The sequence below is a fragment of the Tissierella sp. genome (genome assembly GCF_032104385.1).
Classification (GTDB): domain Bacteria; phylum Bacillota; class Clostridia; order Tissierellales; family Tissierellaceae; genus Tissierella.
This window is the reverse complement of the sequence record NZ_DAMCHJ010000017.1, coordinates 1-53,378: the sequence shown is the minus strand read 5'-3', so window position 1 is coordinate 53,378 and position 53,378 is coordinate 1. Positions and strand designations below refer to the sequence as shown.

Annotated in this window: 56 protein-coding genes, 1 other RNA gene and 1 pseudogene; 4 read left to right on the top strand and 54 right to left on the bottom strand. The window is 29.8% G+C overall.

The features are described from left to right. Positions 1-302 precede the first annotated feature (302 nt). Positions 303-1,214, top strand: coding sequence for a selenium metabolism-associated LysR family transcriptional regulator (locus tag RT714_RS13905; RefSeq protein WP_313758425.1), 912 nt, complete (start codon positions 303-305; stop codon positions 1,212-1,214). 12 nt (positions 1,215-1,226) lie between these two features. On the opposite strand, the gene RT714_RS13900 is transcribed toward RT714_RS13905, so the two are convergent. From RT714_RS13900 to RT714_RS13845, 12 genes are all read right to left on the bottom strand, one after another. Next, the gene (locus tag RT714_RS13900) at positions 1,227-1,886 is read right to left on the bottom strand and encodes a response regulator transcription factor (RefSeq protein ID WP_313758424.1); all 660 of its coding nucleotides are present in this window, start codon (positions 1,884-1,886) and stop codon (positions 1,227-1,229) included. Positions 1,887-1,890: 4 nt separating this feature from the next. Further along, positions 1,891-3,051, bottom strand: a complete 1,161-nt coding sequence (locus RT714_RS13895; protein WP_313758423.1) for a sensor histidine kinase — start codon at positions 3,049-3,051, stop codon at positions 1,891-1,893. Positions 3,052-3,057: 6 nt separating this feature from the next. Further along, entirely contained in the window at positions 3,058-3,516 is a 459-nt protein-coding gene (locus RT714_RS13890) for a chemotaxis protein CheW (protein WP_313758422.1), read from the bottom strand. 180 nt (positions 3,517-3,696) lie between these two features. Further along, on the bottom strand, positions 3,697-4,971 hold the full coding sequence (hutI, locus tag RT714_RS13885; protein ID WP_313758421.1) for an imidazolonepropionase: 1,275 nt from the start codon (positions 4,969-4,971) through the stop codon (positions 3,697-3,699). 11 nt (positions 4,972-4,982) lie between these two features. Continuing rightward, positions 4,983-5,879: a glutamate formimidoyltransferase gene (gene ftcD, locus RT714_RS13880; protein WP_313758420.1), complete on the bottom strand. Its 897-nt coding sequence runs from the start codon at positions 5,877-5,879 to the stop codon at positions 4,983-4,985. A 16-nt stretch (positions 5,880-5,895) separates the two neighbouring features. Then, on the bottom strand, positions 5,896-7,923 hold the full coding sequence (locus RT714_RS13875) for a urocanate hydratase (protein ID WP_313758419.1): 2,028 nt from the start codon (positions 7,921-7,923) through the stop codon (positions 5,896-5,898). A 12-nt stretch (positions 7,924-7,935) separates the two neighbouring features. Further along, complete coding sequence (gene hutH, locus RT714_RS13870) at positions 7,936-9,465, bottom strand: histidine ammonia-lyase (RefSeq protein WP_313758418.1); 1,530 nt, start codon at positions 9,463-9,465, stop codon at positions 7,936-7,938. Positions 9,466-9,955: 490 nt separating this feature from the next. Then, positions 9,956-10,402 (bottom strand): MarR family transcriptional regulator, encoded by a 447-nt coding sequence (locus RT714_RS13865; RefSeq protein WP_313758416.1) that lies wholly within the window; start codon positions 10,400-10,402, stop codon positions 9,956-9,958. A 43-nt stretch (positions 10,403-10,445) separates the two neighbouring features. Further along, a complete protein-coding gene (locus RT714_RS13860) occupies positions 10,446-11,330 on the bottom strand; it encodes a YegS/Rv2252/BmrU family lipid kinase (protein WP_313758415.1) in 885 nt (294 codons plus the stop codon). Positions 11,331-11,500: 170 nt separating this feature from the next. Beyond that, complete coding sequence (locus tag RT714_RS13855; protein WP_313758413.1) at positions 11,501-11,974, bottom strand: hypothetical protein; 474 nt, start codon at positions 11,972-11,974, stop codon at positions 11,501-11,503. Between the two features lie 11 nt (positions 11,975-11,985). Further along, positions 11,986-12,390 carry a YtxH domain-containing protein gene (locus tag RT714_RS13850; RefSeq protein ID WP_313758412.1) on the bottom strand — a complete coding sequence of 135 codons (405 nt, stop codon included), beginning with the start codon at positions 12,388-12,390 and terminating at the stop codon, positions 11,986-11,988. Positions 12,391-12,495: 105 nt separating this feature from the next. After that, on the bottom strand, positions 12,496-12,681 hold the full coding sequence (locus RT714_RS13845; protein WP_313758410.1) for a hypothetical protein: 186 nt from the start codon (positions 12,679-12,681) through the stop codon (positions 12,496-12,498). Positions 12,682-12,846: 165 nt separating this feature from the next. Between RT714_RS13845 and RT714_RS13840 the strand changes: the two genes are divergently transcribed. Then, complete coding sequence (locus RT714_RS13840; protein WP_313758409.1) at positions 12,847-13,647, top strand: histidinol-phosphatase HisJ family protein; 801 nt, start codon at positions 12,847-12,849, stop codon at positions 13,645-13,647. Positions 13,648-13,677: 30 nt separating this feature from the next. Here RT714_RS13840 and ssrS read toward each other — a convergent pair. From ssrS to RT714_RS13700, 28 genes and pseudogenes are all read right to left on the bottom strand, one after another. After that, positions 13,678-13,854: non-coding RNA, 6S RNA (gene ssrS / locus RT714_RS13835), on the bottom strand. A gap of 70 nt (positions 13,855-13,924) precedes the next feature. Beyond that, a complete protein-coding gene (locus tag RT714_RS13830; protein ID WP_313758407.1) occupies positions 13,925-15,664 on the bottom strand; it encodes an ATP-dependent metallopeptidase FtsH/Yme1/Tma family protein in 1,740 nt (579 codons plus the stop codon). 152 nt (positions 15,665-15,816) lie between these two features. Continuing rightward, the gene (locus RT714_RS13825) at positions 15,817-16,239 is read right to left on the bottom strand and encodes a CBS domain-containing protein (protein WP_313758406.1); all 423 of its coding nucleotides are present in this window, start codon (positions 16,237-16,239) and stop codon (positions 15,817-15,819) included. Between the two features lie 215 nt (positions 16,240-16,454). Next, complete coding sequence (locus RT714_RS13820; RefSeq protein ID WP_313758405.1) at positions 16,455-16,589, bottom strand: hypothetical protein; 135 nt, start codon at positions 16,587-16,589, stop codon at positions 16,455-16,457. 527 nt (positions 16,590-17,116) lie between these two features. Continuing rightward, entirely contained in the window at positions 17,117-17,440 is a 324-nt protein-coding gene (locus RT714_RS13815; RefSeq protein WP_312668081.1) for a hypothetical protein, read from the bottom strand. Positions 17,441-17,766: 326 nt separating this feature from the next. Continuing rightward, positions 17,767-19,125: an adenosylmethionine--8-amino-7-oxononanoate transaminase gene (bioA, locus tag RT714_RS13810; protein WP_313758404.1), complete on the bottom strand. Its 1,359-nt coding sequence runs from the start codon at positions 19,123-19,125 to the stop codon at positions 17,767-17,769. Between the two features lies 1 nt (position 19,126). Beyond that, complete coding sequence (gene bioD / locus RT714_RS13805) at positions 19,127-19,819, bottom strand: dethiobiotin synthase (RefSeq protein ID WP_313758402.1); 693 nt, start codon at positions 19,817-19,819, stop codon at positions 19,127-19,129. Beyond that, positions 19,812-20,783, bottom strand: coding sequence for a biotin synthase BioB (bioB, locus tag RT714_RS13800; RefSeq protein ID WP_313758400.1), 972 nt, complete (start codon positions 20,781-20,783; stop codon positions 19,812-19,814). The genes bioD and bioB overlap by 8 nt, the downstream gene beginning before the upstream one ends. After that, positions 20,761-21,351: a biotin transporter BioY gene (locus tag RT714_RS13795; RefSeq protein WP_313758398.1), complete on the bottom strand. Its 591-nt coding sequence runs from the start codon at positions 21,349-21,351 to the stop codon at positions 20,761-20,763. The genes bioB and RT714_RS13795 overlap by 23 nt, the downstream gene beginning before the upstream one ends. A 247-nt stretch (positions 21,352-21,598) precedes the next feature. Beyond that, positions 21,599-23,542, bottom strand: a complete 1,944-nt coding sequence (locus tag RT714_RS13790) for a VWA domain-containing protein (RefSeq protein ID WP_313758397.1) — start codon at positions 23,540-23,542, stop codon at positions 21,599-21,601. Positions 23,543-23,556: 14 nt separating this feature from the next. After that, complete coding sequence (locus tag RT714_RS13785; RefSeq protein WP_313758396.1) at positions 23,557-24,786, bottom strand: hypothetical protein; 1,230 nt, start codon at positions 24,784-24,786, stop codon at positions 23,557-23,559. Next, positions 24,783-26,894 (bottom strand): hypothetical protein, encoded by a 2,112-nt coding sequence (locus RT714_RS13780; protein ID WP_313758394.1) that lies wholly within the window; start codon positions 26,892-26,894, stop codon positions 24,783-24,785. Before RT714_RS13780 ends, RT714_RS13785 begins: the two co-directional genes overlap by 4 nt. A gap of 111 nt (positions 26,895-27,005) precedes the next feature. Next, on the bottom strand, positions 27,006-28,799 hold the full coding sequence (locus tag RT714_RS13775) for an oleate hydratase (protein ID WP_313758392.1): 1,794 nt from the start codon (positions 28,797-28,799) through the stop codon (positions 27,006-27,008). A 286-nt stretch (positions 28,800-29,085) separates the two neighbouring features. Next, positions 29,086-29,664 carry a TetR/AcrR family transcriptional regulator gene (locus RT714_RS13770; protein WP_313758391.1) on the bottom strand — a complete coding sequence of 193 codons (579 nt, stop codon included), beginning with the start codon at positions 29,662-29,664 and terminating at the stop codon, positions 29,086-29,088. A gap of 64 nt (positions 29,665-29,728) precedes the next feature. Beyond that, positions 29,729-30,241: a hypothetical protein gene (locus RT714_RS13765; RefSeq protein WP_313758390.1), complete on the bottom strand. Its 513-nt coding sequence runs from the start codon at positions 30,239-30,241 to the stop codon at positions 29,729-29,731. A 63-nt stretch (positions 30,242-30,304) separates the two neighbouring features. Then, positions 30,305-30,514, bottom strand: a complete 210-nt coding sequence (locus tag RT714_RS13760; RefSeq protein WP_216542092.1) for a helix-turn-helix transcriptional regulator — start codon at positions 30,512-30,514, stop codon at positions 30,305-30,307. 9 nt (positions 30,515-30,523) lie between these two features. Next, a complete protein-coding gene (locus tag RT714_RS13755) occupies positions 30,524-31,000 on the bottom strand; it encodes a DUF2975 domain-containing protein (RefSeq protein WP_072977101.1) in 477 nt (158 codons plus the stop codon). Between the two features lie 384 nt (positions 31,001-31,384). Continuing rightward, positions 31,385-31,849 carry a hypothetical protein gene (locus tag RT714_RS13750; protein ID WP_313758389.1) on the bottom strand — a complete coding sequence of 155 codons (465 nt, stop codon included), beginning with the start codon at positions 31,847-31,849 and terminating at the stop codon, positions 31,385-31,387. A 129-nt stretch (positions 31,850-31,978) separates the two neighbouring features. Then, positions 31,979-32,890: a DUF4300 family protein gene (locus tag RT714_RS13745; RefSeq protein ID WP_313758388.1), complete on the bottom strand. Its 912-nt coding sequence runs from the start codon at positions 32,888-32,890 to the stop codon at positions 31,979-31,981. A 152-nt stretch (positions 32,891-33,042) separates the two neighbouring features. Beyond that, on the bottom strand, positions 33,043-33,486 hold the full coding sequence (locus RT714_RS13740; protein WP_313758387.1) for a hypothetical protein: 444 nt from the start codon (positions 33,484-33,486) through the stop codon (positions 33,043-33,045). 90 nt (positions 33,487-33,576) lie between these two features. Further along, positions 33,577-34,218: a hypothetical protein gene (locus RT714_RS13735; protein WP_313758385.1), complete on the bottom strand. Its 642-nt coding sequence runs from the start codon at positions 34,216-34,218 to the stop codon at positions 33,577-33,579. Between the two features lie 93 nt (positions 34,219-34,311). Then, positions 34,312-34,536, bottom strand: a complete 225-nt coding sequence (locus tag RT714_RS13730; protein WP_313758383.1) for a PF20097 family protein — start codon at positions 34,534-34,536, stop codon at positions 34,312-34,314. Positions 34,537-34,592: 56 nt separating this feature from the next. Further along, positions 34,593-35,948: an MATE family efflux transporter gene (locus RT714_RS13725; protein WP_313758382.1), complete on the bottom strand. Its 1,356-nt coding sequence runs from the start codon at positions 35,946-35,948 to the stop codon at positions 34,593-34,595. A 43-nt stretch (positions 35,949-35,991) separates the two neighbouring features. Continuing rightward, a complete protein-coding gene (locus RT714_RS13720) occupies positions 35,992-36,621 on the bottom strand; it encodes a class I SAM-dependent methyltransferase (RefSeq protein ID WP_313758381.1) in 630 nt (209 codons plus the stop codon). A gap of 16 nt (positions 36,622-36,637) precedes the next feature. After that, on the bottom strand, positions 36,638-38,125 hold the full coding sequence (locus RT714_RS13715; RefSeq protein ID WP_313758380.1) for an ABC transporter ATP-binding protein: 1,488 nt from the start codon (positions 38,123-38,125) through the stop codon (positions 36,638-36,640). Continuing rightward, on the bottom strand, positions 38,122-38,886 hold the full coding sequence (locus RT714_RS13710; RefSeq protein ID WP_313758379.1) for an energy-coupling factor transporter transmembrane component T: 765 nt from the start codon (positions 38,884-38,886) through the stop codon (positions 38,122-38,124). The genes RT714_RS13715 and RT714_RS13710 overlap by 4 nt, the downstream gene beginning before the upstream one ends. 55 nt (positions 38,887-38,941) lie before the next feature. Further along, positions 38,942-39,550: an MptD family putative ECF transporter S component gene (locus RT714_RS13705; RefSeq protein WP_313758378.1), complete on the bottom strand. Its 609-nt coding sequence runs from the start codon at positions 39,548-39,550 to the stop codon at positions 38,942-38,944. 15 nt (positions 39,551-39,565) lie between these two features. Beyond that, positions 39,566-39,986 (bottom strand): annotated as a pseudogene (locus RT714_RS13700) (ATP-binding cassette domain-containing protein); the annotation flags it as partial. Between the two features lie 534 nt (positions 39,987-40,520). Here RT714_RS13700 and RT714_RS13695 point away from each other — a divergent pair. Then, complete coding sequence (locus RT714_RS13695; RefSeq protein WP_313758377.1) at positions 40,521-41,507, top strand: AraC family transcriptional regulator; 987 nt, start codon at positions 40,521-40,523, stop codon at positions 41,505-41,507. Between the two features lie 260 nt (positions 41,508-41,767). Here the strand turns inward: RT714_RS13695 and RT714_RS13690 are convergent, their stop codons facing one another. Together RT714_RS13690 and RT714_RS13685 are read right to left on the bottom strand one after the other, a co-directional pair. Beyond that, a complete protein-coding gene (locus RT714_RS13690) occupies positions 41,768-42,151 on the bottom strand; it encodes a hypothetical protein (RefSeq protein ID WP_313758375.1) in 384 nt (127 codons plus the stop codon). A gap of 576 nt (positions 42,152-42,727) precedes the next feature. Then, entirely contained in the window at positions 42,728-42,961 is a 234-nt protein-coding gene (locus RT714_RS13685) for a hypothetical protein (RefSeq protein WP_313758374.1), read from the bottom strand. Between the two features lie 384 nt (positions 42,962-43,345). On the opposite strand from RT714_RS13685, the gene RT714_RS13680 reads away from it, so the two are divergent. Beyond that, positions 43,346-44,014, top strand: coding sequence for a class I SAM-dependent methyltransferase (locus tag RT714_RS13680; RefSeq protein WP_313758373.1), 669 nt, complete (start codon positions 43,346-43,348; stop codon positions 44,012-44,014). 47 nt (positions 44,015-44,061) lie between these two features. Here the strand turns inward: RT714_RS13680 and RT714_RS13675 are convergent, their stop codons facing one another. The 12 genes from RT714_RS13675 to RT714_RS13620 all read right to left on the bottom strand — a co-directional run bounded on the left by RT714_RS13675 (position 44,062) and on the right by RT714_RS13620 (position 53,193). Further along, positions 44,062-44,334 carry a hypothetical protein gene (locus RT714_RS13675; RefSeq protein WP_313758371.1) on the bottom strand — a complete coding sequence of 91 codons (273 nt, stop codon included), beginning with the start codon at positions 44,332-44,334 and terminating at the stop codon, positions 44,062-44,064. Between the two features lie 520 nt (positions 44,335-44,854). After that, entirely contained in the window at positions 44,855-46,054 is a 1,200-nt protein-coding gene (locus RT714_RS13670) for a hypothetical protein (protein ID WP_313758370.1), read from the bottom strand. A 602-nt stretch (positions 46,055-46,656) separates the two neighbouring features. Beyond that, the gene (locus RT714_RS13665; protein WP_313758368.1) at positions 46,657-46,971 is read right to left on the bottom strand and encodes a hypothetical protein; all 315 of its coding nucleotides are present in this window, start codon (positions 46,969-46,971) and stop codon (positions 46,657-46,659) included. A gap of 98 nt (positions 46,972-47,069) precedes the next feature. Continuing rightward, positions 47,070-47,510 carry a hypothetical protein gene (locus tag RT714_RS13660; protein ID WP_313758366.1) on the bottom strand — a complete coding sequence of 147 codons (441 nt, stop codon included), beginning with the start codon at positions 47,508-47,510 and terminating at the stop codon, positions 47,070-47,072. A gap of 803 nt (positions 47,511-48,313) precedes the next feature. Further along, entirely contained in the window at positions 48,314-49,447 is a 1,134-nt protein-coding gene (locus tag RT714_RS13655; protein ID WP_313758365.1) for an endonuclease/exonuclease/phosphatase family protein, read from the bottom strand. Positions 49,448-49,507: 60 nt separating this feature from the next. Next, the gene (locus RT714_RS13650) at positions 49,508-49,648 is read right to left on the bottom strand and encodes a hypothetical protein (protein ID WP_313758363.1); all 141 of its coding nucleotides are present in this window, start codon (positions 49,646-49,648) and stop codon (positions 49,508-49,510) included. Further along, the gene (locus tag RT714_RS13645) at positions 49,617-49,931 is read right to left on the bottom strand and encodes a transposase (RefSeq protein WP_313758361.1); all 315 of its coding nucleotides are present in this window, start codon (positions 49,929-49,931) and stop codon (positions 49,617-49,619) included. The genes RT714_RS13650 and RT714_RS13645 overlap by 32 nt, the downstream gene beginning before the upstream one ends. A gap of 3 nt (positions 49,932-49,934) precedes the next feature. Beyond that, positions 49,935-50,294 carry a transposase gene (locus RT714_RS13640; RefSeq protein ID WP_313758359.1) on the bottom strand — a complete coding sequence of 120 codons (360 nt, stop codon included), beginning with the start codon at positions 50,292-50,294 and terminating at the stop codon, positions 49,935-49,937. A gap of 27 nt (positions 50,295-50,321) precedes the next feature. Continuing rightward, positions 50,322-50,450, bottom strand: a complete 129-nt coding sequence (locus RT714_RS13635; RefSeq protein ID WP_313758357.1) for a hypothetical protein — start codon at positions 50,448-50,450, stop codon at positions 50,322-50,324. A 307-nt stretch (positions 50,451-50,757) separates the two neighbouring features. Then, positions 50,758-51,216 (bottom strand): hypothetical protein, encoded by a 459-nt coding sequence (locus RT714_RS13630; RefSeq protein ID WP_313758356.1) that lies wholly within the window; start codon positions 51,214-51,216, stop codon positions 50,758-50,760. 75 nt (positions 51,217-51,291) lie between these two features. Continuing rightward, complete coding sequence (locus tag RT714_RS13625; protein WP_313758354.1) at positions 51,292-52,428, bottom strand: C47 family peptidase; 1,137 nt, start codon at positions 52,426-52,428, stop codon at positions 51,292-51,294. A gap of 333 nt (positions 52,429-52,761) precedes the next feature. Then, positions 52,762-53,193, bottom strand: a complete 432-nt coding sequence (locus RT714_RS13620) for a cell agglutination protein Mam3 (protein WP_313758353.1) — start codon at positions 53,191-53,193, stop codon at positions 52,762-52,764. Positions 53,194-53,378: the final 185 nt, after the last annotated feature.

Below are 53,378 nucleotides of genomic sequence, written 5' to 3'. Positions count from 1 at the left end.
ATACTCTCTTTTCCAAGAGTTGTCAACTGTTTTTTTGAACTTTTTTAAGTCTTTAATTTTCCATTAAATAACTTTAAAGTTTGAACACTGACAATTTATAACTATACACGGTTTTTATCTTTTTGTCAATAATTATTTTCTCTTTAATTTAGTAATGTATATTAATTAAATTAATAATAGAAGTTTGTTTTATAGATATTTTATATTGTAATTTTTTTTATATCTTTGTTAGAATAGTTGTAGATTTATATATATTATTTGTTACAATAGAGTTGGAGTAATAATTCAAATGAGGTGATGGAATGGATTTTAGGCAATTAGAAACATTTGTTGAAGTCGCAAAATTAAAAAGTTTTTCCAAGGCAGCTGAGAAACTTTTTATTACTCAACCTACTGTGACTAATCATATTCAAAACTTAGAAAAAGAACTTGGTACCCTATTAATAAATAGATTTGGAAAGAAAATCACATTGACGGATGCAGGTAATCTATTATATAAGTACGCTATAAATATATTAAATTCTTGTGAAATGGCAAAGTTTGATTTGGCTTCCTATCAAGGTAAGATACAGGGACACTTACATATCTATTCAAGTTCTGTTCCTAGAAAGTACTTACTTCCTACTATAATTAAAAATTTCTTAAATAATTATCCTGATGTATCCTTTACTGTAGGAGATAAAGACTCTAAAAAAGTTATAAGAGGAATTTTAGACGGTGAAACAGACTTTGGTATTCTAGGTGCTAAGTTTCCTTCAAATAATCTTAGATATATTGACTTAATGGAGGACAGATTAGTATTAGTCACTCCTAATTCCCCTGATTTTCCTGGTGAAAATTTTTCTTTTATTAGCAAAGATATATTATTCAGAGAAAAAATCATATTTAGGGAAGAGGGTTCTGGCACTAGATCCTTAGTTGAGAGCATATTGGAAAGAGCTAAGTTTCCCATAAACAAGCTAAATATAGCCGCTTATGTTGAAGACACAGAAGCAATTAAAGAGTTAGTTTCTCTTGGTATAGGTATTAGCTTTTTATCAGAAAAGGCTGTACAAGATGATTTAACACTTAAAAAATATAAAGTTTTCTACGTTGAAGATTTAGATTTTATTAGAAAGTTCTATTTTGCCTTCCATAAAAATAGACAGTTATCCCCCCTTAGCGAAGCTTTTAAAAACTATATATTAGAATTTGTAAAAGACCAGAAGAAATAATTCATCTGGTCTTTATAATTTTTTTATATTATTTTTATATGCAAATATTGCAGCCTGAACTCTATCATTTAAATCAAGTTTTTTAAAGATATTGGATACATGATTTTTTACAGTTTTTTCACTTATGTATAGACTATCAGCAATATCTTTATTATTTAAGCCTTCAGCTATTAAAATAAGTATTTCATACTCTCTTTTTGTAAGTGAATTGATTTTATCAATACTAGTATTAAAATATTCATCATAATTTGTTGATTTACTTACCAGTTCAGCAACGCTTGATTGGATATAATTTTCACCCTTTGCAACGCTATGAATTCCCCTAATTAAACTATCTGCACTTGAATCTTTTAACATATATCCATTTGCACCTAATTTTAATGTCTTTAAAATATATTCCTTATCCTCATGTATAGTTAAAATAATAATTTTTGATTTTATGCCCATATCTTTAAATTTCTTCAAAGCTTCGATCCCATTTAGCTTAGGCATATTTATATCTAATAATATTATATCTGGATTTAATTCCATAGCCATGATAAAAGCTTCCTCACCATTACCAGCTTGTCCGATAACAGTTATATCCTTTTCTAATTCTAATATTTGTTTTATTCCTTCTCTTATTAATGCATGATCATCTGCAATTATAACACTGATAATTTTTTCCTTCATTAATCTAGTCCTCCCCATTTAAAGGTATGAATAAACTTATTTTAGTCCCTAAATTTAAAGAAGATATTATGTGGAGGCTTCCATTTAGCAATTCTACCCTCTCTTTTATATTCATTAATCCAAATCCACTTGACATTAAATTAGATCCTTCTTTATAATTTTCCATATTAAATCCTATTCCATCATCTTTAATAGACAAATTAACTTTAGAAAGAGATTTTTCAATTATAATGACAGCGGACTTTGCTTTTGCATGCTTTCTAATATTGCTTAAAGATTCTTGAATAATTCTAAAAATGGCTATTTGTATAACTGACTCCAAGTCATTAAATTTTCCACATGTCTTAAGAACTACTTTTATTGCAGTATCTTCTTCAAATATAGATATATATCTTTCTAATGTGGGAATAAGTCCAAGATCATCTAAAGACATGGGTCTTAAATCATATATTATCTTTCTAACATCCTTTAAAGTCCATCTAATTACTTCTTTTAAGCTATGAATTTCATTTTTAGCTCTATCTTTATCTATATCTAATAATTTCTCACATAACTCAGCCTTTACTATAACATTTGCTAAGGATTGGGCTGGTCCATCATGAATATCTCTGGCTAACCTACTTCTTTCCTCTTCTTGTGCTTCTATAATCTTAATATTCATATAATGTTTTTTACTTAATTCATCTACAGTTACTGCAATATTTCCCGCATTTCCCATTAGGTATTCCACTGCAACAGTAATTTGTTTATTAATATTTTCCGCTTTTTTATATACTTCATAAGAATTTTTCAATCTAATTTCAATTTCTTTTCTTCTCTCTATTAGATTTTTTTCTTCTTCTCTTTTCAGCAAAAGTTCAATTCTAATTCCATTAGCCAAATCATAAGCATCCTTAATATCGCTTTCATTAAACAGCTGAAAATTCTTGCTTTTATGAGATAAATTTACACGACTTTTTTTATCAAGTCCTTCTAATCTTTCCACTTGTGCAAATACTTCTTTAATCTTAGTTTGAAGGGACTTAAGCTCATCTTCTAATCTCTTGCATTCTAATCTTGAATGATTTACTATTTCAAATATCTCATCTTTAGTACCATTTATAGAATCAATAGTAGCTTCCAATATTTCATTCAATCTTTTAATGCTCATTTGCTTTGATTCCATAATGCACTAAACCTCTAATTTTTGTATTTCTTCTATCTCATCTGCTGATAAAATCTTTTTAAGATCTATCAAAATTAAAAGTCTTTTTTCATCTAACTTTCCCACACCTGTTATATATTTCTTATCCACTCCACTGATAAATGAAGGTGCAGGGTCTATCTGCTCATCATTCACTCTAAGGGTTTGAGAAGCTTCATCCACTATAAATCCAATTTCTTTTTCATCTAAATTAATAACTATAATTCTAGTGTCTTTTGTCACCTCAAATTCTCCCAATGCTAATCTCTTCTTTAAATTAATAATGGGTATGACATTCCCCCTATAATTTATAACACCTTCGATAAATGATGGTGTATTAGGTAAAGAAATAGATTCTTCATAAGAACTGATTTCCTTTACATTCATTATATCAATACCAAATTCACCTTTACCCAATTTAAAAACCACATATTGATTTTCAGCCACTGATTATACCTCCTTTTGTTTTAATTTAATCTACTTAAATCATACCTCCACTATTATCTATCATATACTTTTTTATCCAAAGAGTCTATATTTTTCATAGTATTTCAGTAATGATTTTAGAATTGAATTTAAGTAAAAAGACTTTTAGATTATAATTATAATCTAAAAGTCTAAATTAATTTAAATATTAATCTTATTGTCCCTATATACAGTTTTACCTTTTTTTACTACTGTATCTACATGATTTACTCCAAAATGATATAGAATGTATTCCAAATTTGGAGCATCAAAAATTACTATATCTCCTTGCTTTCCTATTTCAAGACTACCGATTTCACTTTCTAGTCCTAATGCTGCAGCTCCATTAATAGTTACAGCCGTTATTACTTCTTCAGGAGTTAATTTCATAATTAATGATGCGAAACTCATTACAAGCTGTAAGTTTTCCGTTGGACAACTTCCAGGATTATAATCTGTAGATAAAGCCACTGGCACACCTCTTTCTATCATCTCTCTAGCCCTAGCAAACTTTCCAGTTTGCAAATTAAAACTAGTACCAGGAAGTAGGTTCGCTATAACACCTTTTTTTGCCATTTCTTCAATTCCAGTATCACTGGCTGCTATTAAGTGATCTGCTGTAATGCATCCTATTTCTGCTGCTAATTCAGCCCCACCTAATGGCTCAATTTCATCTGCATGAAGTTTAGGCTCCATACCATATTCCTTAGCAGCAAGCAATATTTGTCTAGATTGTTCTATGGTAAATACGCCTTCTTCACAAAATACATCACAGAACTTCGCTAGTTTTCTTTCAGCTACTTTAGGAAGCATATCATTAATAATAATGTCTACAAAATCATCTGGATTATTTTTATATTCTTTAGGTATAGCATGAGCTGCCATAAAAGTTGAAACGATATCAACTGAATGATCTGTATTTAGTTTATTAGCAACTTCCAATTGTTTTAACTCAGTGTCAAAGTCATCTATTCCATATCCGCTCTTAGCTTCAATTGTTGTTACTCCAAATCCAAGCATAGTATCTAAACTTTTCTTGGCTTTATTATATAATTGTTCAAATGTTGATTCTCTAGTTGATTTAACGGTAGAATGAATGCCTCCACCTGATGCCAGTATTTCTAAATATGGTACTCCTTTTAATTTCATCGCTAATTCATTTTCTCGAGAGCCTCCATGTACCAAGTGAGTATGTGAGTCAACTAAGCCAGGGGTTACTGTCTTACCATTACCATCTAAAAACACCGTATTTTCATCTATAATAATATTTGATGGTAATTCTCCCTCACCCACATAAATTATTTTTTCCCCATTCAAGGCTAGTATACCATTTTTTATTATACCTATATCCTTTAAAGAGTCCTTAATTCTAGGTTTATTGGCTCCCTTTAAGGTTATTAAATTGTCTATATTTTTAATCACCAATGTAGCTTTCATTTTATATCACCTTATTCCATCATTCTTTTTTCTAAGATTTGACTATGGTCAAAGTTCTCTACTCTTAAATAGTAGTCTGCTACATCGATCATGGCTGCCATAGGCAATAATCCTATTATTTCACTGCCTATAACGTTTACTCCATATCTTTTAGCTTCTCTTTCTATTGTATCAAATACTCTAAACAGTGGTGTTTTAGTATAGTCTACCATATTCATTGTAACTTGAACTATGCCTCTTTCCTTAATTTCTATGCCAAGTGCCTTACAATATTTGAATCCTCCGCTGCTTGCTCTTATGGACTTCGCAATATTTTTAGCTACATTAATATCATTTGTTCCCAAATTCACATTAAAGGCTACTAAAGGCATTCTTGCTCCTACTGCTGTAACTCCTGATTTCTCATTTAACTCCATTGGCCCAAAATCTGGAGCCCAATCTGCATCTTTTAATTTGTCGGCCATTCCCTCGTATTGTCCACGCCTTACATCAGCTAGATTTTCGCGACTTGGCGTTTGTGCAGATTTTTCATATAAATATACTGAAATATTAATCTCTTCTCCTATTCTCTTCCCTAATGTCTTTGACAGTTCAATGCATTCTTCCATTGTAACATCTGATATTGGAATAAGTGGTATAACATCAGTAGCACCCATTCTAGGATGTTCTCCTGTGTGGTCTCTCATATCTATTAACTCAGATGCTACCTTACATGCATTAAAAGCTGCTTGTATTACTTTTTCTGGTTCACCAATAAAAGTAACTACTGTACGATTATGATCCTTGTCCATAGAATAATCTAATAGCTTTACATCTTCAACTATTCTAATCTCTTCAACTATTTTCTCAATAATTCCTTTATCTCTTCCTTCACTGAAATTAGGTACACATTGAATAATTCTAGCCATTTTCATCCTCCTATAATTATTTTTTTAATTTATCTTCGACTAATTGTCTAACTAATTTTTCATCGGCCACATATGGAATTGTAATATGATCTGTATCTTTAAATTTATTATTATATTCAATACAAGTGGATATTGAGTTTTCATTTCTAGCCCAAGCCCTTCTTGCTACTCCACCCATTACGTCCCATGGCATTGAAGTTTTTAATATATTATCTACTCTTTCAGAACCATCTAATACCATTCCGAACCCACCGTTAATTGATTTTCCTATACCTACTCCTCCACCATTATGAAGTGCAATAAGGCTCATTCCTCTAGCAGCGTTGCCTGCGAAACATTGTGTAGCCATATCTGCCATAATATTACTCCCGTCCTTAATATTAGCAGTTTCTCTAAATGGTGAATCTGTACCACCTGTATCATGATGGTCTCTACCTAACATTATAGGTCCTACCTCTTTATTCCTTACCATTTCATTAAATTTTAATGCTATTTCAGTTCTGCCTAATGCATCTTGATATAAAATTCTAGCTTGAGTACCTACAACAAGTCCATTAGCCTCAGCATCTCTTATCCATATATAATTATCCCTATCTTGACCGCGTCTCGTAGGATCTATGCACTCCATAGCTGCCTTATCAGTCTTGATTAAATCTTCATGTTTTCCGCTTAAGCAAACCCATCTAAATGGCCCATATCCATAATCAAATAACATAGGTCCCATAATATCTTCTACATAAGATGGGAATATAAATCCTTCTGATTCATCTATTCCATTTTTAGAAATTTCCTTTGCTCCTGCATCATAAACAGCCTTCATAAAACTATTTCCATAATCAAAGAAATATGTTCCTCTTTCTACTAATTTCTTAATTAGCTCAAAATGATGTATTAAAGATTTATTTACTAGCTCAATAAATTTTGACTTATCTTTTTCCAGCATTTCTGTTCTTTCTTCAAAACTTAATCCTTGTGGACAATAGCCTCCATCATAAGGTGCATGACATGAAGTCTGATCTGATAATAATTCAATTTTAATATTATTATTTACTGCATATTCTAATAAATCTACAATATTACCATGGTATGCAATAGCTACTGATTCTTTTTTGTCCATAGCTTCATGAGCATATTCAAATAGTTGTTTTAAATCATCAAAGGAGCTGTCTATCCATCCTTGATCTAATCTAGTCTTTATTCTTGAATAATCTACTTCTGCTATAATCCCTACACCATTTGCTATTTTAGTTGCTTTACCTTGTGCACCACTCATACCACCTAATCCAGAACTTACAAATAGGTGTCCTCTTAAATCACCATCTTCTTTTACTCCTAGTTTCATTCTTCCTGCATTTAATATAGAGTTATATGTTCCATGAACAATTCCTTGAGGTCCTATATACATCCAGCCTCCTGCTGTCATTTGTCCATAATTTGCAACTCCCATAGCTTGTGCTTTTATCCAATGTTCCTGGTCATCAAAGGCACCTATCATAAGTGCATTTGTAATAATTACTCTAGGACTTGTAAGAGATGATTTAAATAATCCAACGGGATGACCTGATGCAACTACAAGCGTTTGTTCATCGGTTAATTCCTCTAAATACTTCTTAATTAATCTATATTGCATCCAGTTCTGACAAACTTGGCCTGTTTCTCCATAGGTAACTAATTCATATGGATATAATGCCACATCAAAGTCAAGGTTGTTATCAATCATTACTTGGAAAGCTTTTCCTTCTATGCATTTGCTTTGATATTCATCTATTGGTTTGCCCTTAATATTACCTTCTGGTCTATATCTATATCCATAAATTCTCCCATGAATAAATAACTCATCTAAAAATTCTGGTGCCAATTTCTCATGCAGTTCTTCTGGTATATATCTTAGGGCATTTTTAAGTGCAATTTCTATTTCTCTTTGGGTCAAATTTAATTCTCGCTTTGGAGCTCTTCTAATTCCTTCTTCAAACTTAGGTACTGGTGGCAATTCATTTCCCAACTTAATAGTCATTGCTTCAGAAATTTTCAAATTCTTAATCATAAAATCTCCTCCTTATAGTAATATTCCTACTTCTTCTTCGATTTCATTTACTATTTTCTCAGATTTAATTATGTCCTCACATTTATTAATATCTAGATACATCACTCTGTCATCTTCAATAAATTCGATATTATCTCTTATTATATTATAAGCTATATTGCTTCCTTTTCCCAATCCTTTATTACCTCTTAAATCAATTGCTTGACAAGCAGCTAATATTTCCATAGCAATGACCTTTCTCACATTTTCCATTATCTCTCTAGCTTTTCTTGCAGCAATTGTTCCCATAGATACATGGTCTTCTTGGTTAGCAGATGATGGTATGGAATCTACACTAGCTGGATGTGCCAATACTTTGTTTTCTGATACTAAGGATGCTGCAGAATACTGCACTATCATAAACCCTGAGTTAAGCCCTCCTTTATTAACTAAGAATGCAGGTAATCCATTACTTAAGGAAGGATTTACTAGCCTTTCAAGCCTTCTTTCAGATAAATTAGCTAATTCAGATAATCCTATTCCTAAAAAATCAAAGCTTAAAGCCATTGGCTGCCCATGGAAATTTCCACCTGAAATAACTTCTTCCTCTTCAACAAAGATTAAAGGATTATCTGTTGCTGAATTCATTTCAATTTCAATTTTTTCTTTTACATATTTAAAACAATCTTTACTTCCTCCATGTATTTGAGGTATGCATCTTAATGAATAAGCATCTTGTACTCTAATCTCTCCTTGTCGAGTAGTCATTGAACTCTCTTTAAGTAAAGCCAATAGGTTTTTGCCTGTATTAATTTGACCCTCATGTGCTCTTACCTTATGAACTCTAGAATCAAAAGCATCTGTAATTCCATTTAATGCTTCAATAGTTAAGGATGCCGCAATATCAGCTGTTTTGCTAAGCATTATAGCATCATATATGGTCAAGGCTCCTATGGAAGTCATTACTTGAGTTCCATTGATTAACGCCAGCCCTTCTTTAGAAGTTAATTCAATGGTTGATATATTTGCTTTTTCCATTGCTTCTTTACCAGACATTCTTTTACCCTGATATATAGCTTCTCCTTCTCCTATCATAACCAATACCATATGAGCTAATGGTGCTAAGTCACCACTTGCACCTAAAGAACCTTTTTCTGGAATAATCGGATGAACTCCTTTATTTAACATTTCAACTAAGGTATTTAATGTAGATAATCTTATTCCTGAAAAACCTTTAGATAATGCATTTGCTCTAAGTAACATAATCCCTCTAACTATATCTTCCTCTAGAGGATTACCTACTCCACAAGCATGGCTTATTATAAGGTTTCTTTGTAATATCTTAGTTTCTTCACCAGTAATAACTACATCACTAAATTTACCAAATCCTGTAGTTATACCATAAACAACCTTGTTTTCATCTACAAACTTATCCACTAATGTACGAGCCCTTTCTACCCTAGTTACTGCTTCCTCACATAGCTCTACTTCTGCACCTAATCTAGTTACTCTTATAAACTCTTCTAAAGCTAAACTATTGCCGTCAATAAATACTTTTTCCATAATACAACCCTCCATTCAATTTCATTAATATATTTCACTACCTAATTAAAGTGTATTTAAAAAACCACAGAAATATCTGTGGTTTTTAAATTTAATGTATTTTCTTAAAATAAATAGTTTTTTAGACATAATCTCCCCTACTTTTAAATGATGGAAAATTTTCTAAAGCTTTTATTAATTATAACATATTATACTATAAAATAGTAACTATTTTTATTTATATTATAGCTGAAATATATTTAGCTGTTGATATTTTTTCTACATATATTTGAAAGCTTCTTCAAACTCATAATTCTTTATGTATCATCAAAATTAGATTGAAAATATAAATCTGAGTAACTATCTACTTTTAAATACCAACTCCCATTATTATTAGTAATCCCTCAGTAGATACGAAATATCTTGTTAAATCTTCATATTCCAGAATTTCTTCTGCCTTAATGTCTATTGTCAATAATCCTCATAAGATCACCTTTTTTTATATCTGATCTTATGTTTCATCTTTCATGGCCTCATAAAGAGCCTTCAAGCCTAGATTCAATTTATCTTTATCCTCATCACTAAAATCACTTAATTTACCCCTTAGAAAATCAATACGCTTATTAAGTACTTTTTCCAAAATATCATAGCCCTTAGGAAGGACTTCCACTCTTACAACTCTCTTATCTTTTTCATCCTTTTTTCTGATTACTAAATCTGACTTCTCCATCCTATCTATGAGATCTGTAATGGTACTACATGCTAAAGCCATCTTTTGACTCAATTCCCCAATAGTCATATCTCCATAATTTATTAGAATTTGTAAAGCTGAAAATTGTGGCACAGTAATATTAAAGTCAGATAATATCTCTCTACCTTTTCTCCTTATAATATAATCTACTTTTCTTAGATGTTTTTCTATATTAGCTACATTTTCACAGCTTACATTTTCATCCATCAAAATCCTCCTCTTTATTTTACATAAATTGCTAAAAACTATATTATACTATAATCCTAAATGCCTTTGGTACAACCTCAAAACTAGCAGGAAGCTTTCCTCCATATTCACCATCTATATCAATAGGCACATTTTGTTTAGTAGATAATCTTACATGCTTTGATTTAAAATATAAAACATTTTGATGATTAATATGATCCCCACTAAATATATTGATAAATATATTAGCTAAATCTTGTACACCTGACTTTTTTATAATTACTATATCCAATAATCCATCTTCAACATCTGCCTTTGGTGCTAATTTTTTAAATCCTCCAATAGATGAGCTATTGGATATTATAAATAATAACACTTCCTCATCTAAAAAATATTCTTCACTCTCTATGTTCAATTCTATAGGCTCAAAATTTTGAAGAGTTATTTCTTTTAATCCTTCTATATAGTAAGCCATTCTTCCTAATACCATTTTGGTTTCTGGTAAAACTTGATATCCTACATTTGATAAAATTCCACCTGCTGCTACATTTACAAAATACTCATCATTGACTTTACCTAAGTCCACATCTATAAAGTTTCCTCTTTGAATCATATTATAAAAACCCGTAATATTTTTAGGGATTTTCATATAATTGGCAAAATCATTTACAGTTCCTGAAGATAAAATAGCCACTGGCACCTTTCTCTCACTTTTTACAATACCTTTTGCTACTTCATTAACTGTTCCATCACCACCACTAACGATTATAATATCCCAATCTTCATTACATGTCTTTATAGTTTCATTCATGGCATCATTTTTTTGTCTTGTAATAAATTTATTTACTAAATATCCGTCATCTAATAAGAGTTTACACAAGCGATCTACTCTTCTTTCTGTAGATTGTCTTCCAGAAGATGGATTATAAATTACTTTTACTTTTTTCACAAATATCAACCTCTCATTAAATATAGTAATTATATTATTATAAACTCTTAACTTTGAGCCGATTAATTATACCCTATTATATCAGTAATTCAATGATTTTAAAACTATTTTAATCCTAAATCTAATACCCAAGGCTTATAAGAAAAGTAAGAACCCTAATATTTGGGTTCTTACTTTTTCTTGATAGCATTTCTAATGGTTTCTATTATCTCAACAATTAATCTAATATAATTATCTATATTCTTTACATTATATTGAAATGCAAATGCCGTCTCAGATATACTATCGGAAATAACATCAAATGTTTCAGATACCTTATGGGTTGTACTATCGACAGAGTCAGTGATAGATCCTACTTTCCCTGATATATCATTTATATTACTGACTAAATTATTTATTTCTGGTGTTAAATCTTTTAATGCTATATCTGTACTTTTAGTAATTGAAGAAATATTCTCACTTATTATTGGCAATTGTTTAAGCGTAACATCTATATCTTTTTTATTTCCTTCTATAATAAGGCTTACTTGAGTTATTAGTTTGCTTATATTTCTTAAAACTAAAATTAAGTATGTTAATCCACCAATTCCAAGTAAAAAAAGTATCAATTTAAATAAATCTTGAACTGTAAGTGTAGCCGTCATCACTACACCTCCTAATAAGATTCTTTTTCATTTTTATCTGTATCCTCGCACTCTTTGTTATCCTCTAATCCGTCTTTTAACTCTTCAATTTCTATTTCAATTTCATCAACTATTTCATCTTTCTTTTCTTTTATTCCATCATATACATTCTTTATTTCAGCCTTAACCTTTTCCTGAAAATCCTTTGTTGCTTCAATTTGGTCATTTACTGTATTTTTAATGTTTTCAGCTACATCTTTTGATTTTTTTGATATATCTTCTCTAGTTTCTTTTCCAGACTTTGGAGCAAGTAGTATTCCTGCTGCTGCTCCTATGGCAGTACCAATAGCTGTACCCACCGCAACATTCTTTGCTGTTTCCTTCTTCTTTTCTTTTTCAATTCTTTTCTTTTTTTCTTCAATAAATTTATTTATCATATTAAATTCCCCCTTATATTTTGTAATTCTAATATTAAATTTTTACCCCAAAACCTATTTTATAATCAATATATCTTAAACATATGTCACAATTTTTAATTGAACTTAGAACTTGTCTTTTAATATTTTTTGTAATTCCGAAGCTTGATAGCCACATTCTTCTGCAAATTTCTTAAAAATATCCGCTATTTCACTGTCATTTACTTTTTTTGAATGTACTTCGTAATCTCTTACCATCTCCTGTGAATCTAATATCATCTTTTTTACAATTTCTTTTGTATTTAATTCCAATAAAACCCCTCCTAATCAAATTTATAATATTTATATAATTAATTGTCCCTCAGTCTTGTAAATTTTATTCTTTTTAACATTTAATATTTTATTCATATTCCTTTACTAATTAGTAAATTTCTAGTAGAATATTTTAAACAATAACTTTTTAGGAGTGTTAAATAAATGTATGATTTTCATATTCATAGTCAATATTCTATTGATTCAAAAACATCTATGGAAGATATGGTATTAGCTGCAATTAATAAAAACATGAAATCCATATGTTTTACTGATCATGTTGATTTTGACTCTACATCACAAAAGATTGATTTCGTTTTTAGAACTTCTGATTATTTTAAAAACATTAGACAAGTAAAATATAAATATATAAAGGATATTGAAATATTAGCAGGAGTAGAAATTGGAATTCAACCTCATTTAATTGAAAGGTATAATAATTTTATAAATGATAATGATTTTGATTTTGTATTAATGTCAATTCATGCAGTAAATAAGTTAGATATACATGCTGATAGCTTTACTAAAGGAATTAAGCCAATAGATGCTTTAGAAGAATATTATAAGGATATGTATTATTGTGTAAAACATTTTAACAATTTTGATATCTTGAGCCATCTTGATTATATAGACAGATATTTTGAAGACTATTCTTCTATTCCCAGATATGATGATTATTATAATCTTGTAGAATGTATTTTGAAACTTCTTATTGAAAATGGTAAAGGTATTGAGATAAATACTGCTGGAATGAGATATGGATTGGGTTATTTTCATCCTAAAATTCAAATATTAAAACTTTATAAAGAGTTAGGAGGAGAGATACTAACTATAGGTTCCGATTCTCATACTCCTGATAACATAGGATATAAATATAGAGCTGTAGAAAAAATGTTAAAAGAATTAGGCTTTAAATATATTCATATATTTAAAGAAAGAAAAAAATACCCTATAAATATTATATAAAAAACCCTCTTAAAGCTAGCTTTAAGAGGGTTTTTCCCCACAATGCCGTCAACTCAGCTAATTCATGCCCGCCTTATTAAAAGGGGGGTTTCCTGTTAGCACTTTCTAACTTCCTCTCGAAAAGGCTTGTTATACAATACTAAACGCAGACTCCCATGTCTGTTATGTCGGTTGAATTATCAGAGACAACGCACACCGCAGAAAGTTTTTCTATATTTATTATACATCTCTTTATATGTTTTTTCAAGTAAACTGATGATTTTATTATTTCTTATACCTAACATAATATGCTGTTAAGCTCTTCCTCATATAGTACTTCTTTTTCTATAAGCTTTTCTGCTACAATATTTAAATCAGTTATATGACTTTTTAATAAATTAATTGTTTCTAAATAGAGTTCATTTAATATTTCCTTAGCTCTATTTAATAAAGTACTATCATCAGTATTTCTATTAGATAAAACATTATAGTTTAACAAGCCTACTATATCATCCATACCAAATATACCAATCATGGATAAAGCCATATCTGTAGCTTTTTCCAAATCCGAAGAAGCACCTGTTGTTATTTCGTCCTTACCATATATTATTTCTTCAGCTGCCCTTCCACCAAGAGCAATCATTATATTTGATAATATGTCTTTTTTCGTTTGATACATTTTATCTGGAGGAATATTTAAGCTAAATCCTCCCATTCCTTTTGTACTAGGTATTATACTTACCTTTGTCACTCTGTTGTTTTTTGCTATTAATTTAGTCACTAAGGCATGTCCAGCCTCATGATAAGCAGTTATTTCTTTATCTCTATGGTCTATCGCAGACCTATCCTTCTTCTCATCTCCTACTAATACTGAGTAATATGCTTTATTTATATGATCCATGGAAATCTCTTTTGATTTCTCTTTTACTGCAATAATAGCAGATTCATTCATCAAATTTTCAAGTTTTGCACCGCTGAAATAAATAGTTTCTAATGCAATCTTTTTTAAATCTACATTTTCTGAAATAGGCTTATTTTTACTGTGCAGTTTAAGTATTTCATATCTTCCATTTACATCTGGAAGAGAAACCTCCACTTGCCTATCAAATCTTCCAGGTCTTAATAGTGCCTCATCTAATATATCTATTCTATTTGTAGCAGCTACTACAATAATTCCCTCATTATCCTTAAACCCAGACATTTCAGTCAAAAGTGCATTTAATGTTCTATCTCCCTCTTCACTACCTGATGGATTATTGCCAGATTTTCTTTTTTTTCCCAGTGAATCAATCTCATCAATAAATATAACGGATTTTCCTGCCTCTTTAGCTTTTTTAAATAATTCCCTTATACGACTAGCTCCAAGTCCTGCATATACTTGTACAAAATCCGAACCTGATACAGCATAAAATGGAACATCTGCTTCGCCAGCCATTGCCTTTGCTAAAAGTGTCTTCCCTGTACCTGGAGCACCATATAAAAGTACCCCTCTAGGCAATCTTGCACCAAATTTATTATATATTTCTGGATTTTTTATAAAATCCACCATATCCAGTAAAGATTCTTTAGCCTCCTCATTACCTGCTACATCATTAAAAGTAATTTTTTTAGAAGAGGTTTCTGTATCTAAATTTGACATATTAGACATTTCTTTTTCCGCCTGCTTAGATACATTTCTATTTAAGTAAAATATCATAAACCCCATAGCAGAAACCAATAAAAACATAGGCAATGCTTGGTTTAAATTTCCATTTTTTTCTACTACCTTCACATCATATAACAATAATTCTTCTTTAAATTTCTCCGTCCTTGGATTATCAGTAATTACAGTATCACCATTTTTAAGTTTAATTTTTATCTTCCCATTATTTGATAGTTCTACTTCTTCTACTAAATTCTTTTGTACATGAATTAAAAATAAAGTATAGGGAATTTCCTCTACTTTGTTTTTATTCTTCATGTAAACCAATCCAGTAAATAATATAACAATGGAAATAGCTATAGATAAAATAATCTTCATCTTTTTATTTATACCCATAAGATCTCTCCTTTAGTTTACATAATATCTATTAGATTATAACATTATCTTGTCCATATGTCTATTTCCTAGATTTGTAAATAAAGTAATGTAAAGTCATAGATTAAAAATAGACTTCAGATATATATATCTGAAGTCTATTTTTAATCTCTCTAATCTAACTTTTGTTTATCTTTGAATAATAAATCTGCACAATAATTGATAATGTCACTTCTCTTTATAATTCCTATAAATATGCCCTGATCATCTACTACTGGAACAAAGTTCTGATTTTTTGCAAGTAAGATTAAATCTTCCATATTTGCACTTATTGATACTGTGTTACTTTGAGTATGTCTATGGACATCCTTTATTGGTATATTCTCTGTACCTTCAATTGTAAGATCACTGGTATTCTTAAGTTTCCAAAGTAAATCTCCTTCTGTAATGGCACCAACATATTTACCCCTTTTATCTATTAGTGGTATGGCAGTATATCTATGATGCTCCATTTTCTCTAGAGCTTGTCTCATTGTTGCATCTATAGTTTCATATACAATTTCACTTTTAGGTGTTAGAAAAAATGCTATATTCATATTCGTCCCTCTCATATAAGATATTTGTTTTAAATCAAAATAATTACTCAAACTATTGTAACTCCTACTATTTATTTTATAGTTTCTATATGTAATAGTCAATCCTAAAAGCAAAATCTACTGCTTTGAATAAATATTCCCTCAAACCTCCAATAAACCAATACCAAGTTTTGTATCACCTCGTAATTCTTCGAAATTCTAACATTTCATTTTTATTATGATAAATTAATGAACCATGCACCTTGTAACAATGCAATACCTTCTCGCATCTGTTTTTCACTAAGTACACTGTATCCTGCAAATATAATATTTTGCGGGCAATTACTTCTATCATTCCAGAATGGAAGCATAGTTCTTCCATTACAATAGTGTTATTTTCTTTACGCAGAAGAGTACACAAAACATTTAACGAATATTGTAATCCATAACCAATGATAATTTGTTCTTCATAACAAACCATACCTCTTGATCTGTAAAGATACTTTTTGATTTCTTGTCGTAACAATAATTCACCCTGCTTATCTAGATACTGATTCACTAATTCTTTTTGGGATAATAAAAGAATCTGAGAGATATATTTTCTCCACAATTTGAAAGAAAACTGTTCGGGATGAAGAGTACCATACTGAAAAAGGTTTATTTAATAAAGATTGAGAATTTATGCCATATTCATTTTTAACTCTTCATTGTATTATTACATTATACATAAAGAAACTTTTGCTAAATAAGTAAACCTTATTAGACAAAAGTCTCTATAACATTATATATTTCAAACACTTATTATAAAACAATATTAGAAAATCAACTGGAAATAGCATCTTCTATTTTTGTTCTATTTTCTTTGATTTGCTAGTCAACACCCCTTTTTATCATTTGATTATTCTGTGGAAATTTTAATCATATCTAAATAATAAGGATCTAATCCAGTAATACCTAGTTTTTCTAACTCTTCTTCAGTAATTTTAAATTTCTTGCCTTCTTTCGCCCTTTCACTTGCAGCAATTGTTATTTTATTAATTATTTCATCAATTTCCAAGTCTGTCATATTGGGAAAGATTTTACTTTTATATTCTAAGTTATATCCTATCCCAATAAAAGGAACTTTATCTTGTTTGTTTTTACGAATATAAAAAATTACACAGATTAAAATTAACATAAAAAAGATTAGGAAGTTTTTTTTATTTATTAATTTTTTATTCATTAATAAAACACCCTTTATATTTATTAGTTTACTAGAGATTAATATATAATCTAAAATAACTTCTTATCTTTAATTGCTGATAATGCGGTACCTCACTATATTAATTATACTAAATATCTAAAATCTAATCAACAAACATATTCCGGCATCTATCATTATTTAGAATTATATCAAAAGAAAGATTATTTATATAACAGAAAACCTAAAAAGAATTGATTTACTAAGGATTTACGAAAATTCCAATATTAATTTGTTAATATTATATGTATAAATCCTAAATTAAATAAACATTCAATTATTACTTACTTTATTCTCACTTATTTTAATTAATGTTTTAAAATTCTTTGCCCAATAACGCTATAAATGGCTTGTGTACAAATCTCCACTGCCTTATGAATTTCTGCTTCGTTTATAATAAGCGGAGGATTAAAATATAGTACATCTCCAAGTGGTCTTAGTACAAGTCCTTTTTCCAAAGCCTTTTTATAAATCTGATACCCTATTCGAAGTTTAGAATCAAAGCCTAATTTTTCTTTTTTATTTCTCACCAACTCAATTGCATTGATTAAACCTATATTTCTTATTTCACCAACATTTTTATGGTCAATTAATTCTTCATTTAATTTTTTGGTCAGATATTGTGCTGGTTTTTCAGCTTTATCCAAAACAGCATCTTCACGAAATATATTTAAAACTGCAAGTGCCGCAGAACATCCTAAAGGATTTCCACTATAAGTGTGAGAATGCATAAATGCTTTCCCTTCATTATAATCGTCATAAAATGCATTATAAATTTCATCAGTGGTAATAGTAATTGCCATTGGCATATATCCACCTGTAAGTCCCTTTAAAACACACATAATGTCTGGACTTACATCTACATGATCAAAGGCAAACATCTTTCCTGTCCTTCCAAAACCTGTGGCAATTTCATCAGCAATAAGTAAAACATTATATTTATCACATAAATCTCTAAGCTTTTTCAAATACATTGCAGGATAAATTCTCATACCTGCACTGCCCTGTAAAAGAGGTTCAACTATTATTGCACAAGTTTCATCGGCATGTTTTTCAAATGTTTTTTCTGCATGTTCAAAACATTCCACATTACAGCAATCTCTGTTTTTTCCATATGAGCATCTATAACAATCAGGTGCTTCAATATGAATGGTATCCATCAACATTGGCTTATAAAGCTTCCCATATAAATCCATACTGCCAACAGATAATGCTCCTATGGTTTCACCATGATACCCCTCTGTAAAACACATAAACCTCGTCTTTTTAGTGTTACCTACTTGATATTGATATTGAAAACTCATTTTTAACGCACATTCAACTGATGCAGAACCATTATCAGAAAAGTTGAACTTGGTTAATCCTTGAGGAAGTATTTTACTTAATTCCTCACAAAGTGTAATAGCAGGTTCATGAGAAAAATTAGCAAAGATAACATGTTCTAATTTATCAAGCTGTACTTTTATTGCTTCATTAATTTTAGGATTACAATGTCCTAAGAGATTACACCACCAAGAACTAACGATATCAATATACTCTTTGCCATTTTTATCGTAAAGATACACCCCCTTTGCATGATCTATTATTATAGGAGGTAGTTCCTCATAATCTTTCATTTGAGAGCAAGGATGCCATATATATTTTAAATCTTTTTCTACCAAGTTCATTTTAGTTACCATCCTTTCCGTATAATCCTGCAAGCATATGAACATCAATATCTATATTAGAATCTCCATCTCTTATAAGTGCAATGACTGGTATATGAGTTATCTCTTCAATCATCTTAATATTATCATACTCCATAATATCTCCATGATAACGATTAAGAATAATACCTTTTATTTGAATATTGTTATTTTCTAAGTACCTCACAGTAAGCACTGTGGAGTTAATGGTACCAAGACCAGCCTCTGCTACTATAAGTACGGAAAGTTTTAGCTCTTTAATAATATCCTCTAAGAAAATTTGGTGTTCACTATCATATCGAATAGGACAAATAATTCCACCACTTCCTTCCACAGTAATATAATCATACCTTGAACATTGCTTTTTATAATCAGTCACTATTTTTTTTAATATGACAGGATTACCTTCTAACTTTGCAGCTAAATGTGGAGAAACTGAAGTTTTGTAAACATAAGAAACCATATCAACGCAGTCACAATTAAGATTTGCTATGGTTTTCACATGGTAAGCATCTCCTATATAAAGTCCATTTTTTGTCATCTCAGCACCACTGAGTACAGATTTATAATAACCAGCATTATACCCTGCCTCACGTAATTTTTTTACAATCAAAGCTGTTACATAAGTTTTGCCTATATCTGTTCCTGTTGCTGTAACGAATATCCCTCTACTCATTTCTTAAAACCACCTTATATCTAAGGTCATCAATCATTTTCATATCATCTTCGATAGAAATACCTGACGTAGTAAGCATATCTCCTGAAATAGCAGCATTTGCACCTGAAAGAAAGCATTTCATTCCTTTATCTGGTAAAAGCCCTCTCCCTCCAGCCAAACGAATAAAAGCTTTTGGTAAAATAAAACGGAAAATTGCAACTATCCTGCACATTTCCTCATTAGTTAGAAGTTTATTGCTTTCATAAGGCGTACCTAGGATGGGATTTAACATATTAATTGGTATAGAATTAATTCCAAGATCTCGAAGTGTTAATGCCATATCTATTCTATCCTCCATATTCTCACCAAGTCCCACGATTCCACCACTACATACACTAAGCCCTGACCTTTGAGCAGCATTAATTGCTAATATTTTATCATCATATGTATGAGTGGTACATATCTTTGGGAAATAATTTCGAGATGTCTCTAAGTTATTATGTATCCTATCTACTCCAACGGATTTTAATTTTTTAAACTGCTTCTCATTTAATAATCCAAAGGAAACGCATACTGAAGTATTTGTCTGTTCCTTTATTGCTTTTATACTTTCACAAACTTTATCAACTTCATTATCTTGGAGTCTTTTTCCAGAGGTTACAATAGAATAACGTAATACTCCACGTTCCTCATTATATTTTGCTTGTTCAACAAGCTCATTTGTATCAAGCAATGGATATTGGTCAACTTTAGTTTTATATAAGACTGATTGAGCACAGTATTTGCAATTTTCAGAACACCTTCCGCTTTTTCCGTTTATTATGGTACAAATGTCAAAATTATCACCACAAAAAAACTCTCTAATCTCATTTGCAGTTATACATAGTTCTTTTAAAGGCGCAGTAATCAAATTAAGAGCCTGATTTTTTTTAATTAATTTACCTACTAAAATATCGTTTTTAATAGTTTGTATTATTGTCATTTGCAAATCCCCCCCGTATTTTATTTAGAATTGGAAGTAACCGCTTTGCTAAAATAACACCTAATATGCAAAGAGTAATATCTCCTGGTACTGCTAGAATAAAACAATATAAAATTAAGGGCCACAATGCAATGGGGGTGTTAATAACGTAATTACAAATAATATAATAATAGCTCATCCCACATAAATAAACTATTATAAGTCCAATAAAACTTGCAGCAAATAATCTTTTGTAGGATGGAACTAATACTTTATTTGCAATAGTACCTGTAACAAAGCTTCCAATACAAAATCCTATGATATAACCAAAGCTTGGTTTTAACACATATGCAGCCCCACCTCCTTCTGTAAAAACAGGGAAACCAATTAATCCCAATATAATATAGACCAAAACACTGACTGCTCCTAGTTTCCCTCCAAGTAAAAGTCCTGCTAGCATAGCAAATAAAAATTGCAGGGTAAAGGGTAAAACTGGAATTGGTATTTTTATAAATGTTCCTATAATAATAAGTGTTACAAATAAAGCACAAATAATCATATTCTGTACCGAAATTTTATTTTTTTTCATAACCTACTCCTTAAATTTTAATATACTTTTAATGGAAAGAGAAAATTCAACACTATTTATCTTAATTTAGTATAAAATACCATAAACAAAAACCATTGTCAACTAATTAATTATTTTTAGTTGACAATGGTTTTTGTTTATAATCATATGAATTAAATCCATCTCAAATCATTATATACTATCCCTACTAATCTCACATAACTTTATTTGTTTTAAAATATGGTAGTTTCATTTTACATTTATTTAACTAATTACTAAAAATAGATTGCATATTTTCTCCTACTGCCCTTAGCAATTCTTTTGGTAGTTTTTCTACTTGTTCACCAATTGTTACTCCATGTGGTTCTTTGTATCCCTCATTCCATACAAAGTTAAAGGCTTTTTCATTTGCTATGCTATTTTTCCCTATTTGAAACGCATATATTTGGACATGTTTAGATAATAACTCCTGTACAACTTCCTTTGCTAATCCTGGAAAACTTGAGGCACCATCTGTAATTTCAAAAATTATCTTTACTTGTTTTCCATTTTTAAGTTCACTTTCCTGTATAGACGTAATCCTATTGGATATTTCTCTAAGACAACTTGCATCGTCAGTTGCTCCATCTGCTGCATTTAGCTTTACGATTGAGCGAATTATATCGCTTTTTTCTTTTTCCTTCACATTTTTATTATTAAATTCTTTGACATTATAATAATTACTGCCAAAAAACCAAGTTTCACTTAAAACTTCTACTTTTTGATTCAATTGTTCTGCATTACTTCTCAAGTATTGATTAAAATCATCTATTGATAGCAAAGTCACAGCCAAAGCTTTTCTTGCAGCCTCAATTTTTGATTCATTCATTGATCCTGAATTATCTATAACAAAAGAAATTTCTATTCTTTCAGGTAATATATCTGTCTGAGGTTCTAACAAATATCTATTAAAGATTGGAAGGTTTTTATAATTTCCCTTTTTCTCAGCTTCTACAAACTCTGGATAAAATTTAATAAAGCTATCTATATCTAATTTTCCCTTTATCTGACCATCCTTTTTTACACTTATTTCTTTTTTTGCATCTCCTATTAACTTCTTCCAAAATTGACGCATTTGTTCTCTTTCAGATTTCATTTTATTTGAATAAAACTGAAACAATTGTTGATCCCCTTGACTAATCCCATAATATTCTAAATCTATATTCCCTTGGATAATATTTTGTACACTAATACTTATTTGATCTTGCTTATCCAGCATTTCTTCTAGAATCTTTCTCTCTTCTTCCTGAGTAGTTTCTAGGAAATCTGGTATTTCATCTGCATTAGACTCTTCAAAAGCATTTTCACTTCCTTTAATCTTTTCTTTTTCTTGTCCTTTTGATTTATAAAATACCATCTCGTCTATTTCTTCTTTCCATAATTTCTCAAAGGTTGGAAAAACAAAAGAACGAATGAGTGAATCTCTTTCTACAATTCCTTGCCTATTGTTTATTTGCCTAATTATTTGATAGTGAATAAAATCAAAAAAGGGTTCGTTGAAAATTTTCCTATCAAAGGGATTTTCAATATATCCCTCTATTTTAGGCTCAATTTTATATAATTCAATAAATAAGAAACTATTTACAAAAGCTCTATGTCTAGGCATTTGAGAAATTGATTCAATTGTTTTACCTGTTTTTTTCATATATGAAATAATTTTTTCAAAATTTTCTTTATCTCTATATATGGGACACATCTGCAAAACCCTTAGAAAAGATGTGTATTTATCCAATATATGAAGCAAATCAAGAATTTCTTTTTTTACATAATTAGAAATAATTTTAGATTGATATGCAGTGTCTTTCTCCAGTCCTTCTTTTTTTATCCTATCTAAAATATAACCTGTCATGTGGTCAATTTCTTTCTGCCAATCTTCTTTTCTATTTAGATATTTTTTAGTTTGCTTTTTCCAATCAGAATATAAAGCTAACTCATAGTAGATATGCCACATGATTTGATTGTCATCTAGATTTCTATCTAAAAAACTTTCCAAGGGTAAGTACAAAACTCCTTTGGAAGGATCTAATAGAAATCTCTCTAATTTGGAGTCTGGAATATACATTAAACTAGAATCTCCAGTAAATGTGGCTAAGGAGCGTTGTTCTTTCTGCAAAAATACTTCGCAATGTTTCTTAGATTCTTCAATTAGAGTTTGTTCATCTAAATCAAACATACTCATCCCTCCTACTAATACAGTGGCAGATTCCACAAGTCTTTTGGTGTATTAATTCGATCAATATCTAATAGATTTAATTTACCTTCTATATCCATAAGCAAATATTTTGAAATATCTAATTTAAAGATATTTGTGAAAAAGACATCTTTAATTGTCACTTCTTCATTTAGATACCAATTTCCAAAATTCTCTTCAAATAAGTATATAATTCCATCTTCACTTAAAACTATTGATGTACCTTTTTTAGATTCAATGTCGAATAAATTACCTTTTAAGTCATTCAATTCTGTTTTTATGACTTTTGAGTCTTCATATAAAGTAAATATCTTAAGATACCCTTTATTTCCTATAACTATAAGGGAATCTTTATTACCCTTTTCATCCTCTAGACATCTGATTTGTTTTATTTCATCATTTAGAAAATCAAATTTTTCTGTAATAGTAAATCTTCTATTCTCATATTTGATAAAATATAATTTTCCTATCTTTGTTCCAACTACAAAATAATCATCTTTTATTTTTTCAAATGCTGTCCAATCTGGAATAGTTAAATATATATCTTTATGAAAAATCACTCCATATTTATCATTTTCTTTTATTATTTCAAACAGAGTTAAGGTATCATCTCCATTTTCCACTGCAAATAAACCATATCTAATTTCTAAGCATCTTCCAAATCCATTAAAGTCATAATCCTTTTGAATCCTTTTAACTCTAATTTGTTGGTTAACATCTGGTATTTTATCAAAATTATCACTTGAAAGTAGATAACATCCCCCTATAACTCCTAAAAGCAAAATTTCTTTATCATTCAATCTATATATAAATGAAATTGTCTCTTTTATCTCTTTAATAGGGGGACTCCACTCTACTTCAAGTTGATTATAATTAGAGAAATCATCTGGAATATCTATATAAAAGAATTGAACTTTACTATCTACACTGCTTATAATAAAAAGATTTTTATTAATTCTTAACATACTCTGTAAAAAACTATTAAAATTAAAACTTCCCAATTGTTTTATTGGATTTATTTCCATTGAAGTTTTCTTAATATTATTTGCATGAACTCGATAATAAGGAATTAAGTCAGTCAGTAACTTTTCTTCTATTAGTGAAAGTTTATCTAATTCTTCTTCAAAACCATCATCTAAAATTCCATTTTCTTGACATTCATCTAGTTTTTTTCTTAGTTCTTTTACTTGACCCTTAAAATATTCTCCATCCAAATTTATTTTCATTTTTCTCCTCCATTATCTTCTAGGTATTCAAGTAAATACTTTGAATGCTCTAAATGAGATAATCTTTGGTTTAATTCCTGATACTTTTTAGCATCAATCCTTGTTAAATTATCAATATCATCCTCAAAAGTTTCTATTAGTTTTTCTGGCAAAGTTCTCCTCAGGGTTCCCTTCCCAAATATCAAATGAACTACATCTAAATAACTTAATATTTCTATTGCTGGACGAACATAATGATATGGACCAGTACGAATTTCTTCATATGTTGTCGTTGCTTCTCCTACACCCTTTGTTTCAATTTTCCAACCTTCACTTATAGGAAAGAATCCAAAGCGAACTGCTTGAGAAAGAATATAGTTCTGATCATCTGGATAAGTAATTGAACTAATAAAACCATCCCACAAAGCTTTACTCAAGTCCTTTTCTTCTCCTAGATTCCAATTATCTAAAACATGTAAAATATTACGGATTGATAATACAGATTCTCTCAGCTCTGGTTCATCCATTCCAGAATCTTTTTGGATTTTATTGTCTTTCCATTTACCCGTAAAAACATTCTGAATAACTCTACATAATTGAGAAAAACGAAACAATTCCTCTAAGGTTCTTTGGGAATCAGGAATATGAATAGTTCCATTTTTATCAGCTAATCTTATCATTATTATTCTAAAAAGTTCGTTTTTTTCTGGAAATTCTTGATCATTTAAGGAACCTGTTATCCTTTGGGGTACATAATTATATTCAATAGTTACAAAACGTGATTTGAAAGCTGGATTTAGTTCATTTGTTCCTTCATAGTTAATCTTTTGAGTGGATAAATTTCCTGTGCCAATAAATCCAAATCCAGGTTTAATCAAAACAGGTCCAACTCCTGTAATATAAGCTGTACTTCCTGCATGACGCTGCAAGATATCGTTCAGAGCAATTAAATTTTGCATAGCAATTGTATTTAATTCATCTACGATTACAGGTCTACCTTCTTTTACTGCAATTAAAATTTCTCTTTCTATTTTTTTAATTTCAGTACCAAAAGCACTATTACTTGCTACCAATAAATCGGAGAAACTTTTCCATATTTGAATCTTAAGCTGTAACTGTTCTTCATCAGTCATCTGCTCCAGTCTTTCTCTATGCTCATTCATCCACTCATAAAAATCTTCTATAATCATATTAAGATAATCAACAAAAGAACCTTGAGAAAAGCTATGTTTCAGAGACAAAGTTTTCTCTACAAACATATCCTCGTAAGTTAAATTATGTGAACCAGATATAAACAAGGGCTGTAAAGATTCTATTTCCTCTCTGCTTCCATTAATTAAAATATTTTTATAGTACAGCTTTCTTTCTTTATTAAATTCTCCAAATTTTTCAATGGCATTTTTTTCTGTAGCATCTGGATTAGCAGAATACCACTCCTCCATTTTATATTCTAGTTCTCTTTGTATCTTATTTTGAATAGTAAAATCTAAGGCTGCCTCAGTTGCTAGTTGCGTTTTTCCACTTCCTAAATGTCCTACAATATATACAGGGATTCCTGATTTCAAAGAATCCACTACTTTTTGTTTTGCTTTAACTACATAGGGAACAGTTACCAAACGCTGCTGATGTTGGCTTTCTATATCACTTATCAATTGACGTTTATAGTAAAACTCCCATGCTTCTGGAGAATCTTCTAAAATCAGCTCTAACTCTTTTTCCAATTTTTCTATGCAATCAACCCGATATCTTGTAGCTGAGTTACTGCCATAATGACCATAATTATTGATTTCTTTATTGACTCTCCTTTCCCAACTAAGAAAAAATCTTTCATATTCAATTGAATTTTCAATCTCCTCTATCTTTTTCCCCTTATTTTCTATTTCTTCTTCTACATAAATTTTATATTTTTCGTAGTAAATATTATTATCTTTAGAGTTAAGAAGAATTTTATCATCTATTTTTTCAAACCTTCTAAAAGCCTTGAAAAATTCTCCTTGTTCATTTATTTTTTTATTATTCTCATATTCAAATGTTTTTAAGGATTTTTTTCGCAAATCATATTCATACCAACTTTGCATTTCTTCTATAGTAGGAATATAAACTTGCTCAAGATTTTTTTGTTCTTTCACATGGTTGCCTCCTTTGTATAATATTTTTATGAGTAATAAATATAAATAAATTAAAATCCCGATTTTTTTAAAATTCGGGATCTCAATTTATTTAGTTGCATCTAAATCTCATTAAATAATTCCATATTCTCTCAATAATTCTTCAATATCTGTTCCTGCTATTTGTTTTAAAATTTTACGTTTAGCTAGGGGGGATAAGTTGATTTCTGGCTTTTCTCCATCTAATAAACATTTTCCTGCATTTAATAAATAGCGAATATCATATCTTGAAGCATATACTTCAGGAACTCCTTTTTCAACTCCAGTTAAAACATATACTGCTTCCATAGCTGTACGTCCTGAGTATTCTATAGTAAATACTGTATCACGTCCTGGATCATCTAATGTTTCAGCAAATTGTCCAAGAAAAGCAAAGTTTACTGCATTCTTTGGTACAACATATGGACGATCTCCAAATTCACGAACCATAAATTGGGAGGTAATAAACGGCATCATAACTGGAACTGCAGTACATGATCCTGCTAATTCTTCTATTTCCTCTATAGGAACTCCTATATGATATAACCATTCTTTTGTGATTTCCTTACCTGTGCAGTCTCTCATAGGTTTTTTAATGTAATCTCCAGGAACATCAGAGAACAGACCATATACCCAAACAACAACATCTTTTTCAGGCTGCCCATAATATTGTTCTTGACGGTTTATAGTCCAACTCATTAGCCATGAAGAATCAAGAGCTGTGACTATACCACCTGTTACTGTTTTTCCCCCATATGGTGAACGTTTTGTAATCTTTTCAATATATTTAGGAACACGCTCATCATGACAAGTTACTGTACAAGACTCCCAATTAGATTTTTCTGGATCAGTACAGAATTTATCTGGATTTCCAAATTCATCTGATTGAGCTGCTATATTTCTCCATAGCTTCCAACATCCTTCTGGCTCTTTATTAAATGGAGCAGGAGTATTATCATCACCATATCCAGAACCTTCAGTCATAGAACCATTAGTGATAAATACTAAATCCTTTTCTGTTAAATCAATAGAAATATCTTTTCCATTTCTATCTTTTGCTACTATTCTCTTTGCAACCTTCTTATCATCTGAAATTGAAAACTCAACATTATCCACAGTAACTCCATACTCAAATTTAACACCATGATCTTCCAAATATTTAACCATTGGTTTTACAAAAGAAGTATATTGATCATGTCGTGAAAATTGTAAAGCTGAAAGATCTGGTAAACCTCCAACATGATGAATGAATCTGTTCATATATAATTTCATCTCTAAAGCACTATGCCAGTTCTCAAAAGCAAACATTGTTCTCCAATATGTCCAAAAGTCAGTATTTAAAAGTTCTTCAGAAAAAATATCTTCAATAGATTTATTTTGAAGTTCCTCATCTGAGATATTTACAAAAGCAGCTAATTCTTTTGCTAAATCTTGCCCTAAATTAAATTTTCCATTGTCATAACGTTCACCTTGGTTTTGAGTAATACGACAATTACTAAAATTTGGATCATCATAATTTGTATAATAAAAATGATCTAAAACTGTCATATTAGGATCCTCAGTAGAAGGTAATGAACTAAACAAACTCCATAAAACTTCAAAATGATGTCCCATTTCACGTCCGCCACGTGCTACATAACCTAAATTTTGACGAACCTCCCCATCTAAAGATCCACCAGGGATTTCTAATTTCTCTAAAAAGGTAATCTTGCTACCATCCATATGAGCATCACGAATCAAGAAACAACCAGCAGCTAAAGCACCAATTCCAGTACCAATTAAATATGCACTTTTATCTTCAATTCCTTTAGGCTTTCTTGCATTGACTAAAGCATGATAACTCCCATTTGTAAGTGTAAGTCTATCATCATATGTCTTTAATTTCATCTTATCTCCCTCTTTCTTAATTTTTAATAACTTCTAAAGATTACTATTATATTTAGAGTTTTTATATTCACTCTATTAATATGTCCATATGGTATAATAAATAATAAGTTTTTTAACTTTTTGAACATTTATTATTTATAAGGTTTGTATAAATCTATAATATAGTTTTTTTATATCTTTTTCATTAGATAAATAAACTACAGTGTTCGAAATCTGAACACTGTAGTTTATTTATCTAATTTTTAGGCATTTAGGTTGGGATGTCTGATAACAAAGAAATTTCCTATTACTTTTCGCTAGATGTCATTAAACTAGCACTTCGCTTAAGAGATAATTCAATATTTCCATCAAATAATTTCCCGATTCGTCTTATGATAATATCAGGATCTTCTTTCATTCCAGAAGCAATCCAGCGTAATACCATTTCAGTTAAAGCACACTGATAAAAAGAAGCAATTAACTCTCTATCTCCTGAATAAGCAGAGATACCATCGCTTACCTTTTCAACATACCGACTCATAACATTTCCTGATACATTATATATATAGTTCACTAATTCTTCTCTCTGCATAGAATTATATACATGATAAATGGCTCTTTTGTTTTCTAAAGCAAATTTAGTAGCCACAATAAAACTCTCTTCCCATGACAGTGTATCATTATATTCATCAATAACTGTCTGAAGTTCTGCTTGAAAGATTTCTGCTAAAAGTGCATATATATCTGTATAATAATAGTAAAAAGTATTTCTATTAATTTCGCATGCTGAAGCAATATCCTTAACTGTAATTTTGTTAAGTGGACGTTCATTCAGCATCTTTATAAATACCTCACGAATTATTTTTCTAGTATATTGCTGTGCCAAATTGCCACCTCCCTAAATTTTTTTATATAAATAGTGATATTTTGTGCATGGTTTCTATATTGTATCAACTATCGAATTTAATATAATAGAAAATATTATTATCTGAATCTATTATTCCCAAACTAAAATTTTCCGAATACCTATTACTATCCAATAATCCTTCTCCTTTAGTATATTCTTTTTCACTTCCCCATCTATCTAAAAATAGCCAATAACCAGTTTCTATATTCTCCATATTTAAATCCTTAGCTAGTTCAGAACTATAATTTATATTATCTTTCCTTCCACCATATAATCTTAATTTTATATCTTTTGACATAGGCATTTTATTCCATTTAACTTTAGATTTATTTAATATATATTGTATATTATTTTGTGTAATTTTTGCCTTAGCTAAGGTCACACCGTCACCATGAAATCCTCCATGGCTATTTTCATATTGAAACTCTAAATTATTAGGAATCTTAATTCCTAAATCCTTAGATATACTACTATTAATCTTAGTACTGTGTCTATAAAAAAAAGTAATTGATAACAATATTATTATAAGAATAATATTCTGCTTTTTATATTTCATATTTCCTCCTATCTTTAGATTGTTATTAATAATCCAATATAATTACCATCATTCCTAATAATATTAATTTTCTTCTAAATACTCTAAAATATCACCTGGCTGACAATCCAAAGCCTCACATATTCCTGCTAATGTTGAAAATCTTATGGCTTTTGCCTTTCCATTTTTAAGTATAGATATATTTGATATAGTAATTCCAACTTTTTCTGATAATTCAGTTACACTCATTCCTCTCTTTGCTAACATAATATCTATATTGACTTTTATACCCATATTATCACCCTATATTGTAAGTTCATTTTCAGTTTTTATTTCTACAGCTTTTAACAATAACTCTTTTAATATTTCTATAAAAACATATATTATAAATGCAGCAAACATAATTAATAATCCTAATAAAACTATTCCAGGCTGCATTGCCTCATTAACATATAAATAGATTATTCCTATAAAATACAAAATAATTTCAGCAATAGAACATTTAGAAATAATTCCTAAACTTTGTATAGAATTCATTGTAAATGTTTTATCTTTTTCTATTAACTTTAAAAGTTTAAATACATGAAATACTGCTATAAAAAATGGAATTCCCGTAAAATATATTCCCAATAACAATGGCAATTTCATATAATAAAATTCTGGTGCTATTTCTTCAAAATAATTAGCTACATTAGGAAGCCAAAATATGCATAAACACAATATAATTATTGAAATTAAAATTACAGACATTCTAAGAATATTTACCTTCCAAGATTTCATATTAATATCTTCCCCTTTCTTTATTATGTTTTTATTATAATTCTATTATATCCCTTTTTCATTATAATTCAATAATTTATTATCGTTATTCGATAAATAATTATTGTTTAACAGTCAATACCTTAGAACTATAATTTCAATTTTTTAATTATATTTTAATATTAGAACTTATAATCTTTATTAATTATAATGATTTATAGAGCATACAATAAGCTTAGAATGAAGAATAAAACAAAAGGATTGAGTCTTATTCAATAAAACTCAATCCTTAAGCAAATACATCCAAATACTCTATCTCATATACATTTCAACCTGAAATAAGTGATTAAAATAGTGCTTTTCTATCCATATTCTACTCTAATTTCACTTTTAAATCACTATATGTTATGTCGAAATCATATTTTTTCGTATTTGGATTTCCTGTTGTAAAACAGGATCATTTTTCACCATTCTTTCTTCCTCTGGTGTCAATGGTTGACCAGAAACTACCTTCATCAAGATAGACTGTACTTGTCCAACAAATTTAAGTGCCTCTGCCTTATCTCTTTCATATAAATAGGAATCCAGTTCTGGATCGCTTTTTCTTGCAGCCCAATAATAATCACTTTCTTCCCTTGTTGGTATCTCATGAAACCCTTTTTCATGAATATTCATTATTTTAGCTAAATCATAATATTTTTCTTCTGTCTTTTTACTATTTTTAAGCGCTTCCTTTCCTTCAGATGAAGGTTCAAAGCAATCAGAAGCCTGTTTCACATTTTTAATATCAGACGCTCTTTTCCTATTATAGTTCTCAGTCAAATCGGATTGGTAATTCCTTAATGATGAGGTTATCCCTAATTTAATCATTAATATACCCTCCTTATGTGTTCTCTCTTTATATATGGTTTAAAATAAAAAAATCTTAAATAATTTTATAAATTCTATCAACTTTCATTACTGAAGAAAGAAGTATTATATTATAATAAATATTGATTATTATTTTAAATTACTTTCTGGATTGTTTGGATTTTCCCTATATCCTTCTAAGAGCTCATCATTTTCCATAATAAAAGGCTTAGCTGTTGGTTGATTCCAAGACACATCATACTTATTCATCAGATAATCATTCAATTCAATACGATTGTCAAACTTTATCACCTGATATGGTTCTTGAAAAGATAATTTTTCAATAAATAAAAGTTTTCCATCTTCCACCGAAATTAAAACACCTGCATGTCCAATAAATAGATAGCTATCCTCATCTGAATGAAAAACAACAGAAACAAGAGAAATCTTATCTTTATTTAAAAATGTAATATCTTTACTCTTCCAATCTTCCTTTACCTTATTAAGATGAATAAATATATCTTTTGTATTTTCTGTTGGAATAAAAGAAAATAAACTTTGAAATTCTTCTTGCTCTATGGGACTAAATAATTTTTCAGGACTATTCTCTAAAGCATCCATATCCATAAATAACTGACTAGAATTTTTTGTATTGGGCTTACCAATAGAAATTAAATTTTTCATTAGATCAAAAGATGTAATTCTACAGTTATAACCAATAAACTCTGGATTTTTAGTATCCCACATTTCTTGAATTGCCAACTGATCGTACTGAGGTTCAAGACTATCAATAGTGATAAATCCATCCTTTATTAAACTTTTTTCCTCAATTATACTATTAAAACTATTAACATTTTGAAAGAAGGAATCAATATTTTTAGGTGCAATTCCAGCTAATTCCATAGCTTTTCTTGCCTCATCTTGACTAAAGGAATCTGTTAAATTTGAGTATGTTAAACTTCTTTTATAGTCTTCTTTCTCATTTACCGACCGATTATAGCAACCTGTTAATGACATCAATAAAATTAAAGTGATTAGTAAAATATTTGCTACTTTTTTCATAATTAATTTTTCCATCTCCTCTTTGTAATATATGCTTATCTATTCTAACATAAAAACAGAAAAAATAATTTACAATTCTATTACAACAACTTTAATTTCATATTAATAAAGGAATATCCAATATATTTGCATTCCTGTTCCATAGATAGTCTTTAATTGGATAATGCAATTATTTCTTCAATGGTATTTTTCCAATTTGGGTTGTTTATCTTTAGATGTCTGCCGTTAAATTGATTTGCAATTGAAATCCATTCATTTCCAATACAATGGATAATTAGCCAAACATCAGCCTCATTATCATTTATAATGATTTCATGCATATCTTTATCATTAAATTTAACTGTAGTTGATAAGCTTCTGATAAAATTAGATTGCAATACCAATGTTTTTAACATCTCAATCTGATTAGCATTAAGTACGTATTCTTGCTTGTTTGTGCCGTCTTGGTAACTTTTTCTTATTACTACATTGCTTGATGTTTTGATATTTAATACACCAATAATTTCCTTGCCTGAAACATTAAAATATGAGTAAATAATTAAGCAAAATAGTATAACCATCACAGTTCCCACAATTAACCTATATGATTTTTTCATTATAATCATTTCTCCTTAATATAAATCTAGTACCTGTTTGACTTCGTCTAACGACACTGCATTAAAATTTAATAATATGTCTTAATAAAGCTAATTTTTATAATCTGATGTATTTATTGCAAAAATTGATACATAACTCTCTTTATCAACTTCATAGTATATTTCTATAAACATTGCTTCCAGAAAAAAAACATCCTCTTCATCACCATATATCTGTACTGGATTGGAATATCTTTTTATCTCATATAAATATATCCCTTCTTCTTCACTTTCTATCAATGAATCATTGATTTCTTTTGGTTCTTTTGGACTATACAATGTCTCTAAAGCTAATATTTTAATTTTAGGAATATTATCAGGAATTATTTTCACTCCTATCTCTTCTCCATTTTTTTCATTTTTTTCAAAGGAAATTTTAAATATTCCTTTTCCATTTTCTATTTTTAATGTTGGAACATCTCCTTCTATATTTCCACTTACCAAATCTTTAATTTTTTTTAATTCATTTTCATTAAAGCTATCAAATTCTTCTTTAGTATATGTCCTTATAATTGGAGTTCTATCTGCTACATCTAGTATATCTATCAACATTTTTACATCTGTATTAGATATATTTCTTTTACCCTCTGGAATAGGTGTAATTGCCCAATTCACATATAAAAGAATTCCTACTATTAATAGAAAAAGTATTAGTATTGAAAATAATAATTTCTTTACTTTTAATTTATTCAATTTATCACTCCCCACTTAATTCAAACAAATCTAATATGGTATATAGAAATTCTAGAATGATATTTAAAGTCTTTTCCAAACATTAATATTTAATTATCCTTCTTGAGTTTCTTTATCAGAATAATCCACTACTACTTTTTTGCATTTTTTACAAATCCATGCCAAAAAAATAAAATCTTTAACCACATTATTTTCTAATAAAATTTCTCCTTGCTTTGGAAGCAAAGAGATTTTATGATGTTTTTTTACCCAGGCTACCCTCTTTATCCCCTGCAAAAAACCTTGTTCCATTTCATTATTACAAATAGGACAATTCATAACTACACCTCTATTCAAATTTATATTATACTCATAATATATAATCAAAAATACTCCTAATATTCGTATCCTCTTCTTAAAATCCTAAATTCTTTTTTAAGAAGTACCACAATCACTAAAGCTAGCCCCAAATCAATAGCAAGTGAACCATAATATATTGACGCAACTCCAAAAATTTTTGGTAAAATAATCATTAAAGGGATATACAAAAATAACTGTCTGCCTATTCCAAATAACATGGCTGGCTTTGGCTTTTTTATGGCAGGATAAAAAGTCATTGCTGTTAAGACAATACACAATAGGGGTACTATTGCAATGATTGCTCTAAAATAATTCAAGTTTTGTATGCTGAATATTACATCCGGTAACATTAACTTCAAAATACTGCTTGGGGCAACCATTGATATTGACCACACAGGCAATACTAAAATAAATGCTACAAAAACAAACACCTTATAAAATCCTATAACTCTATCCACTTTCCTCGCTCCATAATTAATCCCAACAGCAGGCTGCAAAGCTCTCATTAATCCATAAATCGGTGTCATTAATAGATTTAAAATACGAAAAACCATTCCGTAGAAAGCAACATCTGAAGTTGTTCCATAATTATTAAGAGCCCTTAGTATAATAACCCCTTGAATAACTGTCATAATTGTCATAATAAAAGACGGCACACCAAGAGATATTATTTCTTTTATAATATCTTTTTCAAAATAAAACTTACTTTCATTTGTTTCAAAGCTTGATTTTCCTTGTCTGCAATAATTAAAATATAAAAGTACATAAACAAGCATTGCTATATTTGTTCCCCATGCAGCTCCTTTTACGCCAAAATTAAATATTGCCATTAAAATATAGTTGGCAATAATATTAACAACCATTCCTATCCCCATCATTATTGCAGCACTTTTCATTTTCCCCTCGGCCCTTACTATCATGTTATAAGCAAGACCACCAATCCAAAATATTGATCCTATGAGAGTAATCATATAATAATTTTTACCATAAATCAATTCATCTCCACTTGCACCTATTATTTTCAAAAGAGGATTCATAAACAAGAATCCTAAGACCATGGTTAGAACAGTAAGAATAATCATTAAAGTATTAGAGTTCCCAATTAATCTTTTTTGTATATCCTTATTATTTTCTCCAATTAATATACTTAGATATGAGCCCGCTCCAACTCCAACTAATGAACCCAACCCAAGAGGAATCTGCGTCAAAGGATATATTATAGAAACACCAGCAAAGGCTGTTTCTCCTACATATCTTCCCACAAAAACCGCATCGAAAACTGTATTTAATCCATACAGAACCATAGCGATTACTGCTGGTAAGGATAGTTTAATACAAGTCTTCCACATATTATCTTGAAGTATCATGTTTTTTTCTTTACTCTTTTCCATTTATACAAATCCTCCTTTAATATATTTATCCCCGTTTATTCTTTCATTTTTTTACACACCATAAATTATTTGAAAAAGCAGCAAATACTCTTTTTATATCTTTAAATCCTACGTCTATCAAATAACCCTCAACTTCTTTTCTATTTAAAACCTTCATAACTTTATCTTGTTCTCTATAGGTTCTATTTACCTGTTTCTCATTTGCTCCCTTATAAATGGCAAATTCCTTCCAATATTGTAGTTGTTCATTTGTGAATACACTCAAAAATAATATCCCTTCATTTGATAGATTATTGAATATTTTTTTGACAAACTCCCTAGGCTCATCAACAAATTGTAAAACTTGAAGGCAGAAAATTATTTCATATTTTAGATCACTAATATCTTCAAATCTTGAGTTGATTATTCTCAATCTTTTTATATCCCCACAATCTCTTTTTACGATATTAATCATTTCATCACTTGGTTCTACCAGTGTTATATTTCCCTCGTAGCATTTACTAAGCGATTGAATTTCTGGAACTTGTCCACCTATACAAAGCATATTGTTTGGATTTTGATTATTTATTTCAATTGGTAAAACTCCATTAAATATAAGTTCTAAACACAAATCATAGCCTGGAATCTTTTTCCTGATATCATCAATATAATTCATATTGTCAAACTTTTTCATTTTTCATCACTCCTTACTACGATGTTATAAGCAAAGATTTTAATTTTTCCATAGTCTGATTGGTTAGTAAAAAGTCTTCTGTCATGACACCATTTTCTAAATAAATAATTCTTCCACAGGTGTTCACCAAAAATTCAATGTCATGAGAAATGACAAAAATTAGTTTTCCCCCTTGATTCAGAGCTTCAAAAATCCTACTGACGTTTCTCATATTTCCCCCATCAAGACCACTGGTTGGCTCATCAAAAAATAATACATTTGCACTATTAACTGCTGCTGATGCAATTGTAACTCTCTGCTTTTGTCCACCAGACAATGCCATAGGATGTTTATCTCGATAATTAGAAAGTCCCAACATATCAAGAACTTTAGATATCTTTTCATCTAAATTGTTAACTTTATTATTGCCAAGGCACAATTCATCTTCTACACTTTCTGTAAATAGTTGATAATCTGTATCTTGCATTACAAAATACGTTTCTCGAGCACGTTTTTCATTAGACAGTTTATGTCCATTAATCTTGACAGTACCTTTTTGTCTAGGCAAAATGCCACAAAGGCATTTTACAAGTGTCGTTTTTCCAACGCCATTTGCTCCTACAATTCCAATAATTCCTTGACGATCCTTTGAAGAAACTGAAAAGCTAACTTGCCGCAATAATATTCGTCCAGAAAATTTTACAGAAATATCTTTGGCTTCAAAGGAAGGTAGAATAATATTAGAAGTTTGTAGCTGTGACTTAGGCGGTGTTAGTGCGTTCAAGTCAAAAACCCTTAACCCCTTTTCTACTAATTGGGATGATGATAATTTCATTGCCTGTAGCCATGTCCATTCTTTATGCAACTCTCCATCCTCCATATAGATAACTCGATCTATTAATTCCATTAGGTAATAAAGCCTATGTTCAGAAATAATAATAGTGTTTCCTCTTTGTTTAAGGTCTTTTAATAGCTCCCCTAATATTTTAGTAGAATGCATATCTAAATTAGCAGAAGGTTCATCTAAAATGAAAATTCTAGGCTTCATCGCATATACGGAAGCCAGAGCAATTTTTTGTTTTTCACCACTGGATAATCTAAAGATACTTATATCACTAAGTTCTTCTATCTGAAAGGAATGAAAAGAATCATGTACTCTCTTATTGATTTCGCTAGAAGATAAATGCATATTTTCACATCCAAAAGCTATTTCTGAAATTGTATTTGTAGTGAAAAATTGTGACCGTGGGTCTTGAAAAACTGAACCAACCATTTCTGCTAATTCATAAGTAGGCATATCTTTAATTTCTTTCCCATTTACTAATGCTGTCCCACTTAACTCTCCTGGATAAAAATGTGGGATTAGTCCATTCATCAAGCGAGTAAGAGTGGTTTTACCACAACCACTCTGTCCAGTTAATAGAATAAATTCTCCTTTTTTAACTTCTAAATTAATATGTTTTAATATCATGTCTTTCATTCCCTGATAGGTAAAAGAAACATTTTTAAGTTCTATGACATTCATCTAATCACCCCCCTTTCAAAACAGTACAAAAATACTGCAAATAATATAACCACAAATAAATATATAAAATCCTGTAATCTTAATTTAATCTCAAACATAGAGCCCCTTTGTCCAGGGCGTTCAATTCCTCTAACCACTGCTGCTGCAGCTAGCTCTTCTGCTACTCTTACAAAACGCATCATCAGTGGAACCATAACAAATTCCATCATCATAATTGGAGATTTCAATACATTCCATAAGTTCAATGGGATATTGCGTGTCTTCATTGATTCTTTAATTGTACTCATTTCCTGACCTATAGTAGGCATGAATCTCAAGGTAACAGCTAAAGTAATGGTAATTGATCTTGGTAATTTAATTTTTTCCAAAGCATTTACAAATTCACTTACACTGATGCTTTTAGTCATCATATAATAAATACCTAACACTGGAGAAAACTTAAAAAATATATAAACTGTAACTCCTATAATCATAGCTGCACCACCAATAAAATTTAACAGCTGCATTAAAGCATACAATCCTATTGTGTAAAGCATTAATTTTAATGCGCAATTATAGAGTCCAAAATAAATCAAAATCATAGCCATAAAAGCTGCGTTCAATAACCCTCCTTCATTGGAACGAACAATGAACAATAGCACACCTACTATCAAAGTATGGATCATCTTAACACGTGGGTCTATATGGGTTATAGGATTTGTATTCGTCTTAATAACAGATAGATTCAAATAAGTTTCCCTTCCTTTCAATAAAACTGCCATAATATAAATTTTGTAGCCGAACCATTTTTACAGCAGGTTCCGAAATTATTTTTGTCTAAAACATACCAGCCTTTTCAAAGTGTTTTTTCAATATTCGTTCACCAATGACAGTTCCTAAAAATGCAGCAATTAAACAGGATATTATTGATACTACACCAAGCCAACTTTTAGCAACATCTATTAGAGAATTAAGATAGGTCATGTCTGCACCAGCTACACCTCCAGTTGCTTGTTTTATATACCAATCTGTAAAAACATAAATTGGTGCAATATCCCCTGCATAGAAACCAAACATCAGCACAATATAAGCAATGACTATACGCTTATGGTCCTTGTATTTGCCGGATTTTGCAATAATTTCCGCAATAAAGCCAAATACTACACTGGTTATTAACAAGGTCTGTGCCCCCATTAACCCTAACAATATTCCTATTATCACAGATGGAATAAAAAATGCTCCAAATTTTTGTACTTTAACTATAATCACCATAAAAAGAGGACCACAAGTCAATGCAAAAATTGTTGGATAAAATATATAAACAGCAGGTGTTACGCCAGTTATAAACATTAAAATCATCGCAAGTGCAAACATGATTGCACTAAAAATCCCCATCAAAGAAAAATCTTTGATTCCAAGTTTTTTATTTTCTTCTTGATTGTTCATTATACTCATCTCCTTTTAATATTTAAATTCCTCTGCCAATTTTCCACTTCTTACTAAGCTTGCATATATCTTTGAACTTTCAATCAAATCCTGGTGATTACCAAAAGCATCTACCTTTCCCTAATTAATTACAACAATCTTATCAACATTTCCTACGGCTTTTAGACGATGAGATATTATGATAACAGTCTTATTTATTGTCAGTTTCTTTAAACTGTCTTGAATGTATTTCTCGTTCTCTACATCAAGAGATGCCAGCTATCTCATCTAAGGTAATAATCGAAGCATCCTTTAAAAAGGCTCTCGCTATAGAAATTCTCTGTCTTTGTTCTCCTGAAAGAGTAGCTCCATTTTCTCCAATAGGTGTATCATAACCTTGTGGAAGTTTACAAATAAACTCTTCACAATTTGCAAGACGGGCAACTTCTTTTATCTTCATTGCTGCTAAAATATATCCAAGTATATAAAGAGCATTTACTTCTCCACTACCATATAACCCCGTTCCTACAACAATTACAACTCCAAGTGCAATTCGCAATATAAGTCCTGAAATTGCCGTAGGTATAAACGTCATAATTTCCGCTTTCATTGGTTTCAAGTCTAAATCCAGGTACATAAGTTAAATGAACAGAAGCGAAATATAATAATGCACCGACAGTCACAACAGTAGAGACCATAGTAAAAATTATAGCGATATACGCTGAGGATTTCTCTTTCGACACATAGAAAAGAAATTTTTTACAAACCTTTAATATAACATTTCTCCTTTCTGAATTATCTCAATTAGACAAACAGATATTGATTTTTGTTCAATCTTAATATCTAATTCAATTGAACTTCCAAAGTAATCCTAGCATAAAGGCTACATTAACAATTTTTATTGTATCATTTTGTTAAACGTGGTACAATAAAAACAAGAGATAATGTCCATTTGTGATATTGTCTAACCGTGATAATTTGAGGTGATTGTTTGAATAATTTAAAAGATATGTTAAAAGAAATCGGCTATACGAACTGTTTAAACTGTACAAAATACTCCCCAGCAGGCAACGCTTTTTACATTGATAATGAAGACTATAAAGGAATGTACTGGTATTATGAAACAGATTCTTTCATCATTGATATTCATGACTTTTTTATTAAAAGAGAAATGATAGTGGATACATTTCCTGATATGAGACCTTATATGAGTTTTATTTCCACTTATATCATTACAGCTAGCGGTGAATGGTTTAATCCTTATCAAAATATAGTTTCAAATACAATGTTTGTAACCAATATAGATAGAGCAAATATGAGATTACTTTTACATGGAAATTATCCTTATTTTAGCGTTGGAATTAATTTTAAAGAAAAGATCATTGAAGAATGTGTTATAGATAACTTAAAAATTAATAAAACAAAAGTATCAGATCTTTTCCTAGAAACAAGGGAGTTTATAACAAAACCTATTGAAAAATTGGCAAAAACCATCTTAAACTGCTCGATGGATTTACCTTCAGCAGATCTTTTCTTTGAAGCAAAGGCGAAAGAATGGTTGAGTATCACCATAGATGAGTATACAAAGAAATCTAGAGAACATCCCCTTTCAGAGTCTGATAAAAACGCAATTGAAAATGTTTCAGAGTATATTAACGATCATTATGCTTTTGATATACCACAAGAGCTTCTTGAAAAAATAGCTATGATGAGTGGTACCAAACTAAAATCTGCTTTTAAACAGAAATATCAAATGAGCATCACTGAATATACTCAAAGAAAGCGTATGAACATAGCAGAGAATCTTTTGTTAACTACTGAACTTGAAATTAAAGATATAGCAAAATCCGTTGGTTATAATTCCCATAGTAGATTTACAGCACTGTTTAAAAGATACAAGGGTATATATCCAAAGGAGGTCAAACAATTCGGTTCTAAAAATCCTTTTCCAATTTGTTGTTGTGAAAATAAAAAATAGAAATCTGAATTAATAAAAAGCAAAAAACAAAGATACGTATTTGTTTCATAAACCATAAATACGAATCTTTATTTTTTTATTTAACTCTCAATGAATTTTCAACTGGAAAATAGTATAAAATTTAAAATACTATAGAAAGAGTAAAAAACTTTGTGTTTACCTCCAAATATTTTTTAAATAGCAGCATACTTGTCCTATGATGCTGAGTTATGCTAATGTACCTTCTATAAATGATGTCGCTTAACTATATATCGAAAATATTATATATTACTATGTTTTTTTAAGTAACTACCTAAATAATATGATGAAAACATTAATAAAAATCCTATTAAGCTTACTAACCAAAACCGAATTGTCATAAAGGGTGGATAAAAAACTATGGCAATATTAACCAGTGGCAAGTAATAAAATTGAGTAGCAATGCCAAATATACTAGACCAATAGTGTTTTAATATAATTTCCTGATACATAGCGAATAAAAGCATTAAAAAAGCAGGGAAATTTGCAGTTATAGTAGATTTTAATGGTGTCTTTTCAAATTCACAAGTTATGAATCCCATCAATATCCACAAAGCAAGAAATATAATACCCATTAACCTATATGGTAAATTAAAGTTTTGGTTTTGCATCATTATATCATTCATTAAAAAACCTAATACTAATGGAATTAGACCTAAGAAAAATAAAATAAATCTTTTAATAGTAACACCCCCTATTTATTCTAATATAATTATATTTATTGCCATCTGAATCTTTTAAGTTTTTATAAATAAAGATATACCCCGAGAACATTTTCCCAAACAGAGTGTCTAGATCCTATAAAGGTATTCAAGAATAAAAACAAAAAACTTCCAATATTATTATAATTTTATCACTATATCTCATTGGAAGTTTTTTTATATAATTCTTTTATTAATTATTTTATTCATAAAGTTGAGTGCAAAAAATATTTAAATCATGGGCTTGTTGGATAAACATCTTATTATTTAATAGTATTATCTTTAGTTTATTGGATAGAGATTCAAATTCAGAGTTATTGTTTTTTCTTGACAAGAAATTAATATCCATTATACCAAATTTCTCCTGATATATCTTGTCTATGTTATTTTGATTTATCAACAGTTTATCTTTAGGGTAATAGCAGGTTTTAAATGAACTTTTATTTCCATTAGGAGACAATTCTAAATAGTTAGGCACGGGATTGATTGAATTAACGGTAATCATCTTACATCAAAGCTTACTCTATATTGACTTTCAGAGTAGCCTGAATACCTTTTTATTTTGATATAATATGTTCCAGCACTTAAAGAATTAGGGTAGGAAAAACTAACCGAATTTAAACTATTATTTGGTTCACTTTCTTCAAGGATGGAATATGAAAAAACATTCTGAGCATCACTAATAATAGGTATTAATGCAATTAACAACAACAATACAACATATTTTCTTTTCATAACAAAACCACCTTTCCTTTTTTATATACCTTTCACTAACTGTTAAATATTACCTCCAATATTATTTTAACACGTTGATATATATATCAATCAATTGTAATCCCCTAAAATCCGTTAAAACTAAATAAAATTGAATAATATATTCTGCACAAAGGATTACTACACCATGTTCAAATAATCGTTGTTATATTTCTAACCTTAAAAAAGTCTATTCCTTTGTTTATAGTCAGCTAATTGAAGCCTTCATTTTAATATGATAAAATATATTAAATAACTATATAACAAATTTTTTTGAAGCCTTAGCAGTGAATTTCTAAGCCCGAGGAACCAATTTACATTTAACAAAGTAATAAAAATAAAAAAATATGAGAAAGGATAAAAAATATGAAAAATTACTATGATGAAAAGTTGAATGCTCAAAAATTGTTCCAAGTATATGAGACCAAAATTCCACGTGTCAGGCAGTATTTACAAGGGGAGATAGATTTTATCAAGAAAAATTTATCAAAGACCCAAAGCGTTTTGGAGCTTGGGACTGGATATGGTCGGATTGTTAGGGAATTAGCTCCCCACTGCGGTTCTATAGTGGGGATAGATATATCAGAGGAAAACATTGAATTGGGTAAAGAGTATCTCAAAGACTATACCAATGCTAGCATGATCACTATGGATGTTCACAAAATGGAATTTTCTAAGCCTTTTGACGTCATTTTGTGTCTGCAAAACGGTTTATCTGCCATGGGTGCTGATTCCACTGTTATTCATAAAATTCTTGAAACATTAGCACCAGGAAGAAGAGCCTATTTCAGCAGTTATAGCCCTAAATTTTGGGATTTTCGCCTTAAATGGTTTGAGGAGCAGGCATCAAAAGGACTTTTAGGAGAAATTGATTATGCCAAAACTCAAAACGGTGTAATTATCTGCAAAGATGGCTTCAAGGCAATAACCCATTCATTGGAGGACTTTCAGAAAATTGGTGAAGAATCGGGATACCCCTATCAGGTGCAAGAGGTGGATGAATCTAGCCTATTTCTTATCATCCACAAGAACTAACCAGATTGTAAAGTAAGTAATAAAATGTCTGAGCATCTACAATCCTTTCACATTAGCAATAGAACACTTATAATCATAGATATACAAAATGTTTTTTTGCTTGAAGATGTTCCTATTTGCTTCGCTGATTGGTTGACGACTGTGACTGGAGCAGGTTCCTTTTGGAGGTGAAGTTGTTTCGTAAGCATTTTCATTTTGCTAATTCCTAAAAAATCTATCACTGCTGCTCCATCTTCATCAACCATTTTTGCTATTTTTGAAAAATCTTGATTAGCTTTTGGTATTAAAGCTAGATTATTTATATTTATATTGATATTCATAACATCTCCTCTCTATCTATTTATAGCAGATCCCCTTTTTAGGATAAATTCAACCCAATTTAATTAATTTTGAAAAATTTAAAGTTATAAATAATACTATATGACTTTTTGTAATTAAAGCTGAGCTAATAATTGCTTTAACCCCTATACAATCAATTAAATCTATACCAGCTATCTCACTGACTTTAATGTATTCTTTTCCCGTCCATATAGTTTTTGTTGTTCGATATACAGCATAACTCTCAGTACTAATCTTTCTAAGATTAGTTTAAAATGACCTTAAATTAAATATGTGACCTAATTCTTAAGTTGTATTATTTGCTTTTATCAAAACTTTACTTACATTATTTCTTATATCTTCAGAGTAAATATGTTCATTATTATAATATAAGGAATTAATAAATTTAAATCCAGGTATCATTTTATCTTTTACTATAATTGGTTTAGACTTAATGCCCTTATCATTTATTGTTATGTTAAAAACATTTATACCCTGAAGTTGAGGTGATAAATTCTGTAGTTATGACCGTAAAGTCCAGGAGCTAGCTGAAAAGAATCCCTGTATCATTCCACACCCTTCCTCATCGTTCAGTATCTGGCCCTTTCCCCTATTAATAACTATAATCTTAAGCTTTCCATCTGATGAATCATTAGCAAACCATATATCTCCGTTCCCTATTACAAATCCAACCGAATTCCCCCATATATTCTTCGTATATGCATCTTTAATTTGAAACTTAAATTTATCATTAAATATAAGATTGTATTTTTCAAGAAATGTTTCTTCATCTTCGATATATATTTTTTGTTCATCTAGATTAACACTAAGTGGATATTGAATAATTTCTGCCAGATCCTGACTTTCATCATTTTGGATTAATTGAATAACTTTTTTTGCAAAATCTTCTATTTCTTCCTTGCTATGTCCGCTATAAATTTTCACTGGTTTCATTTCTTCATCCTGCCACGTTAAATACACAGAGAATTCTGTTTCAACATTCTTCTGAGAAAATTCATGCCAAACTACATCTTTTTTTTCATCTTGTTCTTTAATGAAAGAATCATACGATTCTTTTGTAACGGATTTATTATTAATTAAGTATGCTATAGTTATGTCATCATTCTTTTGGATTGATTTCATATATCCCAATATATCAGTTTCATAGGCATTTGATTGGAATTTCAATTTTCCATATCCATTATCTGCTGCACCATTTGAATACTGAAATGTCCCGTCTGTTTTAAGCCCTTCTAAACCTCTGTATACAATATTGTATACATAAACTATATCATCCATATAATGCAAGACTTCATAAAACTCTGGATTATTATCTACTGCTAATTCAAGAATAACTTCAGGCACCTCATCACCATCCATATCAAGTATTGTAAAGTGTGTCAACTTGAAGATGGTTCCATTAATCTCTTTGTTAATTAAATAATCATTTAAAGATAATTCTTTTTTGTTATCAATGCTGAAAAATTCAGCATTATTTAGCAATACTGCTTTATATGCTTCTAATACCGAATTATTATTAGATGGCATCGTGGTCTTTGTATTTTCACTTTCACTGTCTGAAGAAGTACTGGTATCAGTAATTTTGCTATCACTTACACTACTGCCATTATTTGGATTTAAATTGTTTTTACTGCTCGAACACGCAGTAATTGAAGTACTTAACAGAAACACAAGAAGTATGTATATAATTCGCGATTTCATTTAATTTCTCCTTTCAATCTCCTCGTTACTCATGGTGGATAATCTTTCAGTCTTGATAATTTTAGTGGCATCTATCGATTAGTACTGAATGTCATCTATAAATACCTTTAACAAACAGGACCCAAAAATGCACGCCCCCTATTCCATCGATTCTCTGCCCCAAATCCACAGTATATTATGATTAGACCGTCTTGTTTTCCATCTTTACCATAATACGCCATCATAATTATACTATTAAAATGCCTTGAGTGTTTATCACACAAATTGGATAACTATATCTGCTAAATAAACAAAATGATAATATACATTATAAATTCAATCTAAATTCAATCAAATTATATTTTACAATAAAAATAAATCTTATGTCATAAAGATTTACTTTTACTCTGTGCAATTTAATTAATATATTGTTAATTAAATTTACTTTTATCTTAGCTCCAATAATCAAAATAATAACCCCCCCACCCATGAAGTGCACCCCAAAAGTTAGACAATAATTTAAACTTTTGGGTGCATTTCATTCATTAGCCATTTTTACTTGGGCATATCTTTTAAAGTCAATGTATTCCTCCAAATTATCATCATATTCAAAATGCCCTGATTCACAAATCATATAGTAGAACTTCATCAGCTGTTTTGGGATTTACATAATCCATAAGCTCCCTAAAATATTGTATGTCTTTTCCTATTTCTTTAAATTTGCGTGCTAAACTATTTAAATTATCTATTCTAGCTAATAGTGCTGCATTAGCAGGAATAGTATTTATTATTCTATTAGAAAAATTATGGCTATCAACTATAATTTCACAATCCTGCAGATAAGGTGCTCCTAATCTCATAAATGCTTTTTTAATTTCAATATCAGAACAAGTATATGATGGGAAAAAACCTCCCATCATATACTTGTTCTGGTTCATTTTCATCATTAAGTTTTTGTGAATACTATCTTGATTATTTCTTATTTATCGGATGAACATAATATAAAGAATGTGTCTTAATCGCGTGTATCATTCAATTACTTATTGACGATAAGACAAGTAGGTTTATATGATTTACCTAGAAATTCTAAGTCTTGTATACTTAATTCAGAAATACTAATAGAGTCTATACCTGGTGGTTTACGGTAATCTAACCATACATCATCATCCACCCACTTATTGTTAGATAGCCATATATGATCATCTAACTCTATATTTTCACCTAACCATATACTCCATATTTCAATTTCATCTAACTTCTTTAATTCTATTTTCAAATAATCAATAATCGATTTTGCTCTTGGTTCTGTATATTCCCATTTTAGCTGTGAAAAATATGTTTTATTTGAATACTCCTTTGCATATTCAGAAGAATAATACATATCCTTCGTGATTTCAATTTCATTTAAATTACCTTCATACAAATCCTTAACTTCTTTCAATGGTTTATCGCTTGCTAAAAATTGAAATATACTCAATTTTGCACCTCCAGTATTTAATTATAATTTAGCTGCATAATTTTATACTTATCTTCACTAATAGTATATAAATCATCTATACATTTATCAACCTAATATTCCCATTTTCACCCTATTATCCTGCACTAAAATCAATAGGGGTGAAGGTATGCCAAAATTCCTGCCTATTTATTTGTTATTAGCTTTACAGGGTCTAAAGGGTCAACAGGGACATTAGTCTGAGGACTTAGGAGGTACTAATTTTATCGACCCTTTCGTCCCTATTTTGAGATAATTCCTCTGCTAATTCTGTAGATGTGAACTTATGATAATTTTTATCCTTCATAAAATCAAAAAGAAAAATAACAATATCATCTAGCAGTAAATCTTTATTTACAAAACTATCAGATATTAACTGCCAAATATTATCTTATCCCTTTTTAATTTTATTTCTCGATAATATATAAAGAGTTTTTTAAATTTATAAAATGAGCTAGAGGAATATCAAATAGAGCGGGCTAGAAGGACAAGCTCATATGCAAAATCATTATATTCTAGATCTGCCCAGAATCTTCCGTAACCATTAAAAATATATCTGTTCACAACATTTACAAATTTGATAAATTCATCTCTCGTTTTCTCATTGATTATAACGGGATCTGGAAAAATAAGACACCTCACATACTTATCTGCCTCAAAAGATACTGAATATTCATTCTAGTATTTTCATCGCTTTTCCCTTCATATTGTTCCCCTTTCTTGTTTTATTCTAGTCTAAAATATTTTATTTATTTTCCTAAGCCACCATTTCCTCTAAAAAATTTTTAAACACTGTAAATTATCTCTGTAATAATCATTTTGTGATCGCTGGTCGTCTCAATAATTTGTGATTTACTATTTTTCTGTAATGATTCTGTGACTAATGCATAGTCATATTTATATTCTTTCCAAGTAGGGCTATCATCTGAAACATCATAAAAACCATTATCGTAAAGGGATTTAAACATCGCTTGAAATCTTGTGTTCTTTTTATATAATCCATTTTCATTTTTTCTTATATCCACATTAAAGTCTCCGCCTATAAAAGCATTTCTCATTTTATATTCCTCACTAAATCTATAGGCTTCAAACAAGCACTCTCCTTTATACTCAACTCTATCTTGATAATATTCAATATCTTTACTTAACCATCTGTTTTTTTGAGTATTATAAGAAGTCTGTGGCACATGGATTAAAAATATCTCTAGTTCAAAATTATTTATAATTATTTTTCCTTCAATATATCTAAGATACAGAGAAATACCTTCCCTTTTTCTTGCTTCAAATTTGACGCCTTTTTTTACAGCTAATAGACATAACATAAATTCTGAATGTTTATCTTCATATCCTTTAGGGTAATAAAATTTATATTTGTCTTTTAATTTCTCGATTTCTGAATGTAAAGATTGCTTATATTCTTGGAAAAAGATAACTTCTGGCTCTTTTTTATTGATTATTTCTATTATGGGTAAGATATTCTGATTTTCAAAATTAATGTTTTGTTGTATAAGTTTCATACTCTTATTCTCATCCCATTTCATAACTTTACTTATGCTTCCTTCTAATTTAAGAATAGCTGCTTTTATAATTAGTTTAATTACAAAAGGTCTATAAATTCTCTGTGTTTTGAATACTTCCCGAAATCCTACCCTTAGTTTTTCTAACTCTTCTATAGACTCTTTTTCTAACATCAAAGCTGTCTGCATTCCATTACTACTTATTTTTAATTCTTTAGTTCTGTAATCTCTCGCCTTTTCCCAATTTAGTTTTTCTAATGGAATCTCATCTAATGCCCTTTGAAGCAAATATCCCTTGTTAATAGGCCCTTGACTAACAGCAGAATCATCAAGTATTTTTTTCGCATATAAGTCAAACAAAGCTAATGCTTCTCCAGATAATTTTAATTGCAATCTAATCATTCTTTTTCCTCCTCAAAGTATAGTAAGACTTAATCTTAGGAAGACTGTATCCCACCATATTCAGGAAGTCAAGCAATTAACAATTAGTAACTTTATTTCTGAAACAACTTTTTCCATACCCATATGTTTAAATCTTAAATATTGCATTCCTGCTGCCTGAATCGAACGATTAAGTCTTTCTGTAATTCCCTCTTCTGTCATTATATTTTTTTCTTAATTCTTCAAATCCTTCAGAAACATATATACGTTTTAATCCAGTTTTATTTTTCATATCTATGCAATCACTAGAATATGTACAATTTAGACAGTCATTGCATAGATAAATCTTAGACTTACTTTTAAATCCATATTTATTTTTTCTATATATTATCTTTTCAAATTTAAGCTTTTTATTATTATGACAAAGATAGTAATCTTCTGTTTTACAGTAAGTCATATTCTCTTTTCTTGATATGTCATTTCTATATTTTCTTGCCTTTTTCACTTTCTAATTTAAGGGTTTTATTTTATTTTCTCTTAGATAAAGATAATTTTCTTCACTTTCATATTCTGAGTCTGCTACAATTTTCCTTATTCTTGTATCATGCTTTTTTAGAAGATTGTCCATAAAATAGATTAAGATTCTTACATCAGCAGGATTATTAAATCCTTCTATACCTATAATATATCTGCCATTTGTTGAACATTGAATATTGTAAGCAGGTTTTAACTGACCATTTTTCATATGATCATCTTTTAATCTCATAAAAATCGCATCGTGATCTGTTTTAGAATAGCTATTTCTTTCTCCAAGTATATTCAAATGTTTTTCATATATATTTAGCTTATCAAGCCATCTTTCCAACATTTCATATTTCTTTTGTTCTTCTAATTTTCACTTCCCTTTACCATAAGCAAACACTATATTTTTTGATTTACAAATATTTCTTATATTATTAAATTCAAGTAAAACAAGCTTTCTATCTTTTTTAGAGTAGGCACTATCTAAAAACTTTAAGTTCATCTCCTCAATAATATTGAGCACCAGGAAAACCTCATCATCCATATCAAAATTATTAGTCAAATCAAAACTAAAAGTGAGTTGCATTTTTTTGATTTTTGCTCTATGATTAACTTCAGTATGGGTTTTCATCGCAAATAAAACATACTAAAAAAGAGTTGAAAAATCAATAGATTTCTCAACTCTTTTTCTTTTATTTAGAAACTATATTTTGAAACAGCCCCTTTGATAAAGTCGTCTCCAAACCATTTGAGGTTTCTCTCTAGCTTTTCTGCAGACTATTATAAAATTTGTAAAGTTTACAATATAATTAATCAATTGGTCTTTTCATTCTATTGCCTTTTTCATCTACAACTTCAATTTGGGCAGTGGAATCTTGATAGAGTTCATACGGTCGTTTCACCTTATCATCATATTCAACATAATGATAACTGTCGTTAAACCAAATGATATGTGAATTATCCCCATTAAAAGTAAACTTGGAAATCACTTCTCCCTTTGAATAAAAATAGTAATGACTTGGCATTGCTACTCCAACATCAGCATCTTTAACTCTTTTTCCTATTTTTGCACTATTGAAGGTTTCAACAAATTGTTCGATTTCTTCACTATTCATTATAGTTTTACTATCAGCACCGTACTTTGGATTACCCATTGAAGTAACTACTACGACTTTATCGATTTCAGAAGAGATTAAATGAGTTTCTATAAGTGCTTTATCTTTCTTGGAACATCCAGTCATCACAATAATTAGTAATAAAAGCAACAACATAACAATGGAATGATTTTTCATGCATATTTCTCCTCTCTTTAGGGATGCAGACATTTTTATAGAACTGTTTACCTATTTTCTGAATTTATAAATTGTACAATCCCATACAAAGGAAGAACTTGAATTTACGATGTAAGTTTTTGTGGATTGGGACATCGTCTCTGTGTACTTATACCAAGGATTCCAAACCGTATAAGTAGATTTTGTATTATCGTATCCACAAATCACAAGGGCATGCCTTGCTTTTGCATAATCACCTTTACCTGCACATCCTGCATAAATTGGTGTAGAGTTTGTATAAATTTCTGAAACTACAGTTGTATTTGTAAGAGTCGAAGAACTTTCAGTTGTGTTCTTATAACCTTTATTCTTTGCATAAGTTACAATCTGTGAGCGTGAAATACTTTCTTTATCCAAATCCTTGCTATTAGGAAATGTAGCTTTCATCATAGCTTCTGCCGTAACACTGCTTCCAGCACCCTTATATCGTAATATAGAGGCAGCTGCATATGCTGCACACCAAGGTTTCGAACCTTGTTGTTCTTTCATGTCTAGAGTTAAGTTATGTGAAGCTGATGCTTGTACCGTAGGAGTAATGACAAATTCGATTGGTTTTGAAACATTTACAATTCTATTAATTTGAAAAGTTTTACTCATCATAATACCAAGAGGTTCCCTGTTAAGATGATCTTCTTCAAGAATCTCTACGTAACCATTTTGGAGAGCTATTACATTGCCGTTATCAATATAAATGGACAATGGGTTCTCTTCGCTTGTTCGATATTTAAAACTATCTATTTCCTCTGCCAAATAAGGCGAGAGTATGCCCACGTATTCTCTATTTTCGCTCAAATATACTCTAAATGTATAAATTACTCTATTATCACAAAAAATAGGGAAATAGTATATGTCATCATCAGTATCTTTCTCTTTTGCCATCGTAAAAGGATTTCCCATATATACTTTACTTATATCCAAGGTGTCAATATCTAAGCGAGCAACTAAGTAACCAAAGACATTGTTAACCGCATAGTTAATTACTTCTTCAGGTACAATATCGGTTGATAAATATAGATTGTTTTCAGACCCCACTTGATTGATGCTTGTTAGTTTAACTTCATCAGATTGACTTTCAGCTGCTAAAGCAGTCATACCCATGCTCATAATCATAACTGTCACTAATATTAAAGATGCTAATCTTTTCAACATAATATTTTCCTCTCTTTCTATAAAATCACTTCATGTTTTCGCGTGCTACTTATTGGGAATATACCTCCCCACGGGAATCACCCCTTTCTATTTTACTACTCTAGCTTTTATATTTCACGGCTCTTATAAAAAGCCTTTGCCGTTTCATCATTTATCATTACTACTATCGATATCTATCACTTAGTGCCCCCATATAGCTTTTTGATAAAAGAATATTGTTAATTTCATTAATTTATCTTATTACTTATATAACACGCAGAAATGAAATCACCTCCCGATACCTACTACTTTAGCTCTTTATATCCTTCATAATTCTAATGGGTCAGTCATGATTTAAATTTCACAAGACCCCGAAGTAGCTTCTGCCTTTTCCCCATCCACACTCACTACAACTCGAGTACGGTATTTAACGCCTGACATTCCTGTATAGCTCTTAGATAAAAATACATAGCTAGTCCCTTTGAAGCTCCACGAAGTTACACTAATCCATCTTCCTAAATCATATCTTTCTAAATACATTGTTCCACTAATTGAACCAGAAGAGCTTTTAGCTTTTATATATACCTCAGGATAAAGGGTAGTACCTTCTGCTGAAATACTTGGTGAAATACCACTAATATTATCCCACATTGGAGTAATTACCTGATAGTCTGTATTTTCTAACGTTTGTTCTCGTAGTTCCATAGCGTAGGTAGCATTTGTTGCACCACCTCCAACTAACAATGCAATGGCCAATGTTGTTACCCCAATTCTTTTAAGTTTCATAAAAAATCCTCCTTAGCTATTATTTTAGGTTCTTACCTATATAACGCACAAGGAGGAAAAAGGGGACATATTTTTTAAATTATTTTGAAATACTTTCAAAACAGCAGAGAAGCTTAGGATACATACCAATATAAAAATAGCTACTCTTTTAGCCATTAACATAAATATGTTATTAGGATTTTGTT

Excerpts from the sequence above, each read along its gene's own strand:
- RT714_RS13905 (WP_313758425.1), top strand. The coding sequence starts at position 303 with ATGGATTTTAGGCAATTAGAAACATTTGTTGAAGTCGCAAAATTAAAA.
- RT714_RS13900 (WP_313758424.1), bottom strand. The coding sequence starts at position 1,886 with ATGAAGGAAAAAATTATCAGTGTTATAATTGCAGATGATCATGCATTA.
- RT714_RS13895 (WP_313758423.1), bottom strand. The coding sequence starts at position 3,051 with ATGGAATCAAAGCAAATGAGCATTAAAAGATTGAATGAAATATTGGAA.
- hutI (WP_313758421.1), bottom strand. The coding sequence starts at position 4,971 with ATGAAAGCTACATTGGTGATTAAAAATATAGACAATTTAATAACCTTA.
- ftcD (WP_313758420.1), bottom strand. The coding sequence starts at position 5,879 with ATGGCTAGAATTATTCAATGTGTACCTAATTTCAGTGAAGGAAGAGAT.
- RT714_RS13875 (WP_313758419.1), bottom strand. The coding sequence starts at position 7,923 with ATGATTAAGAATTTGAAAATTTCTGAAGCAATGACTATTAAGTTGGGA.
- hutH (WP_313758418.1), bottom strand. The coding sequence starts at position 9,465 with ATGGAAAAAGTATTTATTGACGGCAATAGTTTAGCTTTAGAAGAGTTT.
- RT714_RS13865 (WP_313758416.1), bottom strand. The coding sequence starts at position 10,402 with ATGGATGAAAATGTAAGCTGTGAAAATGTAGCTAATATAGAAAAACAT.
- RT714_RS13855 (WP_313758413.1), bottom strand. The coding sequence starts at position 11,974 with ATGACGGCTACACTTACAGTTCAAGATTTATTTAAATTGATACTTTTT.
- RT714_RS13850 (WP_313758412.1), bottom strand. The coding sequence starts at position 12,390 with ATGATAAATAAATTTATTGAAGAAAAAAAGAAAAGAATTGAAAAAGAA.
- RT714_RS13840 (WP_313758409.1), top strand. The coding sequence starts at position 12,847 with ATGTATGATTTTCATATTCATAGTCAATATTCTATTGATTCAAAAACA.
- RT714_RS13830 (WP_313758407.1), bottom strand. The coding sequence starts at position 15,664 with ATGGGTATAAATAAAAAGATGAAGATTATTTTATCTATAGCTATTTCC.
- RT714_RS13825 (WP_313758406.1), bottom strand. The coding sequence starts at position 16,239 with ATGAATATAGCATTTTTTCTAACACCTAAAAGTGAAATTGTATATGAA.
- RT714_RS13820 (WP_313758405.1), bottom strand. The coding sequence starts at position 16,589 with ATGCTTCCATTCTGGAATGATAGAAGTAATTGCCCGCAAAATATTATA.
- RT714_RS13815 (WP_312668081.1), bottom strand. The coding sequence starts at position 17,440 with ATGAATAAAAAATTAATAAATAAAAAAAACTTCCTAATCTTTTTTATG.
- bioA (WP_313758404.1), bottom strand. The coding sequence starts at position 19,125 with ATGAACTTGGTAGAAAAAGATTTAAAATATATATGGCATCCTTGCTCT.
- bioD (WP_313758402.1), bottom strand. The coding sequence starts at position 19,819 with ATGAGTAGAGGGATATTCGTTACAGCAACAGGAACAGATATAGGCAAA.
- bioB (WP_313758400.1), bottom strand. The coding sequence starts at position 20,783 with ATGACAATAATACAAACTATTAAAAACGATATTTTAGTAGGTAAATTA.
- RT714_RS13795 (WP_313758398.1), bottom strand. The coding sequence starts at position 21,351 with ATGAAAAAAAATAAAATTTCGGTACAGAATATGATTATTTGTGCTTTA.
- RT714_RS13790 (WP_313758397.1), bottom strand. The coding sequence starts at position 23,542 with ATGTTTGATTTAGATGAACAAACTCTAATTGAAGAATCTAAGAAACAT.
- RT714_RS13785 (WP_313758396.1), bottom strand. The coding sequence starts at position 24,786 with ATGAAAATAAATTTGGATGGAGAATATTTTAAGGGTCAAGTAAAAGAA.
- RT714_RS13775 (WP_313758392.1), bottom strand. The coding sequence starts at position 28,799 with ATGAAATTAAAGACATATGATGATAGACTTACACTTACAAATGGGAGT.
- RT714_RS13765 (WP_313758390.1), bottom strand. The coding sequence starts at position 30,241 with ATGAAATATAAAAAGCAGAATATTATTCTTATAATAATATTGTTATCA.
- RT714_RS13760 (WP_216542092.1), bottom strand. The coding sequence starts at position 30,514 with ATGGGTATAAAAGTCAATATAGATATTATGTTAGCAAAGAGAGGAATG.
- RT714_RS13755 (WP_072977101.1), bottom strand. The coding sequence starts at position 31,000 with ATGAAATCTTGGAAGGTAAATATTCTTAGAATGTCTGTAATTTTAATT.
- RT714_RS13750 (WP_313758389.1), bottom strand. The coding sequence starts at position 31,849 with ATGATTAAATTAGGGATAACCTCATCATTAAGGAATTACCAATCCGAT.
- RT714_RS13745 (WP_313758388.1), bottom strand. The coding sequence starts at position 32,890 with ATGAAAAAAGTAGCAAATATTTTACTAATCACTTTAATTTTATTGATG.
- RT714_RS13740 (WP_313758387.1), bottom strand. The coding sequence starts at position 33,486 with ATGAAAAAATCATATAGGTTAATTGTGGGAACTGTGATGGTTATACTA.
- RT714_RS13730 (WP_313758383.1), bottom strand. The coding sequence starts at position 34,536 with ATGAATTGTCCTATTTGTAATAATGAAATGGAACAAGGTTTTTTGCAG.
- RT714_RS13725 (WP_313758382.1), bottom strand. The coding sequence starts at position 35,948 with ATGGAAAAGAGTAAAGAAAAAAACATGATACTTCAAGATAATATGTGG.
- RT714_RS13720 (WP_313758381.1), bottom strand. The coding sequence starts at position 36,621 with ATGAAAAAGTTTGACAATATGAATTATATTGATGATATCAGGAAAAAG.
- RT714_RS13715 (WP_313758380.1), bottom strand. The coding sequence starts at position 38,125 with ATGAATGTCATAGAACTTAAAAATGTTTCTTTTACCTATCAGGGAATG.
- RT714_RS13710 (WP_313758379.1), bottom strand. The coding sequence starts at position 38,886 with ATGGCAGTTTTATTGAAAGGAAGGGAAACTTATTTGAATCTATCTGTT.
- RT714_RS13705 (WP_313758378.1), bottom strand. The coding sequence starts at position 39,550 with ATGAACAATCAAGAAGAAAATAAAAAACTTGGAATCAAAGATTTTTCT.
- RT714_RS13690 (WP_313758375.1), bottom strand. The coding sequence starts at position 42,151 with ATGAATGATATAATGATGCAAAACCAAAACTTTAATTTACCATATAGG.
- RT714_RS13685 (WP_313758374.1), bottom strand. The coding sequence starts at position 42,961 with ATGAAAAGAAAATATGTTGTATTGTTGTTGTTAATTGCATTAATACCT.
- RT714_RS13680 (WP_313758373.1), top strand. The coding sequence starts at position 43,346 with ATGAAAAATTACTATGATGAAAAGTTGAATGCTCAAAAATTGTTCCAA.
- RT714_RS13675 (WP_313758371.1), bottom strand. The coding sequence starts at position 44,334 with ATGAATATCAATATAAATATAAATAATCTAGCTTTAATACCAAAAGCT.
- RT714_RS13670 (WP_313758370.1), bottom strand. The coding sequence starts at position 46,054 with ATGAAATCGCGAATTATATACATACTTCTTGTGTTTCTGTTAAGTACT.
- RT714_RS13665 (WP_313758368.1), bottom strand. The coding sequence starts at position 46,971 with ATGAACCAGAACAAGTATATGATGGGAGGTTTTTTCCCATCATATACT.
- RT714_RS13655 (WP_313758365.1), bottom strand. The coding sequence starts at position 49,447 with ATGATTAGATTGCAATTAAAATTATCTGGAGAAGCATTAGCTTTGTTT.
- RT714_RS13650 (WP_313758363.1), bottom strand. The coding sequence starts at position 49,648 with ATGACAGAAGAGGGAATTACAGAAAGACTTAATCGTTCGATTCAGGCA.
- RT714_RS13640 (WP_313758359.1), bottom strand. The coding sequence starts at position 50,294 with ATGTTGGAAAGATGGCTTGATAAGCTAAATATATATGAAAAACATTTG.
- RT714_RS13635 (WP_313758357.1), bottom strand. The coding sequence starts at position 50,450 with ATGAACTTAAAGTTTTTAGATAGTGCCTACTCTAAAAAAGATAGAAAG.
- RT714_RS13625 (WP_313758354.1), bottom strand. The coding sequence starts at position 52,428 with ATGTTGAAAAGATTAGCATCTTTAATATTAGTGACAGTTATGATTATG.
- RT714_RS13620 (WP_313758353.1), bottom strand. The coding sequence starts at position 53,193 with ATGAAACTTAAAAGAATTGGGGTAACAACATTGGCCATTGCATTGTTA.